The sequence below is a fragment of the Arhodomonas sp. KWT genome (assembly GCF_010993615.1).
The window spans coordinates 1-54,505 of the sequence record NZ_WNXE01000008.1 but is presented as its reverse complement, the minus strand read 5'-3'; the positions used below and the strand labels follow the sequence as shown (position 1 = coordinate 54,505).

Here is a 54,505-nt window from a genome sequence, read left to right as displayed (position 1 = left end):
CGAGGGGCTGACCCACTTCGGTACCAGCGCCAAGTTCCTCGGTGGCTGCCGCAACAAGGGCCTGCACCCGGGTGAGGACCACGACCTCTCCAACCTGCGGGTCGTCTTCTCCACGGGCTCGCCGCTGCTGCCGGAGGACTACGACTACGTCTACGAGCACATCAGCCCGGACGTACTCCTCGGTTCCATCTCCGGCGGCACGGACATCCTTTCCTGCTTCGTCGGCGCCTGCCCGATCCTCCCGGTCCGCCGCGGCGAGATCCAGTGCGCGATGCTCGGCATGGACGTCAAGGCGTTCAACGAGGACGGCGAGGAGGTCATCGACGAGCGCGGCGAGCTGGTCTGCACCCAGCCGGCACCGAGTATGCCGGTACAGTTCTGGAACGACCCGGACTTCGCCCGCTACCGCGGTGCGTACTTCGAGACGTTCCCCGGTGTCTGGGCTCACGGTGACTTCATCAGCTTCAGCGAGACCGGCGGCTGCGTCATCCACGGCCGCTCGGACGCCACGCTCAACCCGGGCGGCGTGCGCATCGGCACCGCGGAGATTTACCGCCAGGTGGAGACCATCGACGAGATCGCGGACAGCATCGTCGTCGGCCAGCCGTGGAACGGCGATGTCCGCGTGGTGCTCATGGTGGTCATGAACGAGGGCGAGGCGCTCACCGACGAGCTCCGGCGCAAGATCCGCAGCCGTGTCCGCGAGGGGGCGAGCCCGCGTCATGTGCCGGCGAAGATCGTCGCCGTCGACCAGATCCCCTACACCCGCAGCGGCAAGAAGGTGGAGCTGGCGGTGACCAAGATCCTCCGCGGCGACACCGTCAACAACCGCGAGGCGCTGGCGAATCCGGAGTCCCTGGACGAGATCGCCGCGATCGACGAGCTCTTCGGCTGACGCCCGGACCACGGCAGACCGGGCGGCGCATCCCCCGCGCCGCCCGGCCCTTTTCCCCTTTCTCTCCCCGAACGTTTCACCGGCGAGGCGACCGCCGACCTCCCTCGCCGCCCCGCCTGACTTCCGCGTGGTCTAGGGCAGCGCGAAGTAGAGAACGGCGGGGATGATGCCCAGCGACATCAGGTTGCCCAGCGCGACGATGGATGCCACCGCCTGCGGTTCCTGGTCGTAGTGCTCCGAGAGCATGTAGTTGAGCACCGCCGGCGGCAGCGCCCCGAAGACCAGCAACAGCCCGGCCACCGGCTGCGGGGGCTGGAAGATCAGCACCCACGGCACCGCGATGATCAGCCCGGTGACGGGGGCCATCAGCGCGCCACCGATGCCGATCCGCCAGTACGAGAGATCCACCTCCGTGAGGCGGATTCCCAGCGCGACCAGCATCAGCGGGATCGCCACGTTGCCGAGCATCTCCACCCCCGGGAGTACCAGGTCCGGCAGGTGCCAGCCCAGCGACATGCAGATCAGCCCGGCGGCCGTGGCCACCACCATGGGATTGCCGGCGAGCTCGCGCATGCCGATCCGCCGGGTGAGCAGCCACAGGCCGACGGTGAAGTGCAGCGAATTCTCCACCACGAACATCACCACGGCGACGGGCAGCGCGTCCTCGCCGAAGCCGAAGACCGCGAGTGGCAGCCCGAAGTTGCCGGCGTTGTTGAACATCGCCGGGGGCACGACGGTGCGCACGTCCCAGCCGGTGCGCCGCGCGATGAGCCAGGCGATCGGCCCGGAGCCGAGGATCACCGCGGCCGCGCCAAGCGCGGCGCCGCCCAGGGAGAGGTCGGCGCTCATGCGCTCGGAGAGCACGAAGAAGATCAGTGCCGGCACGAAGACATTGACGTTCAGCCGGTTGGCGCTGGACATGTCCGCCGGACGCAGCCGGCCGTAGACATACCCCACCAGCACCAGGCCGAAGACCGGGACAATGATCTCCAGGATGCGAAGCAGCACCGCTTACGCCCCCGGTTCCGCCGTCATCTCCTCGAGCACCCGCCGGGCGTGGCGAAAGCCCTCCATCCCCGCGGGCATGCCCGCGTAGACCGCCACCTGGAAGAGCACCTCGCGGATCTCCTCCACGCTGCACCCCTGGTTGACCGCACCGCGCACGTGCACGCGGAACTCGTCCATGCGGCCGAGGGCGGCGAGCATGCCCAGGTTGATCAGGCTGCGGGTCGGCGTGGGCAGTCCTTCCCGGTTCCAGATGTCGTCCCAGGCCGTGCGCATCACGAACTCCTGGAACTCGCGGTCGAAATCGCTGGCGTTCGCCAGCGAGCGCTCGACGTGGGCGTCGCCGAGCACGCGGCGGCGCATCGCCTCGCCCCGCTGGAGGCGCTCGTCGGACATGGTGGGTTCCTCCGTCGGTGTTGCCCCGCCGGTGGTGGCGGGTTAGCGTGCCGCAATACTACTAACCCGGTCATTGCCATTGCCAGCTCGCCGGACACTGCCGTGCGCCGCCACGCGCCGGGCGGCTTGCCGGTATGCCCGGCAGGCCAGGACGGGTTGGGGACAGACACGCACCTGCCTGGACAGCACCGGAACCTGCCATGAGCGAACTGACCCACCTCAACGAGCACGGCGAGGCCCACATGGTCGACGTCGGCGACAAGGACCGCAGCCACCGCATCGCCGTCGCCGAGGGCCGTATCCACATGGCGGCCGCGACCCTGGAGGCGCTCGTCACCGGTGATCTGAAGAAGGGTGATGCCCTCGCTACCGCCCGTATCGCCGGGATCATGGCCGCCAAGCGCACCGCCGACGTGGTGCCGCTGTGTCATCCCCTGGCGCTGTCCCATGTCGAGGTCACGCTGACCCCCGAACCGGAGGGCGGTGTGGTGCACTGCAGCGTCCGGGCGGAGACCCGCGAACGCACCGGCGTGGAGATGGAAGCGCTGAACGCGGTCCAGGCGGCGCTGCTCACGGTCTACGACATGTGCAAGGCGCTGGATCGGGGTATGACCATCGACGGCGTCGGGCTCGTGTACAAGGCGGGCGGGCGCTCGGGGGAGTGGCGCCGGGAATAGGCGAACGGCGCCGGCCTCAGCCGCCGGCGCGCTCGCGGATGCGGCCGCCATCCACCAGGGTCGCGTCCGGGTGGATCACCACGCGTTCGCCGACCTCCCGCCCCGGGCGCCCTCACCGTTGTGCAGCACCGCGCGCGATATCCAGGCTCTGTGCCGGGGCGCAGGCCTGCCGGTGAAGCCGGCAGGCGTAGTGCATCGCGATGGTGACATCGCGATAACCGAAGGCCTTGAGGATGCCGATCCGCTCGCGCTGATTCCGCACCAGCCGGTGGACAACCCCTGAGACTTCACAGTTAGATCAGCCGGTCGATCTTCGCGGCGAGGATGAAGTCGTTTTCGTGCAGGCCCTGGATCTTGTGCGTCCAGATCTCGACCTCGACGTGCCCCCAGCCGAAGTGGATCTCCGGGTGATGCTGTTCCTCCTCGGCGAGCTCGCCGACCTGGTTGACGAAGGCCAGTGCGGCGGCGAAGTCGCCGAAGCGGAACGCCCGGGTGATGCGCATCGGTTCGTCGTGGAGCTGCCATTCGGGGAGCTGACCGAGATGGCGTTCCGCCTCGTCGCGGGACATCGGCGGGGTTCCGCCGCGGCAGGGGGTGCAGCTCTGCTCGCTGAGTGCCATGATGCGTTCTCCCTGATCACGGATGGAAAGCGGTAATGTGTGTATCGCTGTTATCCCCGACGTGGGGTGGATACCGCGGTTTTCAAACGGTCGCCGGCCGGTTGAGCTTTCCGCCCCCCGCGGGTAACGTGGTCTGACCAAAAACGACGGCCCCGGTTGTGACAACATGACTGAAGCGACGACAAGCGGACGGCCCCGGGTCGGGCTGTTCGTGACCTGCCTCGTGGATCTGTTCCGCCCCCGTGTCGGTTTCGCCTCGGTCCGGCTGCTCGAGCAGGCAGGCTGCACCGTGGAGGTGCCCGAAGGCCAGACCTGCTGCGGCCAGCCGGCCTACAACAGCGGCGACCTCGACGATACCCGGGCACTGGCGCGCCAGACCATCGAGGTGTTCGAGGACTGTGACTACGTGGTCGGCCCCTCCGGCTCGTGCATCGGCCAGCTCCGCAAGTACCCGGAGCTCTTCGAGGACGACGATCCCTGGCGTGAGCGCGCGGAGGCCCTGGCGGCACGCAGCTGGGAGCTGTTTGCCTTCCTCGTCGACGTGCGGGGCATGAGCGGCGTGACGGCGCGCTTCCCGGCGAACGCCACCTATCACGACAGCTGCTCCGGGCTGCGCCAGCTGGGCGTGAAGGCCCAGCCGCGGACGCTGCTGGGCAGCGTGGAGGGGCTCACGATCACGGAGATGACGGACACCGAGGTCTGCTGCGGCTTCGGCGGGACGTTCTGCGTGAAGTACCCGGAGATCTCCGAGCGCCTGGTGGACGACAAGAGCACGCGCATCGAGGAGAGCGGCGCAGAGACCGTGCTCGCCGGCGATCTCGGCTGCCTGATGAACATCGCCGGGCGGCTGCGGCGGCGCGGCTCCGGCGTGCGCGTCTATCACGCCGCCGAGGTCCTCGCGGACATGGGCGACGCGCCGGCCATCGGCGAGGAGGACGGCTGATGGAGGCCCGGACCCACACGTTCAAGGCGAATGCGCGCGCCGCCCTCGCCGACGACAACCTGCGTACCGCCCTGGCCTCGGCCAAGGGCGGATTCGTCACCAAGCGCGCCGGCGCGGTCGAGGCCTTTCCGGACTTCGAGGCGCTGCGCGAGCGCGGCGCGGCGATCAAGGACCACACCCTGGCGAACCTGGACCACTACCTCGCCCGCTTTACCGCGAACGTCAGCGAGCGCGGCGGCCAGGTGCACTATGCCGGCGACGACGCGGCGGCCCGCGAGATCATCCTCGGCATCTGCCGCGACGCCGGCGCCCGGCGGGTGATCAAGTCCAAGACCATGGCGGGCGAGGAGATCTCGCTCAACGAGGCCCTGGAGCGCGAGCACGAGCTCGTGGAGACGGACCTCGGCGAGTACATCATCCAGCTCGCGAAGGAGCCGCCGAGCCACATCATCGCGCCGGCGGTACACAAGACCCGGGCGGAGATCACGCGGCTGTTCGACGAGCATCACCATCACCGCATCGACGGCCCGCTGCGCCCGGCCCCGGAGCTGGTGGCCGAGGCACGGCAGGTGCTGCGCGAGCGTTTCCTGGAGGCGGACGTCGACATCAGCGGCGCGAACTTCCTGATCGCCGACACCGGCACGGTGACGCTGGTCACCAACGAGGGCAATGCCGATCTCGGCACCACCCTGCCCCGGGTGCACATTGTCATTGCAGGCATCGAGAAGCTCGTGCCCGGTACCGAGGAGGCCTCGACGATGCTGCGCCTGCTCGGGCGCAGCGCCACCGGCCAGGACATGAGCGCCTACACGACCTTCCTCACCGGCGGGCGGCGCCCGGACGATCCCGACGGCCCGGACGAGTACCACGTGGTCCTCCTCGACAACGGCCGCACGGGCATGCTCGGCAACGAGTTCCGCTCCATGCTCCGCTGCATCCGCTGCGGTGCGTGCATGAACCACTGCCCGGTCTACGGCGCCGTGGGCGGCCATACCTACGGCTGGGTCTACCCCGGCCCCATGGGCCAGGTGCTCACACCGATGTTCCGTGGTCTGGACGGTACCGTGGACCTGCCCAACGCCTGCACCCTGAACGGGCGCTGCGGCAGCGTCTGCCCGGTGAAGATCCCCCTGCCCGACCTCATCCGCCACCTGCGGGACTGGCAGTTCGACGCCCACCTGGGGCAGCGGACGACCCGTTGGGCGCTGCAGGCCTGGGGCTGGGTGGCGCGGCGTCCGCGCCTGTATCACCCCCTCGCACGAATCGGCGTCCGGGTGCTGCGCTGGCTCGGCGGCCGCCGCGGCGGTGCCGCGCGGCGCATGCCCCTGGCCGGCGGCTGGACGGACGCCCGCGATCTGCCCCTGCCGTCGGGTACGACGTTCCAGGCGGCCTGGCGGGCGAAGCGCAAGGAGGACGCATGAGCGACACGGCACAGCGGTTCTTCGCCACCATTCGCCGCGCCCTCGGTCGCGAGGCGAGCCCCGATCCGGAGGCCATCGGGGCGGAACGCCGGGCGCTGATGGCGGCACCCGCACCGCGCCCGGAGTGGAGCGGCGACGACGTCACGCGGCTGCTCACGCGCCTGGAGGCCGCGGCGGCCACCTCGGAGCGGATCGCCTCCCCCGCGGATATCCCCGCGGCGGTGGCCCGGGTGCTGCTCGATGCCGGGGCGCCCGGCGGGCCGGTACAGCTCGGTGCCGACCCGCTCCTCGCCGGGCTGGAATGGCCGCAGGAAGTGGCCGTGGCCGACGGGATCGACGGCGTGCATACGGCACCGGCGTCGGTGACCGTGGCGGTGGCGGGCATCGCGGAGACCGGGACGCTGGTCCTCCGCTCCGGGCCGGACAACCCCACGAGCCTGAACTTCCTCCCCGAGCATCACGTCGTGGTGCTACGGGCCGGCGACGTCGTGGACTACATGGAGACTGCCTGGGCGCGGCTGCACGCCGACGGCGATCTGCCCCGGACGGTGAACTTCATCACCGGGCCGTCGCGCACCGGGGATGTGGAGCAGACCATCGAGCTCGGGGCGCATGGACCACGGCGGCTGCACGTGCTGCTGCTGGAAGATCACGACCAGCTGTGATCTTCCGGCAGGTTGTTCACTCGCCACCTCCCCGGGAGAGCGGAGGGGCAACCCGGCCGACGTTGCCAGCAGGTCCGTGTGAACAACCAGGGACGTTGATCCTGGTCCGGGGGGCGGATGGACGTTCGGGCAGGTCGTGCACCGCAGGCGTGTGACATCCCGGACGGGTCCCGACAGCGTCGCACACGGCCCGCGGCCGTGCACGACCTGCCCGAGCTGCTCCGGGATAGAGGATGGACGTTCGGGTAGGTCGTGCGCCATAAGGCGTGCGACATTCCGGGCCGGTCCCAGCGGTGTCGCACACGGCCTACGGTCGTGCACGACCTACCCGCCCGGGTGGCCGTCCGCGACGATCTCGTATGTCTCGGGGTTGCACGGCCAGGCGACGGTTCCCGTAGATTGGCTGCTTCTGGCAGCCAACATCCCGTCCCGCGGTGCCGGCGATGTCGACCGCCTCGAGCGGCGGACCCTGTATGTCCCGGTGCCGAGGGGCCAGGCCGCAGGGCCGCGTATGCGCCGGCGGGATCAGTCCCCGGCGCCGGCCGCGTTGTCCCGCGCCTTGGCCTGCTGGTAGGCGGCCTCCAGGGTGTCGAAATCGCAGTCCCCGGGCTGCCGTCCGGCTTTCGCCAGCACGGATTCCAGACCGCGGAAACGGCGCTCGAACTTGTCGTTGGCGGCCCGTAGCGCCTGCTCGGGATCACTGCCGAGGTGGCGACCGAGATTCGCGCAGGCGAACAGCAGATCGCCGTACTCCTCGTGAATGTGCTCGCCGTCGCCGCTGGCCATGGCCTCCTCCAGCTCGGCGAGCTCCTCGCGGAGCTTGGCGATCACCGGCCGCGGCTCCTCCCAGTCGAAGCCGACCCGGGCGGCACGTTTCTGGAGCTTGATGCTTCGGCTGAGCGCCGGGAGCGTGCGCGGGACGTCGTCCAGCAGCCCCGGCTCACGCCCCTCGCCGTCGGCACGCTGGGCCCGCTCCGCTGCCTTGATCGCCTCCCAGGCGCGGGTCTGGCTGTCCGCGTCGCGTTCCTCCGCCTCGCCGAAGACGTGGGGGTGGCGGCGCACGATCTTGTCCGCGATGGCACTGGCGACATCGTGGAAATCGAAACGCCCCTCCTCGGCGGCGAAGCGGGCGTAGTAGACGACCTGGAAGAGCAGATCCCCGAGCTCGTCGCGCAGATGATCGTAGTCGCCCCGCTCGATGGTGTCGGCCACCTCGTAGGCCTCCTCGAGGGTGTGCGGCACGATGCTCTGCCAGTCCTGCTCCAGGTCCCATGGACAGCCGCCGTCGGGGTTACGCAGGGCGGCCATGATCTCGATCAAACGGTCTACGGGATGTTGCGGCATTCTGGTCTTCCTGCTCTGCGAGGAGCGAGTATGGACGCCCCCGGCCGCCGACGCCAGAATACGGCCGGAGTGCGCCGGCCGCGTCGGACCTCGATGGAGGGCCTGCGTCGGCGCACGAGGACGATATCGGTGCCGGTGTGCATGTGCCGCGCCGGCGCCGGTGCAGGGACGCAGTGCCCTGCCGGGGAATGCGGGGCGCCGCCGGGCGCCCCGGAGATCGGCCAGTCAGACACAAGAAGGAGAGGCAGTTCGTGGCAAAACCGGTAACACCCGCCACCGCCCGTGGGGAGCGAACGCGCCAGAAGCTGCTCGATGCAGCCGAGGAGGAGTTCGGCGAGAAGGGGTTTCACAGCGCCTCGATCAGCAACATCACCCACCGCGCCGGCGTCGCCCAGGGCACGTTCTACATCTACTTCTCGTCCAAGGAGGCCATCCTCCGGGCCCTGGTGGAGCACATGAGCCGCGAGCTCCGCCGGTCCCAGAGCGAGGCGGTCCGGGGCTGCAGCGACCGCATCGAGGTGGAGCGCACGGGCTTCCGGCAGTTCCTGCGTTTCGCGCTCGCGCACAAGAACCTCTACCGCATCGTCATGCAGTCCCAGTTCGTGGACCCGGACGTGCACCAGCGCTACTACGAGACCCTGCTCGCCGGTTACGAGCGCGGCATCGCCGAGGCCCAGGCCCGCGGCGAGGTGCGCCAGGGCGACCCCCGGGCCCTCGCCTGGGCACTGATCGGCATGACCTACTTCTTCGGCAAGCGCTATGCCACCTGGGAAGGCGAGATGCCGGAGGAGTCGGCGATCGAGACCGTCCTCGACTTCATCGAGGCCGGCCTGCGACCGCCGTCGAAGGACGGGGGCGCCTGAGGCGCCCGCATCTCAGCGGCGCTGGTACTGGCCGGCACCGAAGAGCAGCCGCTTGGCCTCCTCGTCGAAGCCGTTCTGGCGGGCGTCGGCGAGTACCGCCACGCCGCGCTGCACGGCCGGGCGGGCCTCGATGGTGTCGTACCAGCGCTTGAGGTTCGGATAGTCGGTGAGGTCCTGGCCCTGGTTCGCGTGGGGCCGGATCCAGGGATAGGCCGCGATGTCGGCGATGCTGTACTCACCGCCGGCCAGCCACTCGCTCTCGCCGAGACGGCGGTCCATGACCCGGTACAGCCGGGACGTCTCGTTGGTGTAGCGGTCGTAGGCGTACTGAATGTGCTTGGGCGCGTAGTTGCGGAAGTGATGCGCCTGGCCGAGCATCGGGCCGAGCCCGCCCATCTGGAACATCAGCCACTCCATGACCTGGTAGCGGGCCTCGCCGTTCGCCGGCAGGAACTCCCCGGTCTTCTCGGCGAGGTAGAACAGGATCGCACCGGACTCGAAGACGCTGATCGGCCCGCCTTCCGGTCCGTCGTCGTCGACGATGGCGGGGATCTTGTTGTTCGGGCTGATGCGCAGGAACTCCGGCTCGAACTGATCGCCCTTGCCGATGTTCACGCCGTGGACGCGGTAGTCCAGGCCCATTTCCTCCAGTGCGATATGCACCTTGTGGCCGTTGGGTGTCGGCCAGCTGTAGCAGTCGATCATGGCTCGTCCTCGTTATCTGTGCGTTGTGGACACTGCCCGGGCCCCTGCCAGGTCCCCAGCCCCTGGAGCAGGCAGGCGGCGAGTGCGGCGGTTCGCTTGTCCCGGGCGGCATCCGCGGGCAGGCGCGAATGGGCCTCCACCAGCGAGCGCCAGGCGAGCCGGAGCTGTACCAGTCCCAGGTTGTGGCGGGCCCGGGCCATCGCCGGGTCGGCGTCCAGCGCCCGGTAGAAGGCCGTCTCCGCCGGGCGCAGCCGGCCGAGCTCGACCCGTGCGTTACCGAGTCGGTACCAGGCATGCGGGTCCCGGGGTGCGCTTTCAAGGTAGTGCTGGTAGCGGCTGGCGGCGTCCCGGTAGCGGCCGGCATCGTAGGCACGATCCGCCGCGGCCTTGTCGCCGCCCTGCCCCACCGGCAGGGCCGTACAGCCGGTGGCCACGGCCGCGATGAGCACGAGGAGGACACCGAGGCGGCGTCCCGGCAGCGGATGCCTGACTGACGCGGACATAGCTAACGCCATCCTTCCGTTCCGTGACGTGCGCCCGTGGGCGCGAGGCATGCAGTGTAGCAGTGGGCATCGCCGTCGCGTACGGCACGGCCGCGCTCTGGCGGCGTGTCCGGGGTCTGCGTCCGGCGTCACGCCGCGCCGTGTGCATGGTGCGTGCGTGCACGCGAAGAGGTGGTATTACCCACGAGCGGGTTAGTATCATGGCCGACTTACACCCGCTGCATGCGTGAACACCCAGGTCCCATGTCCGAATCCGTGATTAACCGGCGCCACAGCGTGCCCGTCGACGTCGGCGGCGTCACCGTCGGCGGCGATGCCCCCGTCGTCGTTCAGTCCATGACCAACACCGATACCGCCGACGAGGTCGGCACGGCGGTCCAGGTCGCGGACCTGGCGCGGGCCGGCTCGGAGCTGGTGCGCATCACCGTCAACAACGAGGCCGCGGCCGCGGCGGTGCCGGCGATCCGCCGCCGGCTCGACGACATGGGTGTGGACGTGCCCCTGGTCGGGGACTTCCACTTCAACGGTCACCGTCTGCTCACCGCCTACCCGGACTGCGCGGCGGCGCTGGCGAAGTTGCGCATCAATCCGGGCAACGTCGGCAAGGGCCGCCGGCGCGACCCGCAGTTCGCGACCATGATCGATATCGCCCGGGACCTCGACAAGCCGGTACGCATCGGCGTGAACTGGGGCAGCCTGGACCAGGACCTGCTGGCCCGGATGATGGACGAGAACGCGCGCCAGGCCGAGCCCGCCCCGCCGGCGAGCGTGATGAAGCAGGCGGTGGTGCGCTCGGCGCTGGACTCCGCCGAGAAGGCCGAGGCCCTGGGGCTGCCCCACGACCGCATCATCCTCTCGTGCAAGATGAGCGTGGTGCAGGACCTCATCACGGTCTATCGCGATCTCGCCGCGCGCTGCGACTACCCGCTGCATCTCGGCCTGACGGAGGCCGGCATGGGTTCCAAGGGCATCGTGGCATCGTCGGCGGCGCTGGCGGTGCTCCTGCAGGAAGGCATCGGCGACACCATCCGCATCTCGCTCACCCCCGAGCCCGGCGAGTCCCGGACCCGGGAGGTGGTGGTCGCCCAGGAGCTGCTCCAGACCATGGGCATGCGGGCATTCACCCCGCTGGTCACCGCCTGCCCCGGCTGCGGGCGGACCACGAGCACCTTCTTCCAGGAGCTTGCCGAGCAGATCCAGAATCACGTCCGCGAGCGCATGCCGGAGTGGCGGAACCACTATCCCGGTGTCGAGAACATGACCCTCGCGGTGATGGGCTGCGTGGTCAACGGCCCCGGCGAGAGCCGCAATGCCAACCTCGGCATCAGCCTGCCCGGCACCGGCGAGAAGCCCGTGGCCCCGGTCTACGAGGACGGCGAGAAGACCGTCACCCTCAAGGGCGAGCGCATCGGCGAGGAGTTCGTCGAGCTGGTGGAGGACTACGTCGCCCGGCGCTACGGGCGCGGCGCTCATTCCTCGAGCTGATCGAGCTTGGCGGTGACCGCCGCCCAGTCGTCGGCGTCCGCCGGCGGCGCCTTCATCGACGTGATCACCGGCCACTGCCCGGCGAGACGGGCATTGATCTCCAGAAAATGCGCCTGGCCGGCCGGCACGCGGTCGTCCGCGTGGATGGCGTCCACCGGACATTCGAACTCGCACAGCGCGCAGTCGATGCACTCCTGCGGGTCGATCACGAGGAAGTTCGGTCCCTCGTGGAAGCAGTCCACCGGGCAGACCTCGACGCAGTCCGTGTACTTGCAGCGGATGCAGGGCTCGGTGACGACGTAGGTCACGCCCGGTAGCCCTCCGCCGCCGGCGCGCTGCGGTGCGCCAGCGCCCCGCAGACGTCGCAGCGCCACTGTCCGCCGGCGTACTGCCGGGCCAGGGCCTCGCGGATCTGCGGACGCTGCACGAAGTCTGCGAGGCGGATGTCGTCCAGGTAGGCGTCCAGGCGCCGGGAGAGGTTGTCCCACAGCGCGCGGGTGAGCGCGCTGCCACCGCGGGGGCCGCCGCGGCCGTCGGCCTCCATCACGCGAATGATCTCGCCGACGCCGAGCTCCGCCGGATCGCGGGTCAGGCGGTAACCGCCCCCGGGGCCGGGCACGCCCTGCACCAGCCCGGCGTGACGCAGGCGGGTGAAGATCTGGTCCACGTAGGACACCGATATCCCCTGGCATACCGAGATCTCGGCCAGCGGCACCGGTGTCTTGCCGCCGTGGATGGCCAGATGCATCAGCGCGCTCACCGCGTAGCGGCTCTTGGTGGACAGCCGGATCATGCGCTATTCCCGTCGAACTCCGAAACCGTGTGGATGTGGTTCACTGGGCCGTGACCGCCGCCAAGCGGCGTCGCCGTGACCAGGGCACGCTGGAGGTAGCGTCGCGCGCGGGCGACCGCGGCGGCGAGATCCATCCCCCGGGCGACCCCGGCGGCGATCGCCGAGGCCAGCGTGCAGCCGGTGCCGTGGGTGCACTCCGTCGCGATCCGGGGCTGGCGCAGGCACTCGGTGCCCGTCGGCGTGGCGAGGACGTCGGTGATGGTCTCGCCGGCCGCGTGCCCGCCCTTCACCAGCACCGCACCGCATCCCAGCGCCAGCAGGGCCTCGGCGGCGGCGATCTGGTCGGCCTCGTCGTGTATCCGGCGCTCCAGCAGCACCTCCGCCTCCGGGATGTTGGGCGTGACGAGGCTCGCCCGCGGCACCAGCCGCGTGCGCAATGCCTCCACCGCGGCGGTCTGCAGCAGGCGGTCCCCGCTCTGGGCGACCATCACCGGGTCCACGACCAGGGGCACCGCCGGCGCCATCGATTCTAGCATCTCCGCTACCGTTTCGATGACGGGGGCGTCGTGGAGCATGCCCGTCTTGATGCAGTCGGCGCCGATGTCGCCCAGCACGGAGCGCATCTGCTCGGCGATGAATGCCGACGGTATCGGAAAGACGTCCTGGACGCCGAGGGTGTTCTGCGCCGTCAGCGCGGTGATCGCCGTCATGGCATAGCCACGCAGGGCGGTGACGGCCTTGATGTCGGCCTGGATGCCGGCGCCGCCGCCGGAGTCGGAACCGGCAACGATGAGTACGCGTGCGTGAGTCATGGTCCGTCCGTTGGTTGTCGGCCCGCCGTGGCGGGCGGTGAGGCGATCACGAGCCGCCGGCGCGGGCCAGCGCGCCACGGTCGATCTTTCCGGTGCCGGTACGCGGCAGCGACTGTGCCCGGATGTAGCGCCTCGGGTGTTTGAAGCGCGCGAGCCGGGCGGACAGCCACTCGCCCAGAGACTCGGCGTCCGGCAGGCTCGTCCCGGCGGCCGGCACGAGCACCGCCACCGGGACTGCGCCCCAGCGCGGGTCCGCGGCCGGGTAGACCCCTGCCTCCGCGATGGCCTCGTGGGCGAGGAGCGCGGTCTCGATCTCCTCCGGAGCGATGTTCTCGCCGCCGCTCACGAACACATTATCCACGCGGCCAACGATGGTGACACGCCCGGTCTCGTCCTCGCGGGCGAGATCGCCGGTGTGGACCCAGCCGTCGGCGTCGAGAACGGCCGCGGTGCGCTCCGGGTCGTCGACGTAGCCGTCGAACGCATGGGGGCTGCGCAGCCACAGCTCCCCTGCCCCGCCCCGCGGCGCCGGGGTGCCGTCGTCGGCGACGATGCGGTAGTCACAGTGCGGGAAGGCGGTGCCCACGCTCCCCGAGTGACGGACCAGCGCCTCCGGGTCGTCGCCGCGGCCGAGGTGGATGAAGTTCGACGGCCCGGCCTCGGTCTGGCCGTAGCTCTGGCCCACGGGGATCCCGCGCTCGCGGAACGGCGCCATCGCCGCGTCGCTGCAGGGCGCGCCCGCCGTGGTGATTCCGGCCAGCGACGACAGGTCGGCATCGGGGAATCCGGGGGTCGCGCTGATCGCACGGAGCATCGCCTCCACGGCGCCGAAGTGGTTCACGCGGTGCGCCGCGACCGCGTCGAGTACCGCGGCCGGATCGAAGGCGGGCAGCAGCACCACGCAGCCGCCGGCGTGGAGGATCGGGGTCACCGTGTTCCAGCCGCCGACGTGATAGAGCGGGAACAGCAGCAGCTCGCGGCGCTCGCCCAGGCCGGCCGGGCTGGCAGCGATGAGCTCCAGGGCGTTCCAGGTCATCTGCCGGTGGGAGACGATGCAGAGCTTGGGCACGCCGGTGCTGCCGCCGGTGTGCACGTACAGGAACGGCTCGTTGAGCGCCAAGGCCACATTCCCGGAGGGCGACGCGGGCATGGCGTCCTGGGCCGCGACGGCATCCGCGTCCAGCCGGTGCCAGTCGACGCCGTCCGTGCCGACCCCGGCGACGGCATCGGCCAGGGCAGGATCGACGAGTACCGCCCGGGCGCCGCTGCGGCGCACGAGTGCCGTCATCTCGGCGGCGGCGAGACGGTGACTGAGGGGCACGAGCACGATCCCGGCGCGCCCGCAGGCGAGATAGATCCGCACAGCCTCGATCGTATTGCGGGTCACCAGCCCCAGGCGCTCGCCCCGGCCGACGCCGAGGGTATCCGTGAGCCAGTGCGCGGTGCGGGCCACGGCGGCGTCGAGCTCGTCGTAACGCCAGTGCCGGCCGGTCTCCGCCTCGATCAGCGCACACCGGTCCGGGGTGAGCGCGGCCCGCCGGCCGACGTAGTCGCCGACCCACTCCATCGGGATCGCATTCCAGTCCAGCGGCTCGTTCATCACGCCCTCCACAGGGGTATCACGGGGTCGCGGCGACACCGCCGGTGCCGCCGCGTTACCATCCGGGCCATCATTTGAAACGGGAGCGCGCCATGGATCAACTCCGCCCCCTGGTGGACATCGGGGTCAACCTCACCCACCGACGCTTCGCCGCGGATCGCGATGCGGTGATGGAACGGGCCCGGGCGGCGGGGGTTGAGGCCATGGTGCTCACGGGTGTCGACATGGCGGGCTCTGAGGCCGCGGCGGCGCTGGCCGCGGAGACGGTGGACTGCGTGAATACCGCCGGCGTCCATCCCCATCACGCCTCGGACTGGGACGCGGACACCGCGGCCGCGGTCCGCGCCCTCGCCGGCCGGTCGAAGACCGTGGCCATCGGCGAGACCGGGCTGGACTTCAACCGGGACTTCTCGCCACGCCCGGCGCAGGAAAAGGCCTTCGCCGCGCAGCTGGAGCTCGCCGCCGAGCTCGGGCTGCCGGTCTTCCTGCACCAGCGCGACGCCGCCGAGCGCTTTACCGCGATCCTGGCCGACTACCGCGACGCCCTCCCCGGGGCGGTGGTGCACTGTTTCACCGACGGCCGGGACGTGCTCCATCCCCTGCTCGACCTGGACTGCCACATCGGGGTCACCGGCTGGGTCTGCGACGAGCGCCGCGGGAGCGCGCTGCGGGAGAGCCTCGGCGATATCCCGGGGGACCGACTGATGGTGGAGACGGATGCCCCGTTCCTGCCGCCCCGGGACCTGCGGCCGAAACCGCCTCACGGGCGCAACGAGCCGGCCTTTCTCGTCCACATCGCCCGGCGCATCGCCGAACTGCGCGGCGAGAGCGCGGAGGCGCTGGCCGAGGCGACCACGCGCAACGCCCGCGCGTTCTTCGGCCTCGGGGACTGACTCAGGCGGCGGCGCCGGCGACGTGCTCCAGGGCGTCGGCGATCACGGTGGCGTCGGCGTCGTGCCGCGGCCCGTGCTCGCTGAGATGACGGCGCCAGGCCCGGGCGCCGGGCAGGCCCTGGAACAGGCCGACCAGGTGGCGGGTCATCCGCGAGAGGCGCTCGCCCGCCGCGATCTCGCGGGCGACGTAGTCCATGTAGGCCTCGACCACGGCGACCCGGTCCGGTAGCGGCGTTGCCTCGCCGAACACCCGGCGGTCCGCCTCGGCGAGAACGAAGGGCGTCTGGTAGGCGGCCCGGCCGATCATCACCCCGTCGAAGCGCGCCAGCAGCGCCTCGGCCTCGTCCAGGTCCATGACCCCGCCGTTCAGCACGACCTCCACCCCGGGGAACGCCGCGTGCAGCCGCTCGACCCGGTCATAGTCCAGCGGCGGGATGTTGCGGTTCTCCTTCGGGCTCAACCCCTTCAGCCAGGCCTTTCGGGCGTGGATCGTGAACGAGCTGCAGCCGGCGCCCGCGACGGTCTCGACGAAACGCGCCAGGAAGGCCTCGCTGTCCTGGTGATCGATACCGATGCGTGTCTTCACCGTCACCGGCAGCCGTGTCGCCGCGCGCATCGCCGCGACCATGTCGGCGACCAGTGCCGGCTCGGCCATCAGGCAGGCGCCGAAGCGCCCGGACTGGACTCGGTCGCTGGGGCAGCCGCAGTTCAGATCGACCTGGTCGTAGCCCCACCGTTCGGCGAGCGCTGCGGCATGGGCGAGCTGTTCGGGATCGGCACCGCCGACCTGAAGCGCGACCGGGTGCTCGCAGGCGTCGAAGCGCAGGAAGCGCTCGGCGCGGCCGTGCCACAGCGCCTGTGCCGGGACCATCTCCGTGTACAGCAGGGTCCGGCCGGTGATCAGCCGCATGAGGTAGCGGTAGTGCCGGTCGGTCCAGTCCATCATGGGCGCCACGGACAGGCGCCGGTCCGGCTGAAACCGCGTAGTGGCGCGGTCTCTGGCGCCATCGGTGCGTTCAGGTCGACTGTCGTGGATGCAGTGAGTCGGCATCGTCGTATCAGCGGGTTACGTTGAGCGTGTCGCCCCCCGATGCGCCGGCGGTGCTACAGACCGGTGCCCGTAGCACTTGCCGTCGTATCGGGAGCCGTCGTGGTCAGTGTCACGGGCGTCCCCGGGCACGGCGGTATTCGCCGGCGCGGGCGGGTTCTGACGGCATCATGGCCGTATCGTACATCCACAGGCCCGGACATTCAGCACGAAAGCCCCGTCGCGTCCGCGTGGCCGGACAGTGTGACAGGGGGTCCGGAGCCGGCTCACCAGCCTGAGCGCCGCCGATGTCCTTCCCCGGTGTAATCGGAGCCGGCCTGCCCGGGGGCGTCGCCTTTTGCCCGCGCCGATGCGATCCCGGCGCAAACGCCCCCTTACACGGGCGGCCGTCACCGCGCGACGGCGTGATACCGCGCGTGCCACGAGGCGGCGGGATCGTCTTCTCCGCCCGGCGTACGGCCGTCACCGCCCGCGGGACGTCACTCCCGGTCCGACACCTTCAGCGGCGGGACCGTCGGGATCGCCTCGGCGTGGTTCATGTCGGCCTCCGTCATGCGGAAGGCGTCGGGGTAATGGGCGCGGTCAGAGCGGCGCGGGGGTTCGCTCGTACGCCAGGTGTACAGGCAGGTGTCGCATTGCCGCACCTCCCAGACGCCGGTAACCGGGCTCTCGAACAGGACGTCGACGCCCCCGGCGCCGCAGCGGGGACAGATGCTGCCGGTTTCTTCGCTCATGGTTCAGTTTCCCTCCGCGATCAGGTTCTGTAGACGGGTAATCCATTCCGCCGTCTCCGGCAGGTCCTTGACCGGCATGCCGTAATTGCCACGCCGGTCCGGGGAGACAGGGGTGGTCGCGTCGATTACCAGCTTGTCGGTGATGCCCGCGGGCGAGGAGCCCGGATCGAGGGCGACGACCGACATGTTCGGCAGCTGCACGATATCCCCGGCGGGATTCACCTTGGTCGACAGGGCCCACATCACCTGCGGCAGGTTGAACGGGTCCACGTCCTCGTCGACCATGATGATCATCTTGAGATACCCGAGCCCGTGGGGCGTCGTCATGGCGCGCGTGCCGACGGCCTTGGCGAAGCCGCCGTAGCGTTTCGCCGTCGAAATGATGGCGAGCAGCCCATGGGTATACATGGCGTTGACCGCCTCGACCTCCGGGAATTCGGCCTTGAGCTGCTTGTAGATCGGCACGCAGGTCGCGGGCCCGATCAGGTAGTCGACCTCGGTCCAGGGCATACCGAGATACAGCGATTCGAAGATCGGATCGGTACGGAAGGAAACGCGGTCGACGCGGATCACCGGCATGCTGTGGCCGCCGGAATAGTTGCCGGTGAACTCGCCGAACGGGCCCTCGAGCTCGCGCTCGCGGCCTTCGATCACGCCCTCGATCACGACCTCCGAGCCCCACGGCACGTCGAAACCGGTCAGCGGTGCCGCGGCGACCGGATAGCCCGCCTCGCGCAGCGCGCCGGCCATTTCGTATTCCGACTGGTCGTAGCGCAGCGGCGTGGACGCCATCAGCGTGATGATCGGGTCGTTGCCGATCGTGATCGCCACCGGCAGATCCTCGCCGCGTTCTTCCGCCGTGCGCAGATGGATCGCGATGTCATGCACCGGCACCGGCTGGATCGCGAGGCGGCGTTTGCCCTTAACCTGCATGCGGTAGATGCCGACGTTCTGCTTGTCGAAGCTCTCCGGGTCATCCGGGTCCCGCGAAACCACCGCCGCCTTGTCGATATAGTAACTGCCGTCACCGTCATTCAGACGGAAGAAGGGCAGGATGTCGAACAGGTTGACGGCGTCACCCGCAACACTGTTCTCCGCCCAGGGCGGGTCGTCGCGGTGCTCCGGCGAGACGGGAAACGTATCCCACCGGCGAATGAACTCGTCCACCTGCTGCCTCGTCGGCGTCAGCGGCGGGAGCCCCATGGCGATCGCGTGGTTGGGCCACGATCCCAGCGTGTTGAGTGCGACCTTCGCCTTCGTGAAGCCCGCGATATTGTCGAAATACAGCCCCGGGGCCTTCTCGCCGATACGTCCCGCGGCATTCGCCGCCGCCGCGAGATCGGGCTCGGGGAGGACCTCGTCGGTGATCCGCAGGAGCTGTCCGTGCTCTTCGAGCGCCGTCAGGAACGATCTGAGATCATCGAATGCCACGGTGGGACCTCCTTGCTGACTGGGGGGGCGGGACGTGCGCTGCCGTTCGATGGCCCGTCCCGGTGGGCCGCCCACCCCGTCCCGTGACGGAGGAGGCGGACTGGTTGCCCGACAAATCGTTCGTATACGATCTAATTCCAGTTTAGGCCCACGGCGAAGCGGCGTGCAATACTGTTCCTATACGAACGATAAACGGGTCACGATGGCGATGTTCGAGCGCACGCTCTTCCACGTGTTGCGGGTGATCCTGCAGACGCACACGGCCCGCTGGGCGGAGCAGGTGCCGGACATGACGAAGCCTCAGTTCGCGGTGCTCGAGGCCCTGGACCGGGGGGGCGAGCTGGACCAGGCGGCACTCAGTCGCGCGAGCGCCACGTCCAAGGCCACGCTCGCCGAGATGCTCAACCGCATGGAGCGCCGCGGCCTGATCGCGCGCCGGGCCGACCCGGGCGACGCGCGGCAGAAGCGCGTTCACCTGACCGCCGCGGGGGCGACGCGACTGAGAGAGGTCCGGCCGGTCGCGGACCGGGTCAACGACGGCTTCACGGCGACGCTCAGCGAGGCGGAACGGGAAACCCTGCTCAACCTCCTCGCGAAACTGCGCAGACGTGCCGAGGAGACGGAATAGCTCGCCGCCGAACGGCGCGCGCCCTGCCGCACCGCGGGAATCCGGCGGGATGTGTGAACGTCTCGCCCGGGCCCGCACGGCGAGGCCCGGGTCACCGGCCCGGCCGTTGCCTGTCGCCTTCCCTTCCCCCGCCCGCCACGTCCTGAGAACCTGTCCGGTCAACGAGTGAACCGGCGGCGCTGGCCCGCCGACCTGTCAGGGACCGGGCAGCGGATGTCCGACGGCGGCGCCCCTGCGGGCGCGCGGGCGATCCCGATGGATGACGACAGGACGGCGCGGAGTCGGCCTCGCCCGCACACGACATCATTCATGTGTCGATAAGGAGAGACACGACATGAAGGCCCTTCCCTGGCGGCATATCTACGCGGGCCTGCTGGCCCCGTTCTTCGTTCTGGGTGGAACGCTCAACGTCTTCGCATCACCGGAAATCCTCGACGATTACCAGCGCTGGGGGTATCCGGGCTGGTTCCACTACGTGACCGGCATGGCGGAATGGATCGCGGCGGTGCTGATCGCCGTGCCCGCCTCGCGCCTTGCCGGCAGCGTGCTGGCGGCCGGGGTCATGGCCGCTGCCGCCGGCACCGTGCTGTCCCACGGCGAATATGCCCACAGTGTCCCGCCCCTGATCGTCCTCGCACTGGTCTGCCTGAACGGCTGGCTGACATGGCGGGTCCGGCACCGGGATGGCCGGTAAGGGGCGGCGTTCGCCCGTTGCCTTCTAGGACCGCGTACGGGAGTGAGAGCGACTCCGTTACTGACGAGGCCTCTGTCGCACTTGGTGCCCCCGGATCATCGCCATCCAATTGCCTTCAGTCCTGGGCCACGGTCCGTCTCGACGCCCTGGCCTGCTGAGTCGTCGTTGCTGTCTGGGCCGTAGGGGGGGTCCAGCGAATATCGCCAATGCGCCCCGTTGTCGATTTCCGTCGGATGGAACGGCCGGTGTGCAACGGGGGCGCTCGTTGCCCCGGCCGCGGCCGTCCCGGCGTGGCATACCCCGCCGGCCGCGGTGTCGGCACGGCGGGCAAACACGGAGATCAGCGCACCGACCAGCAGCGTCTGGAAGACGATGGTCGTGATCGATTTCACCCGGAGGACGACGATCAGTGCGTCCCGGTCAAGGTCCAGTCGGTCGGTGACGAGATAGTCGAAGATCCACAGCCACGAGCCGGCCAGCAGGGTGAATGCCAGGGCGCCGTAGAGGCTGTGACGCAAGGTGATCGACCGGCTCTCCATCGTTTTCTCCATATCGTGTGCGGGCCGTCGCGTACGGCCGGATCATGAACCGTGCCGGTCGTCGTTCACCGGGCTGTCGGACACCGTATCGGCCCACTCGTCCAGGAGGACGGCCAGCTGTCCCGGTCCTTCGTCGGTGCCCAGGTAGACGTGTGCGCCGGCGTCGGCGAATTCCCGCGCGTAGGCGGCCTCGGTGCGGTTGCTCATGACGGCGATCCGTGTGTGCGGGAGCGCGGACGCCAGGTGCCGGACCAGATGCAGGGCGTCGCGAACGTTGCTGTCCCCGCCCACGATCACGACGTCCGGCGTCGTGTGGGAGCGAAGCACGGAGGTGACGTCGCGCTGGCGGATCGCGGCGGTGACGACGATCCCGGGCACGGCGGATGCCATCACGTCCAGACGGATCCTCAGGCGATCGTTGTCGTGCACCAGCCAGACGGTGAGCGTCGGGTACGCGCGGTCACTATTCACGGTCGTCGCACCAGGTCTGCAGGGCCCGCCCCGAGAGCGGTCCCGCGTAGTGGAATCCCTGGACCTCGTCGACGCCGAGGGCCATCAGCGCCCTGGCCTGCTCCGCGCTCTCCACGCCCTCGGCGATCGTGCGGAATCCCAGTGAGCGCCCCATGGCGACGATGGCCGCGACCACGGCGGGGCGCTTCGGATCGCCGGCCATGGCGGCGACGAGGCTGCGGTCGATCTTCAGGGTGTCGAAGGGCATGTCCGCGAGCTGGGACAGCGACGCGTACCCCGTGCCGAAGTCGTCGATGGCGACGCGGCAGCCGATCCCGCGGAGCCGGGAGAGGACGTCGCGTACCGTGGTCCCGTCGGTTACCGCCAGCCCCTCGGTGACCTCCAGCTCCAGGCGCGTCGCGTCCAGACCGCTGTCGGCGAGAGCGGCCTGGACCGATTCCAGGAGACTGTCCGTCTGGATCTGGCGCACGGACAGGTTGACCGCGACGCGCACATCGGCGAGCGCGCCGGTCCACCGGGCCGCCTCATGGCAGGCCCGGTGCAGGACCCACTGCCCCAGGGCATGGATATGTCCGGTTTCCTCCGCCAGGGGGATGAACTCGCCCGGGGAAACGTCGCCGAGCATCGGGTCGTGCCAGCGCAGCAGCGCCTCCACGCCCGTGATCACCGCACGATGCGGGTCCCACTGCGGCTGATAGACGAGATGGAGGGCGCCGTCCCGAAGTGCAACGCCCAGGCGCTGCTCCACGAGCAGGCGGCGACGCACGGCGTCCGTCGGCTCGGGGGTGTGGTAGACGGCGGTGGCGCCGGTGTGCTCAGCGCCCGCGAGCTGCGCTGCATCGGCCTTGGCGAGGAGTTCGGTGGCGTCATGTCCGTCACGTGGATGGAACGCGATCCCGATGCGCACCGGGACAGGCCATTCGTTGCCGTCGATGACGAGCGAGCGCTGCATGATGCGCTGTATCCGTTGTGCCGTCTCCTCGACGCTGGCGCTACCGCCCTCCATCCCGATGGCGAGGGTATCGTCCGATACCCGTGCCAGTACGACCCGCCGGCCGTTGGTCACCCAGTGGAGTCGGCGCGCGACGCGGTGCATCAGCACGTCCGTGCAGCCGCCGAGCGCGTGGCGCAGCAGGCTGTAACGGGCAAGGGTCACCGCGAGCACCGCCATGCCGGTGGCGCCACCGCTGTCCCGGATCCGCCGATCGACGGTCTCGATGAACGACCCGCGGTTCCGTACGCCGGTCGCCATGTCGTAGCTGTTCATGTGGTCGATGGTGCCCGCGAGCTCGCGCTCGCGGGTGGCGTCGACCACGGTGACGATATAGCGCACCGCCTCGGCGTCGTTGCAGGTGTTGATCGATATGCTCAGGACCCGCGGGCGTCCGGGGTCGATCTCCACGGGCAGGTCACCGGTCCACCGGCCACGTCCGGCGACTTCCTGCCAGATCGCGCTGCGGATCGCCTCGTCCGCGTCGTTCGGGTAGATATCGAATATCCCGCGGCCGATCATGTCGTCTTCACTTCGGCCAAAGAGGCCGCAGAACGCCGGGTTCGCCGCGAGGATGCGCCGCTCGCCATCGAGCAGCACCCCGGCCGCCAGGGAGTGGCGGAAGAACGCCTCGGCGAACGGCTGTGGGGCATGGTGACCGGCGGTCCGGTTCGGGGTGACGCAACGCAGCGATCCGAGGACCTGGCCGTCGCCCGTGACCACTCGACGATCCTCGACCCAGCGAATGCGCCCCGCCGGATCGATGTGGCGGTAGGTGGCGATCACCGGCTCGTCACTGGTGTTGCCGGCCGGCTGCCGGAATGCCCGGTTGCGGTCCTCGGGGTGCACACACTGCCACCACCACCCGTCCTCCAGGCAGTGGCTAAGGGGCTGGCCGAGGAGCTGCCCGGGATCCGGCGTGATCTCCAGCATGCGCATCCCCTGCGCATGGAGCTCGGCACGGTAGGTCACGGACGGCGCGAACACGGCCGTAGCGTCGTGCGGCCGCGATTCCGGGCTCTCGTACGGCGACGGCCCCGTGTAGTTGTTTGGGTACCACGATTTGGAGGCCATGGCGGCCAGCTCCTCGCTAGTGATTCGATCCGCCGCCGATTCTCCGGTGTCACGAGGGGCGGCGGTATCGGTGCCTCGCCGAACGGCGTTCAGGCTGTTTCCCGGCGCCGTTCGGATAATTCCGAATACCGTCTACGCCGCCGTCGCGGTGCGCAGCATGCGGTCGGGGATGTCATCGAGGCTGACGATGGCCGAGGCAGCACCGAGGCGGATCGCCTCCCTGGGCATGCCGAAGACGACACAGCTTTGCTCGTCCTGGGCCAGGGTCATGGCCCCCGCCTCACGCATGGCGAGCAGTCCCGCAGCGCCGTCGCCGCCCATCCCCGTCATGATGACCCCGATCGCATTGCCGCCCGCGACCCGCGCGACGGAGCGGAAGAGGACGTCGACTGAAGGGCGGTGCCGGTTCACGGGGGGGCCGTCGGAGGTCGTGACGTGGTACTGGGCGCCGCTGCCGCGCAGGACCATGTGCTGTCCGCCCGGTGCAATGAGGACGAGCCCGGGCCGGACGCGGTCGCCGCTTGCGGCCTCCTGGACCCGGCAGGCGCACAGTCCGTTCAGCCGCTCGGCGAACGCCCGGGTGAAGTTCGCGGGCATGTGCTGGACGACGACGATGCCCGGGCAGTCCGCGGGCATCGCCGTGAGCACCTGCTCCAGCGCCTGCGTGCCCCCGGTGGAGGTGCCGATGGCGACGATCTGATCGGTGGTGCGTCCGAGCGCGAGCGGGGCCGAGGGCGTGGTCGCCGTTGCCGGGGCGGTCCGTGGACCGCGAAGGGCGTGACGGTTCGCCTGGCCGGCCGCCCGAACGGCCTGCACGAGCTCGCTGGCACCGTGATCCAGATACTCGCGCAGCCCGGTCGTCGGCTTGGGTATAACGGCGAAGGCCCCGGCCTCGGTGGCCTCCAGTGCCAGGCGGGAGCCGCGCTCGGTGAGCGTGGAGCAGATGACCACCGGCGTCGGATGTTCCCGCATGATCTCGCGCAGGAACGTGATCCCGTCCATGCGGGGCATCTCCACGTCGAGCACGATCACGTCGGGCCACTCCTGCGCCATGCGCCGCCGGGCGAACAGCGGATCCGCGGCGACGCCGAGGAGCTCGATGTCCGGCTCACTGTCCAGCCGCTTGCCCAGCGCCTGGCGCAGGACCGCGGAGTCGTCCACTACCATTACGCGACACGACATCGTCGTTTTCTCCATTACTGTTTGCGGTATATCGAGGGCTGCACCGGGGTCAGTCCCGCATGGATGCCGTTGAGGCTCTCGGAATGCCCGATCAGCAGGTAGCCGCCCGGCGCCAGGTGCCCCGTCAGCCGGTCGATGACGCCGCGCCGGGTGTCCTGATCGAAGTAGATCAGGACGTTGCGCAGGAAGATGACGTCGAACGAACCCAGGGTCTGCGGTAGCGGCTCGTTGAGGTTGGCGTGCCGGAAGGACACGCGCTCGCGCAGCTCGCGGGCGATGAGCATCTCGCCGGCGCGCTCCCCCGTCCCTTTCAGGCAGTACCGTTTGAGGTAGGACGGCGGCATGGCATCGAGCCGAGCCACCGGATAGCGGGCGGCACCGGCCCGCTCGATGACCGGACGGCTGATGTCCGTGCCCAGCACCGACCAGTCGCGGGCCCGGGCACGGTCATCCAGGAGCATGGCGATGCTGTAGACCTCTTCCCCGGTGGAACACGCCGCGCTCCAGATGCGCAGCCCGCGCGTCGCGCCCTCCGCGATCCGGCTGAGGAACTCGAAGTGGCGGGGCTCGCGGAAGAAGTAGGTCTCGTTCGTGGTCAGCAGATCGATGGCGATGCGGGCCTCCTCCCCCGCCGGGTCGTCGAGTAGCGGGACGTAGCTGCGGTAGTCGGACAGACCCAGTTCTCGCAGCCGGCGTCCCAGCCGGCTGCACACCATCATCCGCTTGGCGTCGGGGAGGTTGATGCCGGCCGCGCGCTGGGCAAATGCCTGGATGCGTGAGAAGTCCCGGTCCGTTATCGGTGTGGTGTGCTGCATGCCCTGCCCTCAGGCCGCGTCGAGCTCGCGGATTGCCGCGAGCTCCTGGCCGTCGACCACGCGCTCCAGCGCGAGGATGATCGTGAAACCGTCGTCACGGCGTGCCATGCCGGCGACGAAGTCGTTGCGCACGCCGATACCGAGTCGCGGTGACGGCTCGATATCGGCGGTGTCGATCTCCAGGACCTCGCTCACCGTGTCCACGACCAGGCCGAGCTGGCAGAGCCCGTCCTCGTCCTCGATCTCGACGATGACGATGCAGCTGCGCCGCCCCACCTCGCACGCTCCGAAGCCGAAGCGCGCGGCGAGATCGAGCACCGGCACGACACTGCCGCGCAGGTTGATCACACCCCGGATCGACTCCCCCATGTGGGGGACGCCGGTGAGCCGGCCGAACTCCAGGATCTCGCGGATGTGCCGGATCGGCAGGGCGAAGAGTTCCTCGCCCACCCGGAAGCTCAGGTACTGCTGGGTCACGACGGTGGTTCCGCTGTCCGCTGCGTTCATGCCGCCTGCTCCTCGTCGAAGGGAATGAAGCCGTCCTCGGCGTCGGCGGGACGGCGGTTCGCGTTGGCGAAGCCGTTGTCTCGATCGGCGACGACCGCGGCGGCAGGGATGCCCATCGGGGCGGTACCGCCGCCGTGGTGAACGCGGAAGTACGCCATCAGGCTCTGGAGCTGCTGGGCCTGACTGCTCATCTCCTCGGCCGTGGACGCAAGCTCCTCGGAACCGGAGGCGCTCTGCTGGGTCAGGCGATTGAGCTGGTCCATGGCGATGTTGATCTGCCCCACCGCGGTGGACTGCTCCTCGGAAGAAGCCGAGATCTCCTGGACGAGCTCGGAGGTCTTGCGGATCGAGGGCACCATCTCCGAGAGCAGTCGGCCGGCACGGTCGGAGACGTCGAGGCTGGACGAGGCCGTCTCACCGATCTCCTGGGCCGCGACCTGGGCGCGCTCGGCGAGCTTGCGGACCTCGGCGGCCACGACCGCGAAGCCCTTGCCGTGATCGCCGGCGCGGGCGGCCTCGATGGCGGCGTTGAGGGCGAGCAGGTTGGTCTGGTAGGCGATATCGTCGATGATCGAGATCTTCTCGGCGATCTCGCGCATGGCCTTGACCGTCTGCTCCACCGCCTCGCCGCCGTTTGCCGCCTCGCTCGCGGACTGGGTGGCGATGTTGTCGGTCACCCGGGCGTTCTCGGTGTTCTGCTGAATCGAGGCGGTCATCTGCTCCACCGAGGCGGTGGTCTGCTCGACGCTCGTCGCCTGCTGGGTGGCCGCGTGCGCCATGGACTGACCGGTGGCACTGACCTCTTCCGAGGCCGCGGCGAGCTGGTCGGCGGCGGAGCGCACGTCGCCGATGATGGCCGACAGGCGCTGTGCGGTTTCCTGCATGGCCCGCAGCAGCTCGCCCGTCTCGTCGCCGGCACTGGTATCGAGCTCGACGGTCAGATCGCCCTCCGAGATCTGCCTGGCGGCGGTCACGCAGCGGTGGATGGCACCGACGACCCGCCGGGTCACCAGCCACGCGGCGAGCACGGCAATGGCGAGCCCCGCGATGCCGAGCCCGATGAGCAGCGCCAGGGTGAACCGGTAGACGCTCTCCGCGGCGGTGGCGGTCTGCGTGAACGCCTCGCTCTCATAGGCGAGCAGGGCCTCGATCGAGTGGATGTAGTCCTCGCGAAGCGCCTGCACATCGCTCATGAGGAACCGCTCTGCCGCTTCGACATCCCGGCCGGCGATGTCGACCAGCTCGCCGGTCGCGGCCTGTAGCGCGGAAAGGTCCGCGCGGGTGCGCTCGACCAGTGCGAGGGCCTCGGGGGAGTCGGCATGCGCGGCGGTGAGCTGGTCGAGCAACGGGGGATTTGCCGCGAAAGCCCGGTCTATGACGTCGAGGCGGTCCTGCCTGATGGCAGGGTCCTCTGCGAGGAGGTAGTCGCGCAGCGATACCGCGATCTCGTTGGCGTTGTCGATGACGTCGTTAGCCCGTACCGTATTCGGCCAGCGCTGCTCGCTGAGCTCGATGGCACCGGCCTCGACGCGGGCGAGCCCGATGACGGCCGCGGTCGCCATCACCCCCATGAGGGCCAGGACCAGGCCGAATGACAGGGCCAGGCGCTGGCCGATCTTGAGCTTCTTGAACATTCAGGGATCTCCTTGGTGATGCCCCGGTCGCGGGGTGCGTTCATACTGCTCAGCGCCCGTGGATTCGGTTATCGGCGGGGATCGGAAAGGCCTCTCGGAACCGGCGACCTCGGGCTCGGACTATTCCGATACGGGGCTGGCGAACGGTCCGGACGCCGTCCGGTGTGCCCGGGGCGGTGGATCGGCGTCCCGGCGAGCCGCGGATCCGGGGCGGCGCCCTCCCCGCTGCCCCCCTGGCCGTGCCGTGGCGAAGGGCATCGGCTTCAGTCGTGGGGACACCGTTCCCGGACGGTATGGTGGGTGACGGTGAGCTGGCGCCCGGTCATACCGGTCACCGTGCCCGCTGCCGGAATGCGCTACGGGCGATGACCGGGTGCTAGGAAGGCCGGGAGTGGGCCTGCCGGTCAGGCGGGGAAGGTGTCGCTCACCCCGCCTCCCCGTCGCCGGGTGGCGATCCGGTGTCCTCCGCCGCCAGCAGCCGGGCAAGCCGTTCCACCGCCTGTCCCCTCCCCCTGTGTCCGTTGCCGAACAGCAGGCCGAGCGGGATATTGCGGGTGCCGCCGCGCTCCAGTGGCAATGCGACGAGGGTGCCGCTATCGAGGTGTTCCCGGACCAGGTGGCGGGGGAGCCAGCCGTAGCAGAGGCCGGCACGTACCGCCTCGATCGCCGCCTCGACCGTGCTCATCCACCAGATCTTGCCGTTGTCGTCCAGCTGGCCCTGCTCCGTGCCCCGAATCTCTACCCGGAGACAGCGGTTGAGATTCGCCGCATTCGGCGGTGTCTCTGGACGGACCAGAGGGTGATCGGCATGCGCGACGGCGATCAGCGGCACGTTGCTGACAATGGTGGCGCCGCGCTCGCCGGGCTCGGCGATCAGGACTGCCAGATCGAACGCATCCCCGTCGACGTCGCGAGGTGTCAGGCGCACGGTCTCGCGCAGATGGACCTCGACGTGCGGATGCATGCCAGCGAACGCCTTCAGGGCGGCGAACAGGCTCGGCCTGGGGAAAATGCTGTCGACCAGCAGCCGGATCCGGAGGTCCTCGCCGGCGGCCAGGGCCCGGGTCCGGTCCTCGAGCCGCGAGAGCTCGTCGATGAGCGGCGATGCCTCGCCGAGCAGGGTCGCGCCGGCGTCCGTCAGCACGGCCCGCCGGCCCCTGATCTCGAGCAGCCTCACGCCCAGCGCCTCCTGCAGGCGCCCGACGGCGTAGCTTACCGAGGACTGACTGCGGTGCAGGGCCTTTGCCGCCTGGGCGAAACCGCCCTCGGTGATCACCGTGCGCAGCACGCCCCACTGCTCGATGGTGGACTCAGGCAGACGTGCGATGGCGACCTCCCGGGCGTACGGCGAAAGCTATCGGAATATCCGATAATAATAACCGTAAAATCGCGCTTTTAATACGAATTATTAGATAGATAATGACGACACAATCGCACTGTGCAACACGGAGTCACACCATGAGCGAGGAGTTCGAATCGACCCGGCCCGACGAGCTGACCGGCTTCGTCGGCTGCCATCTGATCTACACCTATGACAACGGCTGGCAGTACGAGATCTACGTCAAGAACGAGCGCACGTTCGACTACCGCATCCACAGCGGCATGGTCGGTGGCCGCTGGGTGCGTGACCAGCCCGTGCATATCGTTCGCCTGGCTGACGGGGTCTACAAGCTGTCCTGGGACGAGCCGACGGGCACCACGGTCAGCGTCGCCGTCAACCTGGGCGAGCGCCGGCTTCACGGGGTCATCTTTTTCCCCCGCTGGATCGCGGAGGACCCGAAGAAGACGGTGTGCTACCAGAACGAGCACATCGAGGAGATGATCGCCCTCCGCGATGCCGGGCCGACCTACCCCAAGCTGGTGATCGACGAGTTTGCCACGATCACCTTCCTGGAATACTGCGACGCCAACGACGAGGACGTGATCGCCTGCCCGCCGTCTGAGCTGCCGGCCGACTACGCCGCCCGCCGCAACTGACCGGCACGCCCTCGCCCGCCGTGCCGTAATGGCGGACCGGTGTCCCGCTACGGGACACCGGTCCGGGGGCGGTGCCGTGGTGGCGCGGTCAGCCGGCCCAGGCTAGTTCCTCCCGCGCGATCGCCTGCGCGGTCACGCGCGCGACGTCGAGGATCAGCGCGACCTCGCCACTGCCGAGCACGGTCGCCCCGCTGACGCACTCCAGCCGGTCGAAGACCCGTCCGAGTGGCTTGAGTACCGTCTGGTGCTCGCCGAGCAGCCGGTCGACGACCAGCCCGTACAGCGCCCCCTCGTGACGGATCACGACGACATTACGCCGCCGGGCCTCCGGCCCGGTGTGGCCGAGCGCGCGGTTCAGCGCGATCAGCGGCAGTGCGTGCCCCCTCAGCGGCAGCACCTCGCCACGGTGGCCACCCGGCAGCTCCACGCACTCGACGACCGCATCGAGCGGCAGTACGTAGGGCGTGCCGGCGACTTCGAGCAGGAAGCCATCGATGATCGCGAGGGTCAGCGGAAGGCGAATGCGAAAGCGCGTGCCTGCCCCGGGCGTCGTGTCGAGCTCGATCGTCCCGCGCAGGGCCTCGATATTGCGTCGCACGACGTCCATACCGACGCCGCGCCCGGACACGTCGCTGACCCTGTCCGCCGTGGAGAAACCGGGCTCGAAGATCACCTGGAGCATGGCACGCTCGTCGATCTCGGTACCGGGCTCGACGAGGCCCCGGGCTTCGGCGCGGGCACGCACCCGCTCCGGGTCCATGCCCGCGCCGTCGTCCTCGATCTCGAGCACCACGTGGCCGGCCTCGTGATACGCGTTCAGCCGGACGCGTCCCACCGCGGGCTTGCCCGCCGCACGGCGCCGCCCGGCGTCCTCGATGCCGTGGTCCACGGCATTGCGCACGAGATGGGTCAGAGGGTCCACGATGCGCTCGACAACGGTCTTGTCGAGCTCGGTGTCGCCCCCTTCGATGACCAGCTCGATGTCCTTGCCGAGCTGCCGGCCGGTGTCGCGCACGATGCGCTGGAAACGCCGGAACGTCTCGCCCACGGGCACGGTGCGCACGGACAGCGACACCTCGCGCAACTGCTCGACGAGCCCCGAGAGGATCTCGCTGCTCTCCGCCAGCCGGCCGCCCGCGGCGCGGCCCTCGGTCGCAACCGCCGCCGAGGCGACCACCAGCTCTCCCACCAGGTCCACCAGTGCGTCCAGCTTGTCGGAGCGCACCCGCAGGAACGACACCGCCGGCTGCGCCGTGGCGGCGGCCGCCGCGGCCGGCTCCCTGCCCCCCTGAACCGGCGATTCGGACACCTCCGTGTCCGGGGCGGACGGCGGCGTGATGGTCAGGTCGACGTCCTCGCGGACGAACTCGAACACGTCTTCCAGGGCGGCGGCGGTGGTCTGCGCGTCGAGCACGACGCTCAGGCCGAGATAGCAGCGCTCCGGCTCCAGGGCGGCAAGGCCACAGCGGTCATCCCACGACGGGGTTACCTGCCGGAGCGTGCCGAGCCCGCCGAGGTGGCGGGCAAACGCCAGCGGATCGATCCCGCAGGCGAGCACGTCCGGCTCGAAGCGGAACGATACCGTCCACTCACCCGCCGTGCCCGCCACGGCCTCCGGGGTGCCCGCGCCGGCGGGGGCGGACGCCACGCCGGCGGGTTCGCCCAGGTAGTGCCGCAGCCGTGCCACCAGCGCGTCGCCGCGGTGGCGCAGGGCGTCCGGGGCCGGCCCCTCGATGCCGCAGAGCGTACCGAGGTGGTCCCCGCATTCCAGCAGCACCGCGATGAGCTCGGCGTCCACGCTCAGCTCGTGCTCACGCACGCGGCCGAGCACGCTCTCCATCTCGTGGGCGAACGGTACGGCCGCCTCGCGGGCGAACAGCCCGGCCGAGCCCTTGATCGTGTGCGCGGCGCGGAATACGCGGTGGGGCAGCTCGGGATCGTCCGGCCGTTCCTCGAGCTGGAGCAGCGCCTCCTCCATGTCGGCGAGCAGCTCACGGCTCTCCGCGAGAAAGGTTTCGAGCATCTCGTTGTCCTGCATGGATCACGCCTCCCGGTGCAGGGTGAGCCCGCTGCCATCCAGCAGGCCGGGCATTGCCAGCGTTTCGGCAACCTCACCGCGGGCGCCGACGATCTCCCGGCCGACACCGTCGGCCGCCATCGCGAACAGGATCTGAAGCCCCGCCACGTCGAGCGCGGAGACCGCGGAAACGTCGATACGCAGTGCCGATCCGGCCCCCTCGCCCACCGTCAGGATCGCCTCGCGTATGGCGGCCGCGTTCTGGACGGTGAATTCGCCGTGGAGATGGATCACCCCGTCGGCGCAGTCGATATACGGCATATCGGTCATGGTTTCCCCCTAGGCAGCGAGCTTGGCGACGGCGTCCAGCAGCTGCTGGGGCTGGAAGGGTTTGACCAGCCACGCCCGGGCCCCGGCGGCACGCCCCTCGGCCTTGCGCGTGTCCGACGACTCCGTGGTCAGCATCATCACCGGCGTGAACCGGTAGGCCGTGTTGCCGCGCAGCGCCTTCAGGAAGCCGATCCCGTCGAGGCGCGGCATGTTGACGTCGCTGATCACCAGGTGAACGCGCTGGCCCGTCAGTTTCTCGAGCGCCGCCTGCCCGTCTCCGGCCTCGATCACGTCGTAGTTGGCGCCGCGCAGGGTGGTGGCGACGACCTGGCGGATGGAGGCCGAGTCGTCGACGATCAGAATGGTCTTGGTCATGGTTGTTGGCTCCTACGGTGAACCGGCCGGATCAGAAGAAGGTCACGCTGCCGCCGGCCGCGGTCGCGGCCGGTGTGCCTCGGTGGTTGTGGTGCTCCTCGGCCATGGCATAGCTGTTCTCGAGGGCGGCGAGCAGCTCGCTGACGTCGATGCCCGTGTACGGCCGATCGCCCCCGGACCCCGAGGCCGCGCCCTCCAGGCGGGCGGCGCCATCGCGCACGCTCTCCGCGACATGGGTGAGCATCTGGCTGACACGGTCCTGGAACTGAAGGGCGACGATCGCCGCCTCGACGTCGTCGCGGATGCCGCGATTGCACTCCTGGAGATCGTGCGCGCTGCCGGCGAGACGCCGGGTCGCGCCCTCGAAGTCGGCGAGCACGGCACCGATTCGCTCGGCGGCGTTCTCCACCGCACGGGAATCGTGGTCGGCGGATGCCTCGGTCGCGGTGAAGGCCTCGTTGAGGGCGTGTTTGATCCGCCCCACCTCCTCGCCGATGCGCTTGCCGGTCTCCCCGGAGTGGCGGGAGAGCCGGCGGACCTGCTCGGCGACGACGGCGAATCCCCGCCCGGCGTCGCCGGCCCGTGCCGCCTCGATGGAGGCGTTTAGCGCCAGGAGGTTGGTCTGCGCGGCGATCGCGCCGGCGTCGGCGGCCATGCGGTCGAGCTCGTCGGTAAAGGCCAGCAGACCCCGCATCTCCTCGACCACGCCGCGCTTGCCGTTTACCGCGGTCTCCAGTGCCTGCAGCACCGCCGAGAGGCGCCGTTCGCTGTCGCTGTAGAGGGCGTCGAGCCCGCCGTCGCCACCGACGACCCGGTCGGCGACGCCGAAGGTCTCGTCGATTCGGGTCACGACGCTGGCGAACCGGCCGCTCAGCTCCGCCACCTCGTCGACGGCATGCGACGTCGCGGCCTCGATCTGGCGCTGCCATACGGGCAGGAGCCGGGTGCCGAGATCAAGGAGATCGGTGAGCGCGGCCGTTCCGTCCGCCGCCGCCTCCGGCGCGTCGGCATCAGGGGGTTCCGGCAACGCGCGTGAGGCGCGGCGGTCGAGCCGCAGCGCCACGGCGAGCAGCCCCGCAGCGACGGCCCCGGTCCCCCACCCCGTGCCGCTCAGCGCGACGAGCGCCACGCCGGCGGTGGCGGCAAGCAGACTGTGGCTCGGCACGTATCGAGATGCAGATCGGGGAATCGACACACTGTGGCCCTCCGCTGATTCCGGAGGGCATCGTGCCGCGATCGGCGTGGTGGCGGGATCGGCGGCCGGCGTAACCGTTGCTCGGAATGGGCGCGGCCCGGTTCGGACTATTCCGAACCGGGCCCGTCGACGTCCCCCGGTCCGGGGGTGCCGGCCAGCCCGTGATCGAAGGCGTAGCGGAACAGCTCGGCGAGGTTGTCGAACTGCATCTTCTCCATGAGGCGTGCCTTGTGGCTGCTCACCGTCTTGATGCTCACGCACAGCTCGTCGGCGATCGCCGAGACCGTGCGCCCGTTCGCCAGTCCGACGAAGACCTGGTATTCCCGGGCGGAGAGCGCCTCGTGGGGCGGGCGCTCGGTGGTCCCGAGCATGCCCAGGGCGAGCTTCTCCATGAGCTCCGGGCGGAGGAACACGCCCCCGGCCGCGACCTTGCGTATGGCCTCGGCGATCTCCGCACGGCGGCTCGTCTTGGGGAGATAGCCGGACGCGCCCGCACGTACCGCGCGTACGCCGTACTGCTCGTCGCTGTGCATGCTGAACACCAGCAACCGGACGTCCGGCCTTTCCTCGCGGACCTGGCGTATGAGGTCCACCCCGCTGCGCCCGGGCATGGACATGTCCACGAGCGCGACATCGGCGCTCTCCCGGCCGAGCAGGGCCAGGAGCTGGGCGCCGTTCTCCGCCTCGCCGACGAACGTGAAGTCGGTCTCGGCGTCGATCATCTCGCGCAGGCCGTCACGAACGACGGCGTGATCGTCGGCAACCACGATACGCGTCATTGCGGTTCCTCCCCGTCCGGGACCGGCAGTCTCACCACGATGCAGGTGCCCTCCCCCGGCGTGCTGTTCACCCGCAGTTCACCGTCGAGCTGTACCGCGCGTTCGCGCATCCCGAGCATGCCGAGGGGGCGGCGCCCGCCGGACGTCCCCTCGTGGGACGAGAAGCCGTGGCCGTCGTCACAGATCTCCAGCCCCAGCCCGTCGCCGCCCTGGGCGATGGTCACCCAGACGTTGCCGGCACCGGCGTGCCGGGCCGCATTCGTCAGGGCCTCCTGCACGATGCGGAACGCGGCGGTCGCGACCTTGCCCGGCACGCGGTATTCCTCGCGGTCCATGTGTACGTGCACCCGGTAGCTCATCCGCTCCTGGTGCTGTTCGGCGAGCCACTGAACCGCCGCCGCCAGGCCGATGTCGTCGAGGATCGGCGGGCGCAGGTCCCGCGCGATACGGCGGATGTTCGCGACCATGTCCTCGACGAGCCCGCGCATGCCCTCGAGCAGCGCGTCCGCCCGTGGGCCGAGGTCGTAGCCGGTGAGCCGGTCCAGATCGATCATCAGGGCCGTCAACGTCTGTCCGAGGTCATCGTGGAGCTCCCGCGCAATCCGCGTCTGCTCCTCCTCGCGGATCGCCAAAAGCTGGCCCGACAGGGCCCGAAGCTCCTCGCGGGAGCGGCGGAGTTCGAGCTCCGCGGCATGACGTTCGCGTATGTCCCTGAGAACGACGATGACGTAGCCATCCGTGCCGTCCTCCTCGGCGTCGGCAATGACGCTGGAGACCTCGACCGGGATGGCGTGACCGTCCCTGTGGCGGATCCGCACTTCACCGAAGAAACGCCCATGCTCGTCGCGATACCGGGTCGCGGCAGCGGTGTCGGGGTCGTCCATGTCCAGCAGCTCCTCGCGGGTGAAGCGCTTGAGCTCGTCCTCGTCCATGCCGAAGAGCTGGCAGGCCTGTGGATTGGCCTCGAGCACGTGGCTCTGGCCGTCGAGGAGGACCTTGGCGTCCAGGCTGTTGTCGAACAGCGAGCGATACCGCCGTTCGTTGCGCGCGAGTGCGCGGCGCTGCTCGATCCACTCGGTCTCGTCCTCGACGATCAGGTTGACGCCGGTGACCCGGGCCCCCTGGAACAGGGGCGTTGCGGCAATGCCGGCGTAGATGTGTCCGCCGCCGACGGACATCGTTACGCGGAAGTGGTGGGGATGGCCCATGAGCGTGTCGCGAATATGGCTGACGACGCCGGCCCGCTCGTCCGGCACGACGGTCTGCACGAACGTGCGGCCGTGGAGCCCGTCCCCCTCCTCGCCGAACATCACGATGGCCGCCGCGTTGGCCGCCTGGATCACGCCGTCGGCGTCGAGGCGCAGGGCCGGATCGGGATTGAAGTCGAACAGCGTCCTTTCACGGGCCTCGGCCTCGCGCACGAGCTCGCTCTTCTCGAGCTGTTCCCGCCGGACGCCGAGCAGCATCAGTCCGGTACAGACTGCCGCGATAACGACGTAGCTCCAGCGCTGGTAGCTGACCAGCTCCTGTTCCCAGTCGCCCCAGAGCAGATCTGCCGAGACCACGAACTCGATCGTCCCGAACCAGAGCAGGCCGATGAGTATGCTGATCAGGAAACCGATACGAGGTCTGAACCGCAGGGTGCCCCCTCCCTGGCGCGGGTCGCCGATTTCGCCGGCATTCTCTCTTTTGGCCAAGTGTTACCGTTTTGCTGCTGCACGCGTCAAATACCGTCCCTGTCGTCGCCGTCCGATTCCCCAGAGGCGGTCCACTACGGCGGCGTACTGTGGCAGACTGCGCGGCCAGCCCAGCCGACGAGCGCTTCTCATGTCCGTTATCGGCCCGGTCGAGTTCTACATGACCGTTGGATGTGGTCTCTGCGACGAGGCCATGGCGATGCTGCAGCCGATCGCACAGCGGCTCGCCATCGACGTTCAGGTCCGCGACGTCCTCGACGATCCGGACTGGGAGACGCGCTACGGCGTGCGCATCCCGGTGTTGCGACGTGGCGACACCGGTGCCGAGATCGGCTGGCCGTTCGATGATGCGGCACTGTACCGGTTCCTCCTGTGAGTCCGCGCCATGCGCTGCTCGCGCTGCTGCTGTTCCTGGTGCTGACACCGGCGGCAGCGGCGGCACCCTGGGTGCTCATCGATACCGACCGTGACCTCGTGGAGGTGCGCGACGGCGGACGTGTCGTCGACGTCTTCGAGGATATTTCCTGGGGCCGCGGCGGCGTTGCCGACCTCCACCTGAACGGCGACGACACCACGCCGACCGGGGATTACCGGGTCACGCGGATCGACCGTTCCAGCCGCTTCCACGTCTTCATCGGCCTGGATTACCCGACCCTGGAGCACCTCTCGCGCGCCTATCAGCGCGGCGTGATCGACAACGCCCGCTATCGCGAGCTGCGCGATATCGCCTACGCCGGCCGTCCCCTGCCCCAGGACACCGTGCTCGGCGGCTATATCGGCCTGCACGGCCTCGGCCGTGCCGATCCGGAGTGGCACGAGCGTTTCCACTGGACCGAGGGATGCGTCGCGCTCACCGATGCACAGATCGACCAGCTTCTGAGCTATATTCACGAAGGCAGCCGCGTCGTCATTCGTTGACGGCCTGTCCGGCACGGCCGCTCACCGCGGACAGGCTTGCAACAGCCGCGGCGAACAGTGATGATTGGGCAACGATAACCGTCCGTCGGGCGGTTGAGCGACGTTCGACCACACCTATGCACGACAAGGCAAGGAGTTGCTCCATGACTACCACGCTCAGCACTGCGCTCAAGATCTCCGCCGCCGCCGCCTCCATGGCACTGCTCGTCGGCTGTGCCTCCCAGGCGACCGAGGACATGAACGCGCGCATCGACGAGGCGATGATGACCGCCGAGGATGCTCAGTCCACCGCCAACGAGGCCCAGTCCACCGCGAACGCCGCCATGGCCGCCGCCGAGGATGCCCAGGCGACCGCTGACGATGCCATGAGCGCTGCCCAGGCCGCGCAGTCCACGGCAGACCAGAACGCCCAGAAGATCGACCGCATGTTCAAGAAGGCGATGTACAAGTAAACACGCCTTCCCGGCCGATCGAGAACCCGCGTCCCTCTGGGCGCGGGTTTTTTCGTCCGGGCCACCGGTAACGACGCACAGGAACGCCCCATGTCGCTGTTTCAACGTCTTCGTAACCGCTCCACCGCGCGCCGTGGCGGTGGTGCCGGCACCGGTTACCGCCGGTGGTTCGGGCTGGCCGGCGGCGTGATCGCCGTGGTGGTCCTGGCGATCGCCGGACTCGGCTGGTACTGGAGCCAGTCGCCGGCGGCCTTTGACGTGGTCGCGGCCACGGCGCAGCGCATGCCCGAGGGGCGCGATCCCCAGTCGGTACCCGGCAGCGTTACCACCGCCACGCTCATGAACGTCGCCGGCCGGCTGCTCGACAAGCCGGGCGGCTATATCGGCAACGACGTCATGCCCCCGGGCGTGATCATGGACAACATGCCGAACTGGGAATTCGGTGTAATCGTGCAGGTCCGCGATCTGGCCCAGGCCCTGCGCAACGACATGAGCCGTTCACGCTCGCAGTCCACCGAGGACACGGACCTCGCCGTTGCCGAGCCGCAGTTCAATTTTCCCTCGGATTCCTGGTGGTTCCCCGCCTCGGAGAAGGAATACCGCAAGGGTATCGGGGCGCTGGACCGCTATTTCGGGCGCCTCGTCGATCCGGACAATGCGGACTCCCAGTTCTACGCCCGTGCCGACAACCTCAACGAGTGGCTGGGGCTGGTGAACAAGCGCCTGGGCAGTCTGGCCCAGCGCCTGAGTGCCAGTGTCGGCGAATACCGTTACAACACCGATCTCGCCGGTGACCGGGCCGCACGTCAGGCCACACCGGGCCGCGGCAGCGCGGTGGTGGCGGAGACACCGTGGCTTCAGGTCGACGACGTGTTCTACGAGGCCCGGGGCAGCACCTGGGCGCTGATGCATTTCCTGCGGGCGGCGCGCGTCGATTTCGCCGACGTGCTCCGGGACAAGAACGCGGAAGCGAGCATGGACCAGATCATCCGCTCGCTGGAGCAGTCCCAGCGGCCGGTATGGAGCCCCGTCGTGCTCAACGGCGACGGCTTCGGACTGCTCGCCAACCACTCGCTCACCATGGCCTCCTACATCGCCCGGGCCAACGCGGCGATTATCGAGCTACGCCGGCTCCTCAGCGAGGGCTAGGGGACGCCCTGGCCCGCCACGCTACCGTTGCGCGGGTGATGCAGTGGCAGCGGGGTGATCGCCCCGCGGGGCCCCGCCTCGACCCGCCGAGGCCGCCCTCCCTCGAAGACGATCATCTCGCCGGCCCGGATCGGGCTCCAGACCTCGTTGTCCGTGAGTGGCTGGGTCGCGATGACCGTGACCACGTCGTCCGGCGTGGTGACCTCGGCGAAATCCACGCACACCTCCGCATCCCGCAGCCGCGCCTCGCCGAATGGCGCGCAGCGCGTCAGCCAGTGCAGGTGGGTCGAGCAGTACGTGTGGAGCACGTGACCGTCGGAGAGCAGCATGTTGAACGTCCCCTGCTCCTGGAGTCGCGCGCACAGCCGGCGGAGATAGCGCCACGCGGTTTCGCGCCGCCGCGGCGGCCGCGGGAAGCGCTCCCGGAGCTCGCCGAGCAGCCAGCAGAAGGCGTACTCGCTGTCGGTGTTGCCGATGGGGCGGTAGTGGCGCATGGGCCAGCGGCGCACGCCCCGCAGACGCCCGTTGTGGGCAAAGACCCAGGGCCGCCCCCAGAGCTCCCGCTGGAACGGATGGGTGTTCTCCAGCGCCACCCGGCCGTGGGTGCCCTGGCGGATGTGGCAGATGACGTTACGGCTCTTGATCGAATAACGCTGGATCAGCCGTGCGACCTCGGAGTCCGCGCTCGGCGCCGGGTCATGGAAGAGACGGCAGCCGCGGTCTTCGTAGAAGGCGATCCCCCAGCCGTCCCGATGCGGGCCGGTCCGTCCGCCGCGCTGCATCAGCCCGGTAAAGCTGAAGCAGATGTCGGTGGGGACGTTGGCGCTCATGCCCAGCAGCTCGCACATGGTATTGCAGGCCTCAGGGGGTTTCGGGGGCTTCGGGGCAATCGGCGAGCAGGCGGTAGAGGTCGCGCAGGATCGCCGCGGTGGCGCCCCAGATGTAGTAGTCCCGGTACGGGATCGCGCAGAGACGGTAGCGCCGTCCGCCGTGGCTGACAGGGTGCGGGCGGTGGTTGGTCACGTCCAGCACGTACTGGAGCGGCACTTCGAAGATCTCGTCGACCTCCACCGGGTCCGCAACCAGGTGCGCTTCCGGGTCCACCAGACCCACCCAGGGCTGGATACGGAAACCGGTGCCGGTGGGGTACTCGGGCAGGGAGCCGAGGAGCTCGACGGACGTCTGCGACAGGCCGATCTCCTCCTCGGCCTCACGCAGGGCCGCGGCGAGGCTGGAGGGATCGTTCGGCTCGATGCGTCCGCCGGGAAAGCTGATCTGTCCGGCGTGGGCACGCAGGTGGGGCGTGCGGCGCGTGAGGATCAGATGGAGGCCGCCGGGACGCTCGACCAGTGGCACGAGCACGGCGGCCGGGTGCAGCGGTGCGTCCTCCGGGATGGCGGCGCGGATCGGCATGCGCGCCGCCGCGAAGCGCTCTCTCACCCAGCAGGACTGAACCGGAACGGTCATGGATACCTTCATGCAAACGTAATACGAGGATTATAAGGGTTCGACGCCCGGGCGACAGGATCGTTCGTCCCCGCCGGAAGGACGTGCCTCGGCGGGGAAATTCAGTCATAATGGTGCCGGACTCCGAACGATGATGATCCGGCCATGCGTTATCTCAACGGCATACTGGGGGCATTTGCGATTCTCGCGGCCAGCGGCGGGCCCGCCGTGGCCGGCGAGGTGTGGCATAGCCCGATGCGCCCGCAGCTCGAGCTCACCACCGAGCTGAGCGAGGCGCTGAATGTCCGTTTCGGGATCAGCACGGATACGGATCCGAGCGTCGGCAGCGGGTGGCGCGGCTATGTCCCCACCGGGCGACAGGGACTCGGTGCCTCGGCAATGGTCGACTGGGAGTTCCCCGCGGCGTCCGGCATGCGCCTGACCGGCGGCGCCTTCTACGGCAACTCCGACTGGGGCTGGCAGGGGGGTGGCAGCGCGGGCGTGGACGGCAGTCACGACGACACCGGCTACAGCTTCGACGGCAGCGGCGACTGGACGCCCTACCTCGGCCTGGGGTGGGACCAGCACTTCGGCGAGGACAGCCGCCTGGGGCTGCAGCTCGACATGGGCGTGAAGTTCGAGGGTGTCACGGATCTCGACCGCAAGGATCAGCTCGATCGCATGCGCGAGGAAGCGGCGCTGAGTACGCAGTTCGAGAGCTTCCGCTACGTGCCCATGTTCTCCGCCGGGGTCGAATACCGGTTCTGATTGCGGGGCGTCATCAGCCGGTGACGCCCTCGCCCTCCTCCAGCATCGCGTTCACGTAACGGCCCAGCTCGCTGGCGTCGAACTTCGCCAGGAAGTCGTCCGCACCGACCTTCTCGACCATCGCCCGGTTGAACACGCCGGACAGCGAGCTGTGGAGCAGGATCTTCAGGCCGCGCAGGCGTTCGTCGGCACGGATGCGGCTGGTCAGGGTGTAGCCGTCCATGCGCGGCATCTCGATATCGGAGATCACCAGCGCGACCGAGGCGAGCGTTTCCTCGTCGGTGTCGCGCAGCCACTCCAGGGCCTCCTCACCGTTTTTGGCCACGGTCACGTCCCAGCCCGAGGGCTCGAGCGTGCGCTGGATCTGGTTACGGGCGACGCTGGAGTCGTCGACCACCAGCAGCCGGTTGCGCTGGGGCGGTGCGGCGCTGTGCTCGAAATCGACATCCCGGGGCAGCGGATCGCCCATGACCTCGGCCAGGACCTTCTCCACGTCGAGGATCTGCACGAGGACGCCGTCGACGCGGGTCACCGCCGTGACGTAGCCGCGGTCGGCGATGTGCTGGGGCGGCGGGAGGACGTCTTCCCAGCTGACGTTGACGATGCGGTCCACCTCGTCGACGAGGAAGCCCTGCACCGTCCGGTTGTACTCCGTGATCACCACCGAGCCCGCGTCGCCGTGCTCCGCCGATCGGATCGCCTGGGCAAGGTCGATGATGGGGATGGTCTGGCCCCGCAGGTGTGCGATCCCGCGCACACCGGGGCGCGAATCCGGCATGACCGTCACACGCGGCGAACGGATCACTTCGCGGATCTTGAACACGTTGATCCCGAAGTACCGCCGCCCGATCTTGAACAGCAGCATCTCGAACCGGTTGTGCCCGGCCAGCTGCGTGCGCTGGTCGATGCTGCCCATCGCCTTGGCCATATTTCCGCCCCCAGTCCCGTCGTGTAATCCCCGATGGTCATTATATCGGCCGAAGGGCGCCCGGCTATAGCCCTTTCGGGTTATCGGGGGCCTGTCGGGCGATGCCGGTTCCCGCCGCACGCCGCATGTCGTCCGGGAAGGTTTGCGTTCTCCCCCGGGGACCGGTACATGTGCACTTGAAGGGGGCGGCGCGCGGCTATTCGCCACGCCGTGACGAACGATAATGAAACGTTTCGCTAGGGGGGGGAGTCCGTGAGCCTCAAGACCCGATTCCTGCTCCTTGCCGCGACGTTGATCGTGCTGGCCTCCGTCGCCGCCTGGGCGGCCTTTCAGCGCATCGCCGAGGGGATTATCGAGCAGTGGGGACAACGGACCGCCGAACTCCAGGTTCAGTACGACAGCGCCCGGCTGCTGCAGCCGCTGGAGCGGGAGATCGCGCTCTCCCGCCAGCTGGCGGACTCGCTCGTGCTGCGCCGCTGGGCGAACGCCCCGGATGACCGGGCGCTCAGGCAGCAGGCCCTCCAGGAAATGGAGAGCTTCCGGCGCAATTTCCGCAGCAACAGCTACTTCGTCGCCCTGCGTGACTCCGGCGCCTACTACCACAACAATGCGGACAATGAATTCGAGGGCCGGGAACTGCGCTATAACCTGGACCCGAAGGATCCGGCCGATGCCTGGTTCTACCGGCTCATCGAGGCGGGGCGGGATTTCCATCTCAACGTCAATCCCGATGACGAGCTGGGGGTCACCAAGCTGTGGATCGACGTCCTGCTGCGTGCCGACGACGGCCGGGTTCTCGGCATCGTCGGCACGGGCCTGGATCTCGAGGACTTCCTGCGGGATACCGTTGACCTCAGTCAGCCGGGCATCACGACGCTGTTCGTCGACTACAACGGCGCGATCCAGCTCTACCGCGATCAGCGGCTGATCGACTTCGCCACCATCGTCAAGCCGGAGGGCCAGAAGAACACCATCGACCTGCTCCTGGACACGCCGACGGACGAGGCGCGAATCCAGGAAATGATGCTCTCGCTGCGCCAGGGGGATACGGGACCGGCGACGGTCCGTACCAACTTCGTCTCGGTCCGGGGCGAGCGTCACCTCGCCGGTATCGCTTATCTGCCCACCATCGGCTGGTACGAGGTCACGCTGCTCGACCTCGACACCCTGATGCCGGTGAACCGGTTCGCACCGGTGGCGGCGGTGTTCGCCGCCGCCCTGCTGGCGAGCCTGCTCGTTTTCCACCTGGCGGTGCAGAAGCAGATTCTCGGGCCGATCGGGGTCCTGGAGAGCGCAATGAACCGGGTGCGCCGCGGCGATCTCACCCCCGCCGCCCTACCCTCCGCGCCGGGGGAAATCGGCCGGCTGATCCAGCACTTCGACAGCATGGCCGGCGCCATCCGGTCCCAGACCTCGGAGCTCGAACGCAAGGTCGCCGAGCGCACCGAGGCCCTGCACAACCTCGCGCGCATCGATCCCCTGACCGAGCTCAGCAACCGCCGGGGCATGACCGAGCTCATCGTCGAGACCATCGCCCGCAGTACACGCGATCACCACGCCTTCGGGGTGATCTGGCTGGATCTGGATCACTTCAAGAGCCTGAACGACAGCCTCGGCCATTCCGCCGGAGACCGTGCCCTCACCGAGGTGGCACGGCTGCTCCGTGCCAGCCTCCGCGATTACGATCATGCCGCGCGCTGGGGTGGCGACGAGTTCCTGGTCCTGCTCTCGCCCTGCGACGCCCGGATACTCGGCCAGATCGCCGAACGCATCCGCGCGAGCATCGAATCGGACGCCCGCTCCGTCGGTCAGCCGCTTACCGTGAGCGTCGGCGCCTATCTGGCCCGGCCGGGGGAGGATATGGAACGCGTGCTCCGGCGTGCCGACGAGGCCCTGTACGCGGCCAAGGCCGGCGGTCGTAACGGTCTGCGCATCGCCGGTCGCGCGGGAACCTCGAGACCGCCGGCGTAGCGGCTCGTCGGAAACGGGCGGGGGGCATGCGGGGCCGGCCGCCGTAGCCCGCTAGGTGGTATGCCCGCTGGTTTGTCCCGTCGGCGTTCCCTGGTGAAAGATCATTCGCCAGTGCCCGGCCTCCCTGAGCCAGACGGAGGAGCGTAGCGCGTGCCGGCTCAGGTGACCGTCCGCCGATACGCGTGCCGAGCGGTACGTCACCAGCACGGTGCCCGGCGCGATACGTCGGCAACGGAATCCCTCGGCGTGAACGCCGGGCGGTTCCCCGTCGCTCAGGTTTGCAAGGATGGCGTCGCGGCTGTGCTCCCGCCCGGAGTAGCCAATCTCGCGGAAATCCGGATGCAGCAACACCAGCAGCCGTTCGCGGGACCGTCGCCGTACGGACCGGTGCAGCTCCCGCTCCAGTGCCTCCAGCTCGTCGGCCACCGTCACCCCGCAGAACGCCCGATACCGAGATGCGCCCCGAGCTCGTCGAGGTGGTCCACGATCAGGTCCGCCTCAGTCGTAAAATGGCCGTTGTGCCCGTTGCGCAGCAGGCACGCATGGGCCCCGGCGGCGCGCGCGGTCTGCAGGTCGTAGACGAAGTCGCCGACGTACATCATGCGCGCGGCGGCCACGCCGAGGCGCGCCACGATACGGTACAGGCCGTCCGGATCGGGCTTCGGCCGGCAGTCCTCGCGGGTGAGTATCAGGTCCACCGGGATATCGAGGGCACGGCGCATGGCCTCGGTGGTGACGCGGGCGTTGCGGGTGAGGATGGCCACGGGGACACCCATGAGGTTCAGGTCCGTCAGCAGTTCCCGTGCGCCGGGGATCCACGTCGCCGCCTCGGCCCCGGCCATCTCGTGACGCTGGATCACCGTCCACGCCCGCTCCACCGCCGCGGCATCATCCAGGGTCTCCATATGCTCGATAAGGCCGATCCCTTCGGGAAACCCGAGTTCCCGGCGCATGGCGGCGAAGTCGAGGCGGGAATCGACCAGGGTGCCGTCCAGATCGAATGCCACGGCGTCGATGCCCGTGCGGTAATCCATGCGTCCTCCGGACGGTCCAGCCGTCGTGTCACGGTGAATGCCTGCGGACGGATCAGTCTACGCGATGCGGCACAGCGCCACAGCGGCCGTCGTGCCCCGTGATCCCGACCGGGCCCGTGTTCCGCGGCGATACCCCGTCCCGGACCGGTGGGCGTCACCTGCCGCGGACCACGGTCCCCGCCAGCGTGAGCATCCGTTCTACCGGCGGCGACGACGCCCGCCCCGGGGCGGCCGCGAGGCCGAAGCGGCGGCAGAGCGGCGGGTCGAGTCCGGCCACACGCAGCCCCTTGCGCCGCTCGGGCAGGGTCGATTCCGGCACCAGGCTGACGCCGACACCCTCGCGCACGAGCGCCACGGCACTGGCCCAGTCACGCACTTCCACCCGTACGTCGACCAGCGACAGCCCGGCCGCTTCCACGATGGTGCCCGCATGGACATGACACCCGCCGGTGGCCAGTACGAAAGGCGCCGTTGCGAGCGCCGCGAGCGACACCGCGCCGCCGCCACGGGCCAGGCGATGCCCCACCGGCATGACCGCCACCCAGGCGTCCTCGCCGATCGCGATGGCGTCGCCGTCACGGGGCGGGTTGAGCACGACCCCGAGGTCGATCGTGCCGGCCGCGAGCCAGGCCTCGACCTCGCGGTCGTCCGTTTCCAGTGCCACGACCGCCACGTCGGGATAGAGCGAGCGGTAACGCCGCAGAAGCGGCGGCAGTATCGTCGCGTAGACGCTGGGGAACGCGGCGATACGAATCGAGCCGGCCTCCTCGCCCGCGGCCATGGCCGCCTCGCGCCGCATCGCCTCCAGGTGGGAGAAGGCGCTACGGGCATGCGCCAGGGCCCGTTCGCCGAACGCCGTCAGCTCGACGCCATGGCGCTGGCGGACCAGCAGCGTGGTGCCCAGCGTCTCCTCCAGGGCCCTGAGTGCCTGACTCATGCCCGATTGCGTGATGCCGACGGACTCGGCAGCAGCGGTAAAGCTCCCTGCCTCGGCGACGGCGATCAGGCTGCGCAGCTGTGTGAGGTTCATAGTGGCTGGGATCATACCAATTCAAACGGGGCGGGATGCCGCCTCGTCTTCCTGCCGGCCCGGTATCCGTGGCGCCGACGCGTCCCCGGTATCGAGCGCCAGCGTACACCGTCTCTCGCCGGCGGCCACGATCGTTGGTGTCGTGCCGGCCGAACGCGGGGACGTGTACGACCGGCACGACCGGCACGACCGGGGCCGGGCGGCGTGGCGGCATGAACCCGCCCCCGCCCTCTGCTACCGTGGCGTTCACCCAGGAACCGCCCACGCCGCGGCGCATGTCCCCGCCCGCAGGGAGCCCCGATGAAGAACGCCTCGCTCCGCTACCGCTCGTTCGGGCCGCCGCTGGACACCCTTGAACTGGCGGAGACCGACGTGGCACCGCGACCGGAGGGTGCCCTGCGCGTGGCCATGTCGCTGGCCCCGGTCAATCCCTCCGACCTGATCCCGGTGACCGGCGCCTACGCGCACCGGATCGCGCTGCCGGCGGTGGCCGGCTATGAGGGCGTCGGCGTGGTGGTCGAGGCAGCCCCGGCGTATTCCGGGCTGATCGGGCGGCGCGTCCTGCCCCTGCGAGGTGCCGGGACCTGGCAACGCCTCGTGGACTGCGATCCCCGGCTCGCCGTTCCGGTACCTGACGATGTCGACGACCTCCTTGCCGCACGCGCCTACATCAATCCCCTGGCGGCGACGACGCTGCTGCGGCTCTGGTCGGTCCGGGGCAGGCGCGTGCTGCTGACCGGGGCGGGATCGACATGTGCCGCGCTGCTCGGCGCCTGGGCGCGGTTCGACGGCGCCGTGGCGGTGTACGGGATCCACCGGTCCCCCGGCCGCGCGGCCGGTCTGGCCGAACGCGGAATCCTTCCCGTATCCCAGGACGATCATCGCACGCTCGATCGCCTCGCCGCGGAGGTCGACCTGACCTTCGATGCCCTCGGCGGCCCGCTCGCCACCCGGATACTGGGGCGCATGAAGCCCGGCAGCGCGTTCATCGGGTACGGCCTGCTGAGCGGTCGACCGGTCGCTCCCTCACGCTCGAACCGTGCCCGACTGCACCGATTCCACCTTCGCGACGAGCTTGCCGTGATGGACGCGGCGACATGGCAGCAGGCATTTCGCGGGTTATGGCCCCGTCTGCGGCAAACCGCGCTGCCCGAGCCCTCCCGCTTTGCGCTCGCACAGTGGCGCGACGCCATCCGGCATTTCTCGATACCGGGTACGACGAAACCGCTGATTCGATTCGGTGTCACCGACAGGGGGCCGTGAATCCGCCCAGGGCCGCGGCGGGCCGAATGCGCGGGACCGGGGCTCGCGTCTGATCCTCTTCGGCGGCTATCCGGCGGGCTGGCGCATCGACGCGACGGAGGACGTCATTCGCCAACGCGAGGCGGTCATGACGCTGACGGCGACCGGTTGGGGCCAGGACAATCCGGCCTGCCGGCAGATCTTCTCGTCGACGTTCATGCCCGGCGCGACGGCCGGCGGGCTGACGTGGTTCAACGAATTCCAGCGCGCCACGACCTCGCCCGCCAACGCCGTGATATCCCTGTCGACCTTCGGTGATATCGACGTCCGCGCACAGCCCACGAAGGTGCGCCTACCGACGCTCGTGTTTCGTTCGCTGCGCGATCAGCGAATTCCGGCGGCAACCGGGCGCGACATCGCCGCGACCATTCACGCGGCGGAGTTCCTCGGCCTGGAAAGCGACGGCCACCTGCTGCTCGGACGCGAGCCCGCGTCGCGGGTCTTTGTCGACGCCGTCCACGAATTCCTGGCGTGGCCCTTACAGTAGGTCACAGTGTTCGTGGCCCCGGATGAAGAACGCGACACCGAAACCGCCTTATAGTAGAAACACTTATATCAGATTATTTTTCGAGTAATTTTACTTCTGTTACCCGGTGTCTCACTGTCTGTCGCGGCACCCACGTGACAGGAGAGCCACCGATGAAACTCTATTTCGCCAGCGATACCTGCTCCTTCGCGCCGCATGTCGTACTCCAGGAGCTCGGCCTGCCCTACGACCTCGTCCGGGTGAATAACCGGACGAAGCGCACGTCGGAGAACGGCGACTTCCTCGCCATCAATCCGAAGGGCTATGTCGCGGCACTGCAGCTCGATTCCGGCGACGTGCTGACCGAAGGACCGGCCATTCTTCAGTACCTCGCGGACCTGGTGCCGGACGCCGGGCTCGCCCCGCCGAACGGGACACTGGAACGCGTACGGCTTCAGGAGGGACTCAGCTTCATCACCAGCGAGCTCCATGCCGGGGCCGCCCCGCTGTTCAACGCGACCCTGCCCGGTGCGGTGCAGGACGTGTTCAGGGACCGGCTGTACAGGCGCCTGGATGTCGTGGATACGACGCTCGCCGGCCGGGCCCACATCGTCGGCGATGGCTTTACGGTCGCGGACGCCTACCTCTTTACCGTCCTCGGCTGGATGCCGTTTTTCGGGATCACGCTCGAGCGCTGGCCGACCGTCGCCGACTACATACACCGGATCGAGGCACGGCCGTCCGTGGCCGCCGCACGGGCGCGGGAGGCCGACATTCCGCCGGTGGCGTAAGCCCCGCCGGGCAGACTGCCGTCGGGGCGCCTCCCGCAAGGCCCCTCCGCGGCACTCTCGCCGCTCTCGCTGCCCTCGCGCGCCGGGTCGCCGGTATAATCCCGACGTCCCGGAACGGGCACCCGCCGTCGGTGACCGGACACGGCCCCGGCGGCAACGCACGCACGAAGGAGTTGATGAGCGTTATGTTTGCGAGAATACTCGTCTTCTGTGTCAGCGCGGGCCTGCTTGCCGCCTGCTCGAATGCCGTACGCGAGGGCGGCGAGAGCGTCGCCCCCGATCTGGACGGCGCCTGTGACCGGGCCCTTGACTACGACCTGGACTTCGATCGCTTTGACGAGGTCGCTCAGCAGATCGCCCACGCCACGGGCTGCTTCATCGAGGTCGATGACATGGCCGCCGCCGGGAAAGTGAGGCCGAATGCGGTTCAGGGACACATGACACCGCGCGAGGCCGTTTACGTCGCCATCGAAGGGACCGCGCTTTCCGTTGTGGAAAACGAGCCCGATCGTATCGCGGTCGGGAAGCGGTAATGGCGCAGGGTCGCACCCCGTGGCCATTCCCGGGTGCGCCAGCCTCGACGCATTCGAGCGCCGGTCCCGCTCGGCACGGGGCCGGCGCTCGACCGGCCGGGAGTGAACCTCCGCGGTCAGTCCTCCGAGCGTTCCCGCTCGAACCGCCGGCTCGCTTCGTCCTGCTCGACCGCGGCATAGAAAACGAGACGCAGGTGCTTTTCCTCGTCGACGATGAAGGTGGAATGCTCGAACGTGACCGTACCGATGTCGTCGACGACGAAACGGCGCAGGCCCCGACAGCGACCGTGCACGTCGTGCCGGCGCCAGAGATCGGCGAACGAAGGCGATCGCCGTTCCAGTGCCTCGACCAGGCCGAGCATGTCCTCGTCGTCGGGCGCCTGTGCGTAATCGCGCCGGAAACTCGCCAGGATCTCGGGCGCCTGAGCGTCCCAGTCCACGATACGGCGGGACACGTCGTCGTCGGCGAACAGCATCCAGAGCATGTTCCGCTCGCCGGGGTCGCGGTCTGCGAAGCCGAACAGTCGCTGCGCGGCCGCATTCCAGCCAACGACGTCCCAGCGCAGGTTCATGACGTACGCCGGGCGCAGGTTCAGATCGTCGAGCAGACGGTGAACGAGGGGCGGCAGCTCGCACCACGGCCGCCCGTTGACGGCCGGTGGACGGTGGTGCGCGAGAAGGAAGAGGTGCCGGCGCTCCGTTTCATCGAGCTTGAGCACGCGGGAGACGTCGTCCAGGAAGGCGCTCGAGACCGTGATATCCCTGCCCTGCTCCAGCCACGTGTACCAGGTGAGTCCGACGCCGGCGAGCGCCGCGACCTCCTCGCGCCGCAGGCCCGGCGTCCGGCGCCGCTTGCCGGCGGGCAGTCCCACGTCGAGCGGTGACAGCGCCTCCCGCCGTTGGCGCAGGAAATCCGACAGTTCGGTCCGCGTACGCTGGAGACGCCGCTCGGTGCTGTTGCCCATAGTAATAGTATAATTGACTATATAGTAACAGGATAATAGGCCTCTTATCGTATGGCTTCAACGATAAGGAGCCACCATGTCCGACAACTGCACACCGGCCCTCGAATGCCCCGCACGCGCGATGGCCGACGACCGTCAGGCGCCCCCCGTGATCGCGCTGGTCATCCTGCTGCTTGGGGGGTTCGTCACCGTTTTCGACCTGTTCGTCGTCAACGTCGCGATCCCCTCCATCCAGGGCGATCTCCACGCCGAGTTCGCCGAGATCGGTTTCGTCATTGCCGGGTACGAACTTGCCTTCGGCGTGCTGCTCATCGCCGGCGGGCGCCTCGGCGATATTCATGGACGCCGCCGGCTGTTCGTGCTCGGGATGCTCGGGTTCGCCGTCACGTCGTTCCTCTGCGGTATCGCACCGGACGCGGAGACCCTGATCGCGGCGCGTTTCCTGCAGGGCGCGACCGCCGCGATCCTGTTTCCGCAGGTCTACGCGCTGCTGCGCGTGCTCTACGACGATGCCGGGCGCCGTCGCGCCTTCGCCCTGCTCGGAATGACACTGGGACTGGCGGCCATCGCCGGACAGGTGATGGGCGGACTGATCGTGGAGAGCGACCTGCTCGGCCTCGGCTGGCGCAGCGTCTTCCTCATCAATCTGCCGATCGGCGCCGTCGCCGCCGGCCTCGCCCGTTCGATACCGGAGTCGAGGGCACCCCACGCGATCACCGTGGACTGGCCCGGGGTCGCCCTGGCGACGGCGGGCCTGTTTCTGCTGCTCCTGCCCCTGCTCGAGGGGCCCAATACCGGTTGGCCGGCATGGACGTGGCTATGCTTTGCCGCATCGGGACTGCTGCTGCTCGCCTTCGTCTGCTGGGAGCGGCGTGCCGCGGTGCGCGGCCACCATCCGGCCATCGATCTCCAGGTGTTCCGGGATCCCGGATTCTCCGCCGGCGCGGTGGTGGTCTTTCTGATCTATTCGACCGCCACATCGTTGTTTCTGTGTTTCGCGCTTCTGGTGCAATCCGGCTTCGGGCTCACACCCTTCGAGGCGGGAATGCTGTTCGCCCCCGCGAGCATGGGATTCGTCGCGTCATCGCTGCTCGCCCCGAGGCTGGTCACGCGCCTGGGTAATCCCGGTATCGCCGGCGGTGCCCTGATCTATGCCGCGGGGATCGGATGGCTCATCGGTGATGCCTACGTGGTCGCCGATCACGGCGAGGTCGGGACCCTGGTGCCGGCACTCGTGCTGTTCGGTTTCGGCCAGGGCCTGTCGATGACGCCACTGCTCAATCTCGTCATCAGCTTTGTCGAGACGCGCCATGCGGGCATGGCAGCCGGTTTCATATCCACCATGCAGCAGGTCGGCGGCGCTTTCGGGGTGTCCATCGCCGGCATCTTCTTCGTCCAGGTCCTCGGCGGACGCGGTGGCGCGGACATCACCGATGCGTCCCGCTATGCCGATGCCTTCGGCGGCGCGATGACGTATAACCTGACCGCGGTCCTGGTGGCCTCCGCCCTCATCGGCTGGATATCGCGCCGACAGGCGGCCTCGTGATGTCGAGGAGATTCGCGCCGCCGGGGCACGGCCGGTGTCCCGGCCCGCCGTGGCGGTCGCCGCGCGCGAAGTGTGGGCCGCAACCGCTATATGCCCGCCGGTCCCGAACTGCGGTATCCTCCGGGTGGTCCGGACCGTCTCGGATCGACGCGACGCGTTCGCCGATTCGGCGGGGTCCTGACCGCCCGGTATGATCCCCCATCGCCCTGAGTGCACGACATTCGAGAGGAAAACCCCATGACCACCCCCAGGATCCTGGCCTTCGCCGCTTCGACCCGGACCGGCTCGTTCAACGCCAGGCTCCTCGATGCCGCCGTCAGACATCTGAGGGACGCCGGGGCGGAGGTGACCGACATCAGCCTCGCCGACTACGACATGCCGATCTACAACGGCGACATCGAGGCGGACGACGGCGTGCCGGAAGCGGCCGGGAGGCTGCACGAACGCTTCCGCACCCACGACGGCATATTCATCGCGAGCCCGGAATACAATGCCAACGCCACGCCCCTGCTCGTGAACTCGCTCGCCTGGCTGTCGCGGGTGCAGGAGAATGGCGGCGCGGGCGCGGCGTTCGGCCAGCCGGTCTTCGCGCTCGGCAGCGCCTCACCCGGCGGCTTCGGCGGCTACCGGGGGCTGATGGCGCTGCGCCACATGCTGGAGCTGCAGCTGGGCGCCCGGGTCCTGCCGCAGATGGTCTCGGTTGCAGGGGCTCATGAGGGCTTCGACAGCGACGGCGAGATCGTCGCCGAATTCCCGAGGAAGATGCTGAAGGCCGTCGTGGACAGCCTGGTGAAAACGGCGGGCTGACGTATCGGGGCCGGCGTGCTCCGCCCACGCCGGCTGCCACCCCGTTACCCGCGCGACGACGCAGAGCGGGAGACCAGCCCGCGAACGGGTTGGAGAAACGGATCGCTCCCCGGATTCGGGACGGCCGTCGAGACACAGCCCGGGCCCGTGAAGCCGCTCCACCCGTCAACGCTTGCCACAACCTCCGCCCCGCCGGCCCGGCACTTCCGGTCGTCGCCGGGCCCGGGCCTGTGTGGCTACCTGATCACGGGGTTCCCGGCGCGCCAGCCTCTTGCCGGCGCGGCCGCATCCGGGCGGGAGCTGGCACCGGGACAGCGGCACGCGGTGGACGGTAGTGGCGGAGGAGGAGGGATTCGAACCCCCGGACCCTTGCGGGTCTGCGGTTTTCAAGACCGCCGCCTTCGACCGCTCGGCCACTCCTCCGTGAGCGCGCTATTCTCCCCCGAGGTGTCGCGGGACTCAAGCGCCCTCTATTGCAGCAGGGCCACCGTCTCGGCGTAGGCGTTCTCGATCTCGTCGGTCAACCCCTCGCAGTCCTGGGGCGCCAGGCCTGCCAACGTCCACGCCGGCGCCGTCTCCGGCACGATCGCACCGATATCGGCGACGCCGCCACGCAGGCCGATGGAGACCCGGCTGCCTAGGTGCACGATCGCCGCCTGCCCGTCGTAGGCAGTGGCGCGTTCGGGGTGCACGTGCCAGCGAACGGCCGCCGCAACGGCCTCGGGCAGGTGCCATTCGCTCAGCAGCTCACTGCCGACGACGGCCTCGTCGCTGGCCATTACCGCGCGCTCGATGGTCAGCAGCGGGTCCGTGCTGTCATGGAGTTCGTGGAGGAGTGCGCTGCGTGCCGCCTCCGGCAGCAGGAGGCACACGACGACGCTGCCGACGTCGTGGAGCAGCCCCCCGAGGAAGGCCCGGGCCGGGTCCATGCGCACCGTCGACCGTGCAGCGAGGCGGGCGCCGGCGACCGCGGCGTGCGCCGAGTTGCGGAAGAAGTCGTCCATGTTGACCAGCTCCGCCGGTACCCCGCGGAAGCTCTCGACTACCGACGTCGCCAGCACCAGTCCGCGGACCTCCTCCGCCCCGAGGAGCATGACCGCCTCCTCCACCGTGGCGATCTCCCGGCCGACACCGTAGTAGGGGCTGTTGACCATGCGCAGCACCCGGGCGGTTACCCCCGCGTCGACGCCGATGACCCGCGCTATGCGCCCCGGAGTCCACTCCGGGCGGTCGAGCTCGACGGTGAGCTGGCGGTAGACCTCCGGCGGGGACGGCAGATCATGCAGCGTGCGCACGAGGTCGTGTGCGACGGGACCGGCGCTCATCCCGCCCTCCCCCGGCGCGGGTCCGCGCTCGGCGGGGCCGGGCGTTCGCCATCGCCGTCCGGTGGAACGGTCGGGGTATAGCCGGGCAGTTCCACCCGTGCAATGGGGGTCTCGCGGGCCTCGCCGAGGTAGTGGCCCTGGACGTAGTCGACGCCGAGCTCGCGCACGGCCTCGAAGGCGGCCTCGGATTCGACGAATTCCGCGATGGTCTCCTTACCGAGACTGCGCGCGATGGAGATCATGTGGCGCACCAGGGCCTGGTCCACGGGATCGTTGGCGACGTTGACGATGAAGCTGCCGTCGAGCTTGAGGTAATCCACCGGAAAATGCTTGATGTAGTTGAAGGTGCTGAACCCGGAGCCGAAATCGTCCAGGGCGAAGCGGCAGCCGAGGGCCCGTAGCCGGGCGATCAGCTCGCGGCTGCGGGCCATGTTCTCGATCGCCGCGGTCTCGGTGATCTCGAACAGCAGGCGGTCCGAGGGCACGCGGCTCATCTCCAGCCGCCGTGCCAGCAGATCGAAGAGCTCGCGGTTGAGGAACGCATGGGCCGAGAGGTTCACCGAGACGCGCACGTCGCGTTCACCGCGGGGCTGGGCTGCAAGGAAGTCCAGCGCCCGGTCCACCACCCACATGTCGAGCCGGTGGATCAGCCCGGTGCGTTCGGCCACGGGGATGAACTCCCCGGGCATGCACACGTTGCCGTCGCGGTCGCGCATACGCAACAGGCACTCGTAGTGCGTGATGCGTCCGTCGCGGGTCCGCACGATCGGCTGGAAACACAGGAACAGCCGGTCCCGCTCGATCGCCTCGCGGATCAGCGGTGCCCAGGTGTGGTCGCGACGAAGGTAGTCCAGTTCCGGATCGCCCTCGCTGTACGCATGCACCCGGTTGCGCCCGTGCTGCTTGGCGACGAAGCAGGCCTGGTCGGCCTGCGCCATGAGCTCGCTGACCGCCGCGCTGCCGGTGCCGCCTTCGATGCCGGCGACGCCGATGCTCGCGCAGGTACGATACTGACGGCCGCCATGACGGAAGCCGTAGCCCTCGAGCTCGCCGCGTATGAATTCCGCACGTTCCAGCGCCTGCTCCGCGGACAGGTTTTCCAGGAGGACGGCGAACTCGTCGGAACCGATACGGGCCACCGTGTCGGTATGCCCGGCGTGGCGGCGCAGCAGGCGCGAGACCTCGATGAGAAAACGATCGCCGGCCTCGTGCCCCTCCAGGTCGTTGACCAGTTTGAACCGGTCCATGTCGATGAGCAGCAGCGAGCACGGGCGATCGAGGCTGGTGGCGCGAAAGATCGCGAGCTCGATAGCCTCCTTGAGACGACGGCGGTTCC

At 69.3% G+C, this 54,505-nt stretch carries 60 protein-coding genes and 1 tRNA gene (1 of these 61 cut by a window edge); 24 read left to right on the top strand and 37 right to left on the bottom strand.

The window, feature by feature from the left end; translation table 11 throughout:
- Positions 1-895 carry part of the coding region annotated (locus tag G7A99_RS03440) for an acetoacetate--CoA ligase (RefSeq protein ID WP_163138879.1) on the top strand (this coding region is incomplete at its 5' end). Its footprint begins 875 nt before the window's first position, so 895 of the 1,770 annotated nt are shown.
- A gap of 132 nt (positions 896-1,027) precedes the next feature.
- On the opposite strand, the gene G7A99_RS03435 is transcribed toward G7A99_RS03440, so the two are convergent.
- The gene (locus G7A99_RS03435) at positions 1,028-1,903 is read right to left on the bottom strand and encodes an AEC family transporter (RefSeq protein WP_163138878.1); all 876 of its coding nucleotides are present in this window, start codon (positions 1,901-1,903) and stop codon (positions 1,028-1,030) included.
- Between the two features lie 3 nt (positions 1,904-1,906).
- On the bottom strand, positions 1,907-2,296 hold the full coding sequence (locus tag G7A99_RS03430; RefSeq protein ID WP_163138877.1) for a carboxymuconolactone decarboxylase family protein: 390 nt from the start codon (positions 2,294-2,296) through the stop codon (positions 1,907-1,909).
- A 200-nt stretch (positions 2,297-2,496) separates the two neighbouring features.
- Here G7A99_RS03430 and moaC point away from each other — a divergent pair, with 200 nt between their 5' ends.
- Together moaC and G7A99_RS24825 are read left to right on the top strand one after the other, a co-directional pair.
- Positions 2,497-2,973: a cyclic pyranopterin monophosphate synthase MoaC gene (gene moaC / locus G7A99_RS03425; protein ID WP_163138876.1), complete on the top strand. Its 477-nt coding sequence runs from the start codon at positions 2,497-2,499 to the stop codon at positions 2,971-2,973.
- 70 nt (positions 2,974-3,043) lie between these two features.
- Positions 3,044-3,256: a hypothetical protein gene (locus G7A99_RS24825; protein WP_205599708.1), complete on the top strand. Its 213-nt coding sequence runs from the start codon at positions 3,044-3,046 to the stop codon at positions 3,254-3,256.
- 10 nt (positions 3,257-3,266) lie between these two features.
- On the opposite strand, the gene G7A99_RS03415 is transcribed toward G7A99_RS24825, so the two are convergent.
- A complete protein-coding gene (locus G7A99_RS03415) occupies positions 3,267-3,593 on the bottom strand; it encodes a 4a-hydroxytetrahydrobiopterin dehydratase (protein ID WP_163138874.1) in 327 nt (108 codons plus the stop codon).
- 166 nt (positions 3,594-3,759) lie between these two features.
- Here G7A99_RS03415 and G7A99_RS03410 point away from each other — a divergent pair, with 166 nt between their 5' ends.
- From G7A99_RS03410 to G7A99_RS03400, 3 genes are read left to right on the top strand one after another with little or no spacing between them, the layout of a single operon-like run.
- Positions 3,760-4,536 carry a (Fe-S)-binding protein gene (locus tag G7A99_RS03410; protein ID WP_163138873.1) on the top strand — a complete coding sequence of 259 codons (777 nt, stop codon included), beginning with the start codon at positions 3,760-3,762 and terminating at the stop codon, positions 4,534-4,536.
- The gene (locus G7A99_RS03405; protein ID WP_163138872.1) at positions 4,536-5,957 is read left to right on the top strand and encodes a lactate utilization protein B; all 1,422 of its coding nucleotides are present in this window, start codon (positions 4,536-4,538) and stop codon (positions 5,955-5,957) included. The genes G7A99_RS03410 and G7A99_RS03405 overlap by 1 nt, the downstream gene beginning before the upstream one ends.
- Positions 5,954-6,622: an LUD domain-containing protein gene (locus tag G7A99_RS03400; RefSeq protein WP_163138871.1), complete on the top strand. Its 669-nt coding sequence runs from the start codon at positions 5,954-5,956 to the stop codon at positions 6,620-6,622. Before G7A99_RS03405 ends, G7A99_RS03400 begins: the two co-directional genes overlap by 4 nt.
- A 525-nt stretch (positions 6,623-7,147) precedes the next feature.
- Here G7A99_RS03400 and mazG read toward each other — a convergent pair.
- A complete protein-coding gene (gene mazG, locus G7A99_RS03395) occupies positions 7,148-7,966 on the bottom strand; it encodes a nucleoside triphosphate pyrophosphohydrolase (protein ID WP_163138870.1) in 819 nt (272 codons plus the stop codon).
- Between the two features lie 251 nt (positions 7,967-8,217).
- Here mazG and G7A99_RS03390 point away from each other — a divergent pair, with 251 nt between their 5' ends.
- Positions 8,218-8,829 carry a TetR/AcrR family transcriptional regulator gene (locus G7A99_RS03390; protein ID WP_163138869.1) on the top strand — a complete coding sequence of 204 codons (612 nt, stop codon included), beginning with the start codon at positions 8,218-8,220 and terminating at the stop codon, positions 8,827-8,829.
- A 12-nt stretch (positions 8,830-8,841) separates the two neighbouring features.
- On the opposite strand, the gene G7A99_RS03385 is transcribed toward G7A99_RS03390, so the two are convergent.
- Positions 8,842-9,534 carry a glutathione binding-like protein gene (locus tag G7A99_RS03385; RefSeq protein WP_163138868.1) on the bottom strand — a complete coding sequence of 231 codons (693 nt, stop codon included), beginning with the start codon at positions 9,532-9,534 and terminating at the stop codon, positions 8,842-8,844.
- The gene (locus G7A99_RS03380; protein WP_163138867.1) at positions 9,531-10,037 is read right to left on the bottom strand and encodes a tetratricopeptide repeat protein; all 507 of its coding nucleotides are present in this window, start codon (positions 10,035-10,037) and stop codon (positions 9,531-9,533) included. Before G7A99_RS03380 ends, G7A99_RS03385 begins: the two co-directional genes overlap by 4 nt.
- A gap of 243 nt (positions 10,038-10,280) precedes the next feature.
- Here G7A99_RS03380 and ispG point away from each other — a divergent pair, with 243 nt between their 5' ends.
- Complete coding sequence (gene ispG, locus G7A99_RS03375) at positions 10,281-11,522, top strand: flavodoxin-dependent (E)-4-hydroxy-3-methylbut-2-enyl-diphosphate synthase (RefSeq protein WP_163138866.1); 1,242 nt, start codon at positions 10,281-10,283, stop codon at positions 11,520-11,522.
- Here the strand turns inward: ispG and fdxA are convergent.
- Genes fdxA through G7A99_RS03355 form a run of 4 tightly spaced genes read right to left on the bottom strand, consistent with a single transcriptional unit; the run spans position 11,507 to position 14,727 of the window.
- Complete coding sequence (gene fdxA / locus G7A99_RS03370; RefSeq protein WP_163138865.1) at positions 11,507-11,830, bottom strand: ferredoxin FdxA; 324 nt, start codon at positions 11,828-11,830, stop codon at positions 11,507-11,509. The genes ispG and fdxA overlap by 16 nt on opposite strands.
- Complete coding sequence (locus G7A99_RS03365; RefSeq protein ID WP_371807594.1) at positions 11,827-12,312, bottom strand: Rrf2 family transcriptional regulator; 486 nt, start codon at positions 12,310-12,312, stop codon at positions 11,827-11,829. Before G7A99_RS03365 ends, fdxA begins: the two co-directional genes overlap by 4 nt.
- Positions 12,312-13,127, bottom strand: coding sequence for a bifunctional hydroxymethylpyrimidine kinase/phosphomethylpyrimidine kinase (thiD, locus tag G7A99_RS03360; RefSeq protein ID WP_163138863.1), 816 nt, complete (start codon positions 13,125-13,127; stop codon positions 12,312-12,314). Before thiD ends, G7A99_RS03365 begins: the two co-directional genes overlap by 1 nt.
- 46 nt (positions 13,128-13,173) lie before the next feature.
- Positions 13,174-14,727, bottom strand: coding sequence for a class I adenylate-forming enzyme family protein (locus G7A99_RS03355; RefSeq protein ID WP_163138862.1), 1,554 nt, complete (start codon positions 14,725-14,727; stop codon positions 13,174-13,176).
- 92 nt (positions 14,728-14,819) lie between these two features.
- Here G7A99_RS03355 and G7A99_RS03350 point away from each other — a divergent pair, with 92 nt between their 5' ends.
- Positions 14,820-15,620 carry a TatD family hydrolase gene (locus tag G7A99_RS03350; RefSeq protein WP_163138861.1) on the top strand — a complete coding sequence of 267 codons (801 nt, stop codon included), beginning with the start codon at positions 14,820-14,822 and terminating at the stop codon, positions 15,618-15,620.
- A gap of 1 nt (position 15,621) precedes the next feature.
- Here G7A99_RS03350 and dusA read toward each other — a convergent pair whose 3' ends face one another.
- From dusA to G7A99_RS03335, 3 genes are all read right to left on the bottom strand, one after another.
- On the bottom strand, positions 15,622-16,671 hold the full coding sequence (gene dusA / locus G7A99_RS03345) for a tRNA dihydrouridine(20/20a) synthase DusA (protein WP_371807593.1): 1,050 nt from the start codon (positions 16,669-16,671) through the stop codon (positions 15,622-15,624).
- A 476-nt stretch (positions 16,672-17,147) separates the two neighbouring features.
- Positions 17,148-17,402 (bottom strand): non-oxidative hydroxyarylic acid decarboxylases subunit D, encoded by a 255-nt coding sequence (locus tag G7A99_RS03340; protein WP_163138859.1) that lies wholly within the window; start codon positions 17,400-17,402, stop codon positions 17,148-17,150.
- 3 nt (positions 17,403-17,405) lie between these two features.
- On the bottom strand, positions 17,406-18,833 hold the full coding sequence (locus tag G7A99_RS03335) for a non-oxidative hydroxyarylic acid decarboxylases subunit C (protein ID WP_163138858.1): 1,428 nt from the start codon (positions 18,831-18,833) through the stop codon (positions 17,406-17,408).
- Positions 18,834-19,035: 202 nt separating this feature from the next.
- On the opposite strand from G7A99_RS03335, the gene G7A99_RS03330 reads away from it, so the two are divergent.
- Both G7A99_RS03330 and G7A99_RS03325 read left to right on the top strand, forming a co-directional pair.
- Complete coding sequence (locus G7A99_RS03330; protein ID WP_163138857.1) at positions 19,036-19,461, top strand: MarR family winged helix-turn-helix transcriptional regulator; 426 nt, start codon at positions 19,036-19,038, stop codon at positions 19,459-19,461.
- Positions 19,462-19,795: 334 nt separating this feature from the next.
- Complete coding sequence (locus tag G7A99_RS03325) at positions 19,796-20,155, top strand: DoxX family protein (RefSeq protein ID WP_163138856.1); 360 nt, start codon at positions 19,796-19,798, stop codon at positions 20,153-20,155.
- Between the two features lie 95 nt (positions 20,156-20,250).
- Here the strand turns inward: G7A99_RS03325 and G7A99_RS03320 are convergent, their stop codons facing one another.
- From G7A99_RS03320 to G7A99_RS03285, 8 genes are all read right to left on the bottom strand, one after another.
- The gene (locus tag G7A99_RS03320; protein WP_163138855.1) at positions 20,251-20,694 is read right to left on the bottom strand and encodes a hypothetical protein; all 444 of its coding nucleotides are present in this window, start codon (positions 20,692-20,694) and stop codon (positions 20,251-20,253) included.
- Between the two features lie 42 nt (positions 20,695-20,736).
- Positions 20,737-21,165, bottom strand: coding sequence for a response regulator transcription factor (locus tag G7A99_RS03315; RefSeq protein WP_163138854.1), 429 nt, complete (start codon positions 21,163-21,165; stop codon positions 20,737-20,739).
- Positions 21,158-23,143 (bottom strand): bifunctional diguanylate cyclase/phosphodiesterase, encoded by a 1,986-nt coding sequence (locus G7A99_RS03310; protein WP_163138853.1) that lies wholly within the window; start codon positions 23,141-23,143, stop codon positions 21,158-21,160. The genes G7A99_RS03315 and G7A99_RS03310 overlap by 8 nt, the downstream gene beginning before the upstream one ends.
- 219 nt (positions 23,144-23,362) lie before the next feature.
- Positions 23,363-24,412, bottom strand: coding sequence for a chemotaxis response regulator protein-glutamate methylesterase (locus G7A99_RS03305; RefSeq protein ID WP_205599707.1), 1,050 nt, complete (start codon positions 24,410-24,412; stop codon positions 23,363-23,365).
- 14 nt (positions 24,413-24,426) lie between these two features.
- Positions 24,427-25,227 (bottom strand): protein-glutamate O-methyltransferase CheR, encoded by an 801-nt coding sequence (locus G7A99_RS03300; protein ID WP_163138851.1) that lies wholly within the window; start codon positions 25,225-25,227, stop codon positions 24,427-24,429.
- Positions 25,228-25,236: 9 nt separating this feature from the next.
- The gene (locus G7A99_RS03295; RefSeq protein WP_163138850.1) at positions 25,237-25,734 is read right to left on the bottom strand and encodes a chemotaxis protein CheW; all 498 of its coding nucleotides are present in this window, start codon (positions 25,732-25,734) and stop codon (positions 25,237-25,239) included.
- Positions 25,731-27,368, bottom strand: coding sequence for a methyl-accepting chemotaxis protein (locus G7A99_RS03290; protein WP_240466075.1), 1,638 nt, complete (start codon positions 27,366-27,368; stop codon positions 25,731-25,733). The genes G7A99_RS03295 and G7A99_RS03290 overlap by 4 nt, the downstream gene beginning before the upstream one ends.
- Positions 27,369-27,792: 424 nt before the next feature.
- On the bottom strand, positions 27,793-28,656 hold the full coding sequence (locus G7A99_RS03285; RefSeq protein ID WP_163138849.1) for a LysR family transcriptional regulator: 864 nt from the start codon (positions 28,654-28,656) through the stop codon (positions 27,793-27,795).
- Positions 28,657-28,826: 170 nt separating this feature from the next.
- Here G7A99_RS03285 and G7A99_RS03280 point away from each other — a divergent pair, with 170 nt between their 5' ends.
- Positions 28,827-29,345 (top strand): phenolic acid decarboxylase, encoded by a 519-nt coding sequence (locus G7A99_RS03280; RefSeq protein WP_163138848.1) that lies wholly within the window; start codon positions 28,827-28,829, stop codon positions 29,343-29,345.
- Between the two features lie 88 nt (positions 29,346-29,433).
- On the opposite strand, the gene G7A99_RS25840 is transcribed toward G7A99_RS03280, so the two are convergent.
- From G7A99_RS25840 to G7A99_RS03250, 6 genes are all read right to left on the bottom strand, one after another.
- A complete protein-coding gene (locus tag G7A99_RS25840) occupies positions 29,434-31,383 on the bottom strand; it encodes a chemotaxis protein CheA (protein ID WP_163138847.1) in 1,950 nt (649 codons plus the stop codon).
- A 3-nt stretch (positions 31,384-31,386) separates the two neighbouring features.
- Complete coding sequence (locus tag G7A99_RS03270) at positions 31,387-31,692, bottom strand: STAS domain-containing protein (protein ID WP_163138846.1); 306 nt, start codon at positions 31,690-31,692, stop codon at positions 31,387-31,389.
- A gap of 9 nt (positions 31,693-31,701) precedes the next feature.
- Positions 31,702-32,067: a response regulator gene (locus G7A99_RS03265; protein WP_163138845.1), complete on the bottom strand. Its 366-nt coding sequence runs from the start codon at positions 32,065-32,067 to the stop codon at positions 31,702-31,704.
- Between the two features lie 31 nt (positions 32,068-32,098).
- The gene (locus G7A99_RS25130; protein ID WP_163138844.1) at positions 32,099-33,232 is read right to left on the bottom strand and encodes a methyl-accepting chemotaxis protein; all 1,134 of its coding nucleotides are present in this window, start codon (positions 33,230-33,232) and stop codon (positions 32,099-32,101) included.
- 137 nt (positions 33,233-33,369) lie between these two features.
- Entirely contained in the window at positions 33,370-34,041 is a 672-nt protein-coding gene (locus G7A99_RS03255) for a response regulator transcription factor (protein WP_163138843.1), read from the bottom strand.
- Complete coding sequence (locus tag G7A99_RS03250; protein ID WP_163138842.1) at positions 34,038-35,738, bottom strand: PAS domain-containing sensor histidine kinase; 1,701 nt, start codon at positions 35,736-35,738, stop codon at positions 34,038-34,040. Before G7A99_RS03250 ends, G7A99_RS03255 begins: the two co-directional genes overlap by 4 nt.
- A 130-nt stretch (positions 35,739-35,868) precedes the next feature.
- On the opposite strand from G7A99_RS03250, the gene G7A99_RS03245 reads away from it, so the two are divergent.
- The 4 genes from G7A99_RS03245 to G7A99_RS03230 all read left to right on the top strand — a co-directional run bounded on the left by G7A99_RS03245 (position 35,869) and on the right by G7A99_RS03230 (position 38,257).
- Positions 35,869-36,114 (top strand): glutaredoxin family protein, encoded by a 246-nt coding sequence (locus G7A99_RS03245; RefSeq protein ID WP_205599706.1) that lies wholly within the window; start codon positions 35,869-35,871, stop codon positions 36,112-36,114.
- Complete coding sequence (locus G7A99_RS03240; protein ID WP_163138841.1) at positions 36,111-36,656, top strand: murein L,D-transpeptidase family protein; 546 nt, start codon at positions 36,111-36,113, stop codon at positions 36,654-36,656. The genes G7A99_RS03245 and G7A99_RS03240 overlap by 4 nt, the downstream gene beginning before the upstream one ends.
- Before the next feature lie 143 nt (positions 36,657-36,799).
- Positions 36,800-37,108 (top strand): Lpp/OprI family alanine-zipper lipoprotein, encoded by a 309-nt coding sequence (locus G7A99_RS03235; protein WP_163138840.1) that lies wholly within the window; start codon positions 36,800-36,802, stop codon positions 37,106-37,108.
- 90 nt (positions 37,109-37,198) lie between these two features.
- A complete protein-coding gene (locus G7A99_RS03230; protein WP_163138839.1) occupies positions 37,199-38,257 on the top strand; it encodes a DUF2333 family protein in 1,059 nt (352 codons plus the stop codon).
- Here the strand turns inward: G7A99_RS03230 and G7A99_RS03225 are convergent.
- Both G7A99_RS03225 and G7A99_RS03220 read right to left on the bottom strand, forming a co-directional pair.
- Entirely contained in the window at positions 38,254-39,105 is an 852-nt protein-coding gene (locus G7A99_RS03225) for a class II glutamine amidotransferase (RefSeq protein ID WP_163138838.1), read from the bottom strand. The two genes, G7A99_RS03230 and G7A99_RS03225, sit on opposite strands and share 4 nt — an antisense overlap.
- 13 nt (positions 39,106-39,118) lie before the next feature.
- On the bottom strand, positions 39,119-39,724 hold the full coding sequence (locus G7A99_RS03220; protein ID WP_163138837.1) for a CoA pyrophosphatase: 606 nt from the start codon (positions 39,722-39,724) through the stop codon (positions 39,119-39,121).
- A 144-nt stretch (positions 39,725-39,868) separates the two neighbouring features.
- On the opposite strand from G7A99_RS03220, the gene G7A99_RS03215 reads away from it, so the two are divergent.
- Positions 39,869-40,471: a hypothetical protein gene (locus G7A99_RS03215; RefSeq protein WP_163138836.1), complete on the top strand. Its 603-nt coding sequence runs from the start codon at positions 39,869-39,871 to the stop codon at positions 40,469-40,471.
- A 13-nt stretch (positions 40,472-40,484) separates the two neighbouring features.
- Here G7A99_RS03215 and G7A99_RS03210 read toward each other — a convergent pair whose 3' ends face one another.
- Positions 40,485-41,399: a chemotaxis protein gene (locus G7A99_RS03210; RefSeq protein WP_163138835.1), complete on the bottom strand. Its 915-nt coding sequence runs from the start codon at positions 41,397-41,399 to the stop codon at positions 40,485-40,487.
- 252 nt (positions 41,400-41,651) lie between these two features.
- On the opposite strand from G7A99_RS03210, the gene G7A99_RS03205 reads away from it, so the two are divergent.
- Positions 41,652-43,370, top strand: a complete 1,719-nt coding sequence (locus G7A99_RS03205; protein WP_163138834.1) for a diguanylate cyclase — start codon at positions 41,652-41,654, stop codon at positions 43,368-43,370.
- A 51-nt stretch (positions 43,371-43,421) separates the two neighbouring features.
- Here the strand turns inward: G7A99_RS03205 and G7A99_RS03200 are convergent, their stop codons facing one another.
- From G7A99_RS03200 to G7A99_RS03190, 3 genes are all read right to left on the bottom strand, one after another.
- Positions 43,422-43,802 carry a DUF4440 domain-containing protein gene (locus tag G7A99_RS03200; RefSeq protein WP_163138833.1) on the bottom strand — a complete coding sequence of 127 codons (381 nt, stop codon included), beginning with the start codon at positions 43,800-43,802 and terminating at the stop codon, positions 43,422-43,424.
- On the bottom strand, positions 43,799-44,404 hold the full coding sequence (locus G7A99_RS03195) for an HAD family hydrolase (protein WP_163138832.1): 606 nt from the start codon (positions 44,402-44,404) through the stop codon (positions 43,799-43,801). Before G7A99_RS03195 ends, G7A99_RS03200 begins: the two co-directional genes overlap by 4 nt.
- Before the next feature lie 154 nt (positions 44,405-44,558).
- Complete coding sequence (locus tag G7A99_RS03190) at positions 44,559-45,434, bottom strand: LysR family transcriptional regulator (RefSeq protein ID WP_163138831.1); 876 nt, start codon at positions 45,432-45,434, stop codon at positions 44,559-44,561.
- Between the two features lie 300 nt (positions 45,435-45,734).
- On the opposite strand from G7A99_RS03190, the gene G7A99_RS03185 reads away from it, so the two are divergent.
- The 4 genes from G7A99_RS03185 (at position 45,735) to G7A99_RS03170 (ending at position 48,526) form a co-directional block, all read left to right on the top strand.
- Positions 45,735-46,697: a zinc-dependent alcohol dehydrogenase family protein gene (locus tag G7A99_RS03185; RefSeq protein WP_163138830.1), complete on the top strand. Its 963-nt coding sequence runs from the start codon at positions 45,735-45,737 to the stop codon at positions 46,695-46,697.
- A gap of 127 nt (positions 46,698-46,824) precedes the next feature.
- Positions 46,825-47,223 carry an alpha/beta fold hydrolase gene (locus G7A99_RS03180; protein WP_205599705.1) on the top strand — a complete coding sequence of 133 codons (399 nt, stop codon included), beginning with the start codon at positions 46,825-46,827 and terminating at the stop codon, positions 47,221-47,223.
- Positions 47,224-47,375: 152 nt separating this feature from the next.
- Positions 47,376-47,993, top strand: a complete 618-nt coding sequence (gene gstA, locus G7A99_RS03175) for a glutathione transferase GstA (RefSeq protein ID WP_163138829.1) — start codon at positions 47,376-47,378, stop codon at positions 47,991-47,993.
- Positions 47,994-48,124: 131 nt separating this feature from the next.
- Positions 48,125-48,526, top strand: a complete 402-nt coding sequence (locus tag G7A99_RS03170; protein ID WP_163138828.1) for a hypothetical protein — start codon at positions 48,125-48,127, stop codon at positions 48,524-48,526.
- 116 nt (positions 48,527-48,642) lie between these two features.
- Here G7A99_RS03170 and G7A99_RS03165 read toward each other — a convergent pair whose 3' ends face one another.
- On the bottom strand, positions 48,643-49,491 hold the full coding sequence (locus G7A99_RS03165; protein ID WP_163138827.1) for a helix-turn-helix transcriptional regulator: 849 nt from the start codon (positions 49,489-49,491) through the stop codon (positions 48,643-48,645).
- A 76-nt stretch (positions 49,492-49,567) separates the two neighbouring features.
- Here G7A99_RS03165 and G7A99_RS03160 point away from each other — a divergent pair, with 76 nt between their 5' ends.
- Positions 49,568-51,037 (top strand): MFS transporter, encoded by a 1,470-nt coding sequence (locus tag G7A99_RS03160; RefSeq protein WP_163138826.1) that lies wholly within the window; start codon positions 49,568-49,570, stop codon positions 51,035-51,037.
- A gap of 237 nt (positions 51,038-51,274) precedes the next feature.
- Complete coding sequence (locus G7A99_RS03155) at positions 51,275-51,844, top strand: NADPH-dependent FMN reductase (RefSeq protein ID WP_163138825.1); 570 nt, start codon at positions 51,275-51,277, stop codon at positions 51,842-51,844.
- A 335-nt stretch (positions 51,845-52,179) separates the two neighbouring features.
- On the opposite strand, the gene G7A99_RS03150 is transcribed toward G7A99_RS03155, so the two are convergent.
- The 3 genes from G7A99_RS03150 to G7A99_RS03140 all read right to left on the bottom strand — a co-directional run.
- Positions 52,180-52,267 (bottom strand) — tRNA-Ser (locus G7A99_RS03150).
- Between the two features lie 47 nt (positions 52,268-52,314).
- Entirely contained in the window at positions 52,315-53,169 is an 855-nt protein-coding gene (locus tag G7A99_RS03145) for an HDOD domain-containing protein (RefSeq protein ID WP_163138824.1), read from the bottom strand.
- A partial coding sequence (locus G7A99_RS03140) for a bifunctional diguanylate cyclase/phosphodiesterase (RefSeq protein WP_163138823.1) occupies positions 53,166-54,505 on the bottom strand: 1,340 nt, incomplete at its 5' end. The genes G7A99_RS03145 and G7A99_RS03140, both read right to left, overlap by 4 nt.

What these genes read in the sequence shown, in the direction of transcription:
- G7A99_RS03430 (WP_163138877.1), bottom strand. Translation starts at nt 2,296, where the DNA reads ATGTCCGACGAGCGCCTCCAGCGGGGCGAGGCGATGCGCCGCCGCGTG.
- moaC (WP_163138876.1), top strand. Translation starts at nt 2,497, where the DNA reads ATGAGCGAACTGACCCACCTCAACGAGCACGGCGAGGCCCACATGGTC.
- G7A99_RS03415 (WP_163138874.1), bottom strand. Translation starts at nt 3,593, where the DNA reads ATGGCACTCAGCGAGCAGAGCTGCACCCCCTGCCGCGGCGGAACCCCG.
- G7A99_RS03410 (WP_163138873.1), top strand. Translation starts at nt 3,760, where the DNA reads ATGACTGAAGCGACGACAAGCGGACGGCCCCGGGTCGGGCTGTTCGTG.
- G7A99_RS03405 (WP_163138872.1), top strand. Translation starts at nt 4,536, where the DNA reads ATGGAGGCCCGGACCCACACGTTCAAGGCGAATGCGCGCGCCGCCCTC.
- G7A99_RS03400 (WP_163138871.1), top strand. Translation starts at nt 5,954, where the DNA reads ATGAGCGACACGGCACAGCGGTTCTTCGCCACCATTCGCCGCGCCCTC.
- mazG (WP_163138870.1), bottom strand. Translation starts at nt 7,966, where the DNA reads ATGCCGCAACATCCCGTAGACCGTTTGATCGAGATCATGGCCGCCCTG.
- G7A99_RS03385 (WP_163138868.1), bottom strand. Translation starts at nt 9,534, where the DNA reads ATGATCGACTGCTACAGCTGGCCGACACCCAACGGCCACAAGGTGCAT.
- G7A99_RS03380 (WP_163138867.1), bottom strand. Translation starts at nt 10,037, where the DNA reads ATGTCCGCGTCAGTCAGGCATCCGCTGCCGGGACGCCGCCTCGGTGTC.
- ispG (WP_163138866.1), top strand. Translation starts at nt 10,281, where the DNA reads ATGTCCGAATCCGTGATTAACCGGCGCCACAGCGTGCCCGTCGACGTC.
- thiD (WP_163138863.1), bottom strand. Translation starts at nt 13,127, where the DNA reads ATGACTCACGCACGCGTACTCATCGTTGCCGGTTCCGACTCCGGCGGC.
- G7A99_RS03355 (WP_163138862.1), bottom strand. Translation starts at nt 14,727, where the DNA reads ATGAACGAGCCGCTGGACTGGAATGCGATCCCGATGGAGTGGGTCGGC.
- G7A99_RS03350 (WP_163138861.1), top strand. Translation starts at nt 14,820, where the DNA reads ATGGATCAACTCCGCCCCCTGGTGGACATCGGGGTCAACCTCACCCAC.
- dusA (WP_371807593.1), bottom strand. Translation starts at nt 16,671, where the DNA reads ATGCCGACTCACTGCATCCACGACAGTCGACCTGAACGCACCGATGGC.
- G7A99_RS03340 (WP_163138859.1), bottom strand. Translation starts at nt 17,402, where the DNA reads ATGAGCGAAGAAACCGGCAGCATCTGTCCCCGCTGCGGCGCCGGGGGC.
- G7A99_RS03330 (WP_163138857.1), top strand. Translation starts at nt 19,036, where the DNA reads ATGGCGATGTTCGAGCGCACGCTCTTCCACGTGTTGCGGGTGATCCTG.
- G7A99_RS03325 (WP_163138856.1), top strand. Translation starts at nt 19,796, where the DNA reads ATGAAGGCCCTTCCCTGGCGGCATATCTACGCGGGCCTGCTGGCCCCG.
- G7A99_RS03320 (WP_163138855.1), bottom strand. Translation starts at nt 20,694, where the DNA reads ATGGAGAGCCGGTCGATCACCTTGCGTCACAGCCTCTACGGCGCCCTG.
- G7A99_RS03305 (WP_205599707.1), bottom strand. Translation starts at nt 24,412, where the DNA reads ATGTCGTGTCGCGTAATGGTAGTGGACGACTCCGCGGTCCTGCGCCAG.
- G7A99_RS03300 (WP_163138851.1), bottom strand. Translation starts at nt 25,227, where the DNA reads ATGCAGCACACCACACCGATAACGGACCGGGACTTCTCACGCATCCAG.
- G7A99_RS03295 (WP_163138850.1), bottom strand. Translation starts at nt 25,734, where the DNA reads ATGAACGCAGCGGACAGCGGAACCACCGTCGTGACCCAGCAGTACCTG.
- G7A99_RS03290 (WP_240466075.1), bottom strand. Translation starts at nt 27,368, where the DNA reads ATGTTCAAGAAGCTCAAGATCGGCCAGCGCCTGGCCCTGTCATTCGGC.
- G7A99_RS03280 (WP_163138848.1), top strand. Translation starts at nt 28,827, where the DNA reads ATGAGCGAGGAGTTCGAATCGACCCGGCCCGACGAGCTGACCGGCTTC.
- G7A99_RS25840 (WP_163138847.1), bottom strand. Translation starts at nt 31,383, where the DNA reads ATGCAGGACAACGAGATGCTCGAAACCTTTCTCGCGGAGAGCCGTGAG.
- G7A99_RS03270 (WP_163138846.1), bottom strand. Translation starts at nt 31,692, where the DNA reads ATGACCGATATGCCGTATATCGACTGCGCCGACGGGGTGATCCATCTC.
- G7A99_RS03265 (WP_163138845.1), bottom strand. Translation starts at nt 32,067, where the DNA reads ATGACCAAGACCATTCTGATCGTCGACGACTCGGCCTCCATCCGCCAG.
- G7A99_RS03255 (WP_163138843.1), bottom strand. Translation starts at nt 34,041, where the DNA reads ATGACGCGTATCGTGGTTGCCGACGATCACGCCGTCGTTCGTGACGGC.
- G7A99_RS03245 (WP_205599706.1), top strand. Translation starts at nt 35,869, where the DNA reads ATGTCCGTTATCGGCCCGGTCGAGTTCTACATGACCGTTGGATGTGGT.
- G7A99_RS03235 (WP_163138840.1), top strand. Translation starts at nt 36,800, where the DNA reads ATGACTACCACGCTCAGCACTGCGCTCAAGATCTCCGCCGCCGCCGCC.
- G7A99_RS03230 (WP_163138839.1), top strand. Translation starts at nt 37,199, where the DNA reads ATGTCGCTGTTTCAACGTCTTCGTAACCGCTCCACCGCGCGCCGTGGC.
- G7A99_RS03225 (WP_163138838.1), bottom strand. Translation starts at nt 39,105, where the DNA reads ATGTGCGAGCTGCTGGGCATGAGCGCCAACGTCCCCACCGACATCTGC.
- G7A99_RS03220 (WP_163138837.1), bottom strand. Translation starts at nt 39,724, where the DNA reads ATGACCGTTCCGGTTCAGTCCTGCTGGGTGAGAGAGCGCTTCGCGGCG.
- G7A99_RS03215 (WP_163138836.1), top strand. Translation starts at nt 39,869, where the DNA reads ATGCGTTATCTCAACGGCATACTGGGGGCATTTGCGATTCTCGCGGCC.
- G7A99_RS03210 (WP_163138835.1), bottom strand. Translation starts at nt 41,399, where the DNA reads ATGGCCAAGGCGATGGGCAGCATCGACCAGCGCACGCAGCTGGCCGGG.
- G7A99_RS03195 (WP_163138832.1), bottom strand. Translation starts at nt 44,404, where the DNA reads ATGGATTACCGCACGGGCATCGACGCCGTGGCATTCGATCTGGACGGC.
- G7A99_RS03190 (WP_163138831.1), bottom strand. Translation starts at nt 45,434, where the DNA reads ATGAACCTCACACAGCTGCGCAGCCTGATCGCCGTCGCCGAGGCAGGG.
- G7A99_RS03185 (WP_163138830.1), top strand. Translation starts at nt 45,735, where the DNA reads ATGAAGAACGCCTCGCTCCGCTACCGCTCGTTCGGGCCGCCGCTGGAC.
- G7A99_RS03180 (WP_205599705.1), top strand. Translation starts at nt 46,825, where the DNA reads ATGACGCTGACGGCGACCGGTTGGGGCCAGGACAATCCGGCCTGCCGG.
- gstA (WP_163138829.1), top strand. Translation starts at nt 47,376, where the DNA reads ATGAAACTCTATTTCGCCAGCGATACCTGCTCCTTCGCGCCGCATGTC.
- G7A99_RS03165 (WP_163138827.1), bottom strand. Translation starts at nt 49,491, where the DNA reads ATGGGCAACAGCACCGAGCGGCGTCTCCAGCGTACGCGGACCGAACTG.
- G7A99_RS03160 (WP_163138826.1), top strand. Translation starts at nt 49,568, where the DNA reads ATGTCCGACAACTGCACACCGGCCCTCGAATGCCCCGCACGCGCGATG.
- G7A99_RS03155 (WP_163138825.1), top strand. Translation starts at nt 51,275, where the DNA reads ATGACCACCCCCAGGATCCTGGCCTTCGCCGCTTCGACCCGGACCGGC.
- G7A99_RS03145 (WP_163138824.1), bottom strand. Translation starts at nt 53,169, where the DNA reads ATGAGCGCCGGTCCCGTCGCACACGACCTCGTGCGCACGCTGCATGAT.